The 57,671-nt window shown below is 64.8% G+C and carries 44 protein-coding genes (2 of these 44 only partly in view); 21 read left to right on the top strand and 23 right to left on the bottom strand.

All coding sequences use genetic code 11. The features are described from left to right. The 3 genes in view from WJU21_RS05460 to WJU21_RS05450 are tightly spaced (at most 39 nt apart) and all read left to right on the top strand, a layout consistent with a single transcriptional unit that may run on beyond the window. Window positions 1-2,012, top strand: the 3' portion of a protein-coding gene (locus WJU21_RS05460) for a xanthine dehydrogenase family protein molybdopterin-binding subunit (protein WP_346322356.1). Its footprint begins 361 nt before the window's first position; 2,012 of the gene's 2,373 nt are visible here — the last part of the coding sequence; the start codon falls outside the window, past its left edge; it ends in the stop codon at window positions 2,010-2,012. 2 nt (window positions 2,013-2,014) lie between these two features. Beyond that, window positions 2,015-2,809, top strand: a complete 795-nt coding sequence (locus WJU21_RS05455; RefSeq protein WP_346322355.1) for a xanthine dehydrogenase family protein subunit M — start codon at window positions 2,015-2,017, stop codon at window positions 2,807-2,809. Window positions 2,810-2,848: 39 nt separating this feature from the next. Next, the gene (locus WJU21_RS05450; protein ID WP_346322354.1) at window positions 2,849-5,182 is read left to right on the top strand and encodes a xanthine dehydrogenase family protein molybdopterin-binding subunit; all 2,334 of its coding nucleotides are present in this window, start codon (window positions 2,849-2,851) and stop codon (window positions 5,180-5,182) included. Between the two features lie 3 nt (window positions 5,183-5,185). Here WJU21_RS05450 and WJU21_RS05445 read toward each other — a convergent pair whose 3' ends face one another. The 3 genes from WJU21_RS05445 to WJU21_RS05435 are packed head-to-tail and all read right to left on the bottom strand — an operon-like array spanning window position 5,186 to window position 10,135. Next, window positions 5,186-6,802, bottom strand: a complete 1,617-nt coding sequence (locus WJU21_RS05445) for a molybdopterin-binding/glycosyltransferase family 2 protein (protein WP_346322353.1) — start codon at window positions 6,800-6,802, stop codon at window positions 5,186-5,188. Beyond that, entirely contained in the window at window positions 6,799-7,761 is a 963-nt protein-coding gene (locus WJU21_RS05440) for an XdhC family protein (RefSeq protein ID WP_346322352.1), read from the bottom strand. Before WJU21_RS05440 ends, WJU21_RS05445 begins: the two co-directional genes overlap by 4 nt. Before the next feature lie 10 nt (window positions 7,762-7,771). Further along, window positions 7,772-10,135, bottom strand: a complete 2,364-nt coding sequence (locus WJU21_RS05435; RefSeq protein WP_346322351.1) for a xanthine dehydrogenase family protein molybdopterin-binding subunit — start codon at window positions 10,133-10,135, stop codon at window positions 7,772-7,774. A 216-nt stretch (window positions 10,136-10,351) separates the two neighbouring features. Here WJU21_RS05435 and WJU21_RS05430 point away from each other — a divergent pair, with 216 nt between their 5' ends. Beyond that, window positions 10,352-10,987, top strand: coding sequence for a toll/interleukin-1 receptor domain-containing protein (locus tag WJU21_RS05430; RefSeq protein WP_346322350.1), 636 nt, complete (start codon window positions 10,352-10,354; stop codon window positions 10,985-10,987). Window positions 10,988-10,989: 2 nt separating this feature from the next. Beyond that, on the top strand, window positions 10,990-11,454 hold the full coding sequence (locus tag WJU21_RS05425; RefSeq protein WP_346322349.1) for a DUF4231 domain-containing protein: 465 nt from the start codon (window positions 10,990-10,992) through the stop codon (window positions 11,452-11,454). On the opposite strand, the gene WJU21_RS05420 is transcribed toward WJU21_RS05425, so the two are convergent. Then, window positions 11,451-12,161, bottom strand: coding sequence for a hypothetical protein (locus WJU21_RS05420; RefSeq protein ID WP_346322348.1), 711 nt, complete (start codon window positions 12,159-12,161; stop codon window positions 11,451-11,453). The genes WJU21_RS05425 and WJU21_RS05420 overlap by 4 nt on opposite strands. A 32-nt stretch (window positions 12,162-12,193) precedes the next feature. Beyond that, window positions 12,194-12,691 carry a DUF3237 domain-containing protein gene (locus WJU21_RS05415; RefSeq protein WP_346322347.1) on the bottom strand — a complete coding sequence of 166 codons (498 nt, stop codon included), beginning with the start codon at window positions 12,689-12,691 and terminating at the stop codon, window positions 12,194-12,196. Between the two features lie 70 nt (window positions 12,692-12,761). Between WJU21_RS05415 and WJU21_RS05410 the strand changes: the two genes are divergently transcribed. After that, window positions 12,762-13,277, top strand: coding sequence for a GNAT family N-acetyltransferase (locus tag WJU21_RS05410; RefSeq protein ID WP_346322346.1), 516 nt, complete (start codon window positions 12,762-12,764; stop codon window positions 13,275-13,277). 4 nt (window positions 13,278-13,281) lie between these two features. Here WJU21_RS05410 and WJU21_RS05405 read toward each other — a convergent pair whose 3' ends face one another. The 3 genes from WJU21_RS05405 to WJU21_RS05395 all read right to left on the bottom strand — a co-directional run bounded on the left by WJU21_RS05405 (window position 13,282) and on the right by WJU21_RS05395 (window position 17,540). Next, window positions 13,282-14,043, bottom strand: a complete 762-nt coding sequence (locus WJU21_RS05405) for an SDR family oxidoreductase (protein ID WP_346322345.1) — start codon at window positions 14,041-14,043, stop codon at window positions 13,282-13,284. Between the two features lie 61 nt (window positions 14,044-14,104). Beyond that, window positions 14,105-16,066 (bottom strand): TonB-dependent receptor, encoded by a 1,962-nt coding sequence (locus WJU21_RS05400; protein WP_346322344.1) that lies wholly within the window; start codon window positions 16,064-16,066, stop codon window positions 14,105-14,107. Window positions 16,067-16,289: 223 nt separating this feature from the next. Continuing rightward, entirely contained in the window at window positions 16,290-17,540 is a 1,251-nt protein-coding gene (locus tag WJU21_RS05395; RefSeq protein ID WP_346322343.1) for a cytochrome P450, read from the bottom strand. Window positions 17,541-17,801: 261 nt separating this feature from the next. Here WJU21_RS05395 and WJU21_RS05390 point away from each other — a divergent pair, with 261 nt between their 5' ends. Continuing rightward, a complete protein-coding gene (locus tag WJU21_RS05390; RefSeq protein ID WP_346322342.1) occupies window positions 17,802-18,446 on the top strand; it encodes a TetR/AcrR family transcriptional regulator in 645 nt (214 codons plus the stop codon). Between the two features lie 59 nt (window positions 18,447-18,505). Here the strand turns inward: WJU21_RS05390 and WJU21_RS05385 are convergent, their stop codons facing one another. After that, entirely contained in the window at window positions 18,506-19,855 is a 1,350-nt protein-coding gene (locus WJU21_RS05385) for an MFS transporter (RefSeq protein ID WP_346322341.1), read from the bottom strand. A 71-nt stretch (window positions 19,856-19,926) separates the two neighbouring features. Beyond that, window positions 19,927-20,937 (bottom strand): zinc-dependent alcohol dehydrogenase family protein, encoded by a 1,011-nt coding sequence (locus tag WJU21_RS05380; RefSeq protein WP_346322457.1) that lies wholly within the window; start codon window positions 20,935-20,937, stop codon window positions 19,927-19,929. 86 nt (window positions 20,938-21,023) lie between these two features. Between WJU21_RS05380 and WJU21_RS05375 the strand changes: the two genes are divergently transcribed. Further along, window positions 21,024-21,665, top strand: a complete 642-nt coding sequence (locus tag WJU21_RS05375) for an HAD-IA family hydrolase (RefSeq protein WP_346322340.1) — start codon at window positions 21,024-21,026, stop codon at window positions 21,663-21,665. Here the strand turns inward: WJU21_RS05375 and WJU21_RS05370 are convergent. Further along, the gene (locus WJU21_RS05370) at window positions 21,662-22,780 is read right to left on the bottom strand and encodes a patatin-like phospholipase family protein (RefSeq protein WP_346322339.1); all 1,119 of its coding nucleotides are present in this window, start codon (window positions 22,778-22,780) and stop codon (window positions 21,662-21,664) included. The genes WJU21_RS05375 and WJU21_RS05370 overlap by 4 nt on opposite strands. A gap of 101 nt (window positions 22,781-22,881) precedes the next feature. On the opposite strand from WJU21_RS05370, the gene WJU21_RS05365 reads away from it, so the two are divergent. Further along, a complete protein-coding gene (locus tag WJU21_RS05365) occupies window positions 22,882-23,505 on the top strand; it encodes a methyltransferase domain-containing protein (protein WP_346322338.1) in 624 nt (207 codons plus the stop codon). Window positions 23,506-23,509: 4 nt separating this feature from the next. Here WJU21_RS05365 and WJU21_RS05360 read toward each other — a convergent pair whose 3' ends face one another. Further along, window positions 23,510-24,514, bottom strand: coding sequence for an aldo/keto reductase (locus tag WJU21_RS05360; RefSeq protein WP_346322337.1), 1,005 nt, complete (start codon window positions 24,512-24,514; stop codon window positions 23,510-23,512). 145 nt (window positions 24,515-24,659) lie between these two features. Here WJU21_RS05360 and WJU21_RS05355 point away from each other — a divergent pair, with 145 nt between their 5' ends. Beyond that, a complete protein-coding gene (locus tag WJU21_RS05355; protein ID WP_346322336.1) occupies window positions 24,660-25,064 on the top strand; it encodes a VOC family protein in 405 nt (134 codons plus the stop codon). A 95-nt stretch (window positions 25,065-25,159) separates the two neighbouring features. Then, window positions 25,160-25,390, top strand: a complete 231-nt coding sequence (locus WJU21_RS05350) for a hypothetical protein (protein ID WP_346322335.1) — start codon at window positions 25,160-25,162, stop codon at window positions 25,388-25,390. A gap of 9 nt (window positions 25,391-25,399) precedes the next feature. On the opposite strand, the gene WJU21_RS05345 is transcribed toward WJU21_RS05350, so the two are convergent. Then, window positions 25,400-26,077 carry a glutathione S-transferase family protein gene (locus WJU21_RS05345; protein WP_346322334.1) on the bottom strand — a complete coding sequence of 226 codons (678 nt, stop codon included), beginning with the start codon at window positions 26,075-26,077 and terminating at the stop codon, window positions 25,400-25,402. A 139-nt stretch (window positions 26,078-26,216) separates the two neighbouring features. Between WJU21_RS05345 and WJU21_RS05340 the strand changes: the two genes are divergently transcribed. The 6 genes from WJU21_RS05340 to WJU21_RS05315 all read left to right on the top strand — a co-directional run bounded on the left by WJU21_RS05340 (window position 26,217) and on the right by WJU21_RS05315 (window position 36,298). Next, complete coding sequence (locus WJU21_RS05340) at window positions 26,217-27,401, top strand: class I SAM-dependent rRNA methyltransferase (protein WP_346322333.1); 1,185 nt, start codon at window positions 26,217-26,219, stop codon at window positions 27,399-27,401. Between the two features lie 74 nt (window positions 27,402-27,475). Continuing rightward, window positions 27,476-28,621 carry a thiolase family protein gene (locus WJU21_RS05335; protein ID WP_346322332.1) on the top strand — a complete coding sequence of 382 codons (1,146 nt, stop codon included), beginning with the start codon at window positions 27,476-27,478 and terminating at the stop codon, window positions 28,619-28,621. A 54-nt stretch (window positions 28,622-28,675) separates the two neighbouring features. After that, on the top strand, window positions 28,676-29,821 hold the full coding sequence (locus tag WJU21_RS05330; RefSeq protein WP_346322331.1) for a thiolase family protein: 1,146 nt from the start codon (window positions 28,676-28,678) through the stop codon (window positions 29,819-29,821). A gap of 176 nt (window positions 29,822-29,997) precedes the next feature. Continuing rightward, on the top strand, window positions 29,998-30,324 hold the full coding sequence (locus WJU21_RS05325; protein ID WP_346322330.1) for a 2Fe-2S iron-sulfur cluster-binding protein: 327 nt from the start codon (window positions 29,998-30,000) through the stop codon (window positions 30,322-30,324). 122 nt (window positions 30,325-30,446) lie between these two features. Further along, a complete protein-coding gene (locus WJU21_RS05320) occupies window positions 30,447-30,992 on the top strand; it encodes a hypothetical protein (RefSeq protein WP_346322329.1) in 546 nt (181 codons plus the stop codon). Between the two features lie 152 nt (window positions 30,993-31,144). After that, window positions 31,145-36,298 (top strand): hypothetical protein, encoded by a 5,154-nt coding sequence (locus tag WJU21_RS05315; protein ID WP_346322328.1) that lies wholly within the window; start codon window positions 31,145-31,147, stop codon window positions 36,296-36,298. A 74-nt stretch (window positions 36,299-36,372) separates the two neighbouring features. Here WJU21_RS05315 and WJU21_RS05310 read toward each other — a convergent pair whose 3' ends face one another. Further along, a complete protein-coding gene (locus tag WJU21_RS05310) occupies window positions 36,373-37,266 on the bottom strand; it encodes an LLM class F420-dependent oxidoreductase (protein ID WP_346322327.1) in 894 nt (297 codons plus the stop codon). 112 nt (window positions 37,267-37,378) lie between these two features. Between WJU21_RS05310 and WJU21_RS05305 the strand changes: the two genes are divergently transcribed. Both WJU21_RS05305 and WJU21_RS05300 read left to right on the top strand, forming a co-directional pair. After that, complete coding sequence (locus tag WJU21_RS05305; protein ID WP_346322326.1) at window positions 37,379-38,764, top strand: aromatic ring-hydroxylating dioxygenase subunit alpha; 1,386 nt, start codon at window positions 37,379-37,381, stop codon at window positions 38,762-38,764. Window positions 38,765-38,934: 170 nt separating this feature from the next. Beyond that, window positions 38,935-40,719, top strand: a complete 1,785-nt coding sequence (locus WJU21_RS05300; RefSeq protein WP_346322325.1) for an SLC13 family permease — start codon at window positions 38,935-38,937, stop codon at window positions 40,717-40,719. Window positions 40,720-40,776: 57 nt separating this feature from the next. Here the strand turns inward: WJU21_RS05300 and WJU21_RS05295 are convergent, their stop codons facing one another. Continuing rightward, complete coding sequence (locus WJU21_RS05295; RefSeq protein ID WP_346322324.1) at window positions 40,777-42,315, bottom strand: wax ester/triacylglycerol synthase family O-acyltransferase; 1,539 nt, start codon at window positions 42,313-42,315, stop codon at window positions 40,777-40,779. A 447-nt stretch (window positions 42,316-42,762) separates the two neighbouring features. Here WJU21_RS05295 and WJU21_RS05290 point away from each other — a divergent pair, with 447 nt between their 5' ends. After that, the gene (locus WJU21_RS05290) at window positions 42,763-44,223 is read left to right on the top strand and encodes a hypothetical protein (protein WP_346322323.1); all 1,461 of its coding nucleotides are present in this window, start codon (window positions 42,763-42,765) and stop codon (window positions 44,221-44,223) included. A gap of 313 nt (window positions 44,224-44,536) precedes the next feature. Continuing rightward, a complete protein-coding gene (locus WJU21_RS05285) occupies window positions 44,537-49,666 on the top strand; it encodes a hypothetical protein (RefSeq protein WP_346322322.1) in 5,130 nt (1,709 codons plus the stop codon). Between the two features lie 99 nt (window positions 49,667-49,765). Here the strand turns inward: WJU21_RS05285 and WJU21_RS05280 are convergent, their stop codons facing one another. The 8 genes from WJU21_RS05280 to WJU21_RS05245 all read right to left on the bottom strand — a co-directional run. Then, entirely contained in the window at window positions 49,766-50,518 is a 753-nt protein-coding gene (locus WJU21_RS05280) for a peptidase (protein WP_346322321.1), read from the bottom strand. A gap of 76 nt (window positions 50,519-50,594) precedes the next feature. Next, window positions 50,595-51,632, bottom strand: a complete 1,038-nt coding sequence (locus WJU21_RS05275) for an alpha-E domain-containing protein (protein ID WP_346322320.1) — start codon at window positions 51,630-51,632, stop codon at window positions 50,595-50,597. 2 nt (window positions 51,633-51,634) lie between these two features. Further along, window positions 51,635-53,053, bottom strand: a complete 1,419-nt coding sequence (locus tag WJU21_RS05270) for a circularly permuted type 2 ATP-grasp protein (RefSeq protein ID WP_346322319.1) — start codon at window positions 53,051-53,053, stop codon at window positions 51,635-51,637. A gap of 235 nt (window positions 53,054-53,288) precedes the next feature. Then, the gene (locus WJU21_RS05265) at window positions 53,289-54,128 is read right to left on the bottom strand and encodes an enoyl-CoA hydratase-related protein (RefSeq protein ID WP_346322318.1); all 840 of its coding nucleotides are present in this window, start codon (window positions 54,126-54,128) and stop codon (window positions 53,289-53,291) included. A gap of 15 nt (window positions 54,129-54,143) precedes the next feature. Continuing rightward, complete coding sequence (locus WJU21_RS05260) at window positions 54,144-54,902, bottom strand: VOC family protein (protein ID WP_346322317.1); 759 nt, start codon at window positions 54,900-54,902, stop codon at window positions 54,144-54,146. Between the two features lie 2 nt (window positions 54,903-54,904). Further along, window positions 54,905-55,831, bottom strand: a complete 927-nt coding sequence (locus WJU21_RS05255) for a 2-dehydropantoate 2-reductase (RefSeq protein WP_346322316.1) — start codon at window positions 55,829-55,831, stop codon at window positions 54,905-54,907. A gap of 10 nt (window positions 55,832-55,841) precedes the next feature. After that, complete coding sequence (locus WJU21_RS05250; protein WP_346322315.1) at window positions 55,842-56,957, bottom strand: S-(hydroxymethyl)glutathione dehydrogenase/class III alcohol dehydrogenase; 1,116 nt, start codon at window positions 56,955-56,957, stop codon at window positions 55,842-55,844. A gap of 12 nt (window positions 56,958-56,969) precedes the next feature. Continuing rightward, on the bottom strand, window positions 56,970-57,671 hold the 3' portion of the coding sequence (locus tag WJU21_RS05245; protein WP_346322314.1) for a DUF1499 domain-containing protein. It continues 120 nt past the right edge of the window; only the last 702 of its 822 coding nucleotides appear in the window; the start codon falls outside the window, past its right edge; it ends in the stop codon at window positions 56,970-56,972.

Raw genomic sequence — 57,671 nt, 5'->3', positions numbered from 1 at the left:
AGACGCGCAGCGCAGCGCAGGCGGGCGCGGACCTGCTCGATCCCGATTTCCAGGATCTGCCGGCCAATGTGGACACGGCTTCGGCGCAATCCGCCGCGCCGATCCACGACGGCATCGCCAACAACCTCTGCTACGACTGGGTTCTGGGCGACGAGTCAGCCACCGATGCGGCGTTCGCCTCGGCCGCGCATGTCGTCGAGCTGGACATCATCAACAACCGGTTGATCCCCAACGCCATCGAGACCCGGGCGGCGCTGGGCGATTATGATCCCGGCACCGACGTGCTCACCCTCTTCACCACCAGCCAGAATCCGCACCTGGCGCGCCTTGTGCTGTCGGCCTTTGTGGGCCTGGCGCCCGAGCACAAGTTGCGGGTGGTGTCGCCCGACGTGGGCGGGGGCTTCGGCTCGAAGATCTTCATCTATGCCGAGGAAACCGTCTGCGGCTGGGCCTCGAAGCGGCTGCGCCGGCCGGTGAAATGGACCGCCGACCGATCGGAAGCCTTCCTCAACGACGCGCACGGACGCGACCATGTGTCGAAGGCGCGGCTGGCGCTGGACGCGACCGGGCGGTTCCTGGGCCTGAAGGTGTCGACCATCGCCAATCTGGGCGCCTACATGTCGACATTCTCATCGTCGATCCCGACCTATCTCTACGGCACGCTGCTCGCCGGCCAGTACACCACGCCCGCGATCTTCGTCGAGGTGAAGTCGGTATTCACCAACACCACGCCGGTCGATGCCTATCGCGGCGCAGGCAGGCCCGAGGCCACTTTCCTGCTGGAGCGGATCGTCGAGACAGCGGCACGTCAGCTGGGCATGGATCCGGCCGAGCTGCGCCGCCTCAACATGATCCCGAAAGACGCTTTCCCCTACCAGACGCCGGTTGCGCTGGTCTACGACACCGGCGATTACCAGGCCTGCCTGGACAAGGCGCTGGCGCTGGCGGACTATGCCGGCTTCCCGGCGCGCCGGGCCGAGGCGAAGGCGCGCGGCAGGCTGCGCGGCATCGGCCTGTCCTGCTATATCGAGGCCTGCGGCCTGGCGCCGTCGCGCCTTGCCGGGCAATTGGGCGCGGGTGTCGGGCTCTACGAATCGGCCGAGATCCGGGTCAATCCCACCGGTAATGTTACCATCTTCACCGGCACCCACAGCCACGGCCAGGGCCATGAAACCACCTTCGCGCAGGTGGTGTCGAGCCGGCTGGGCATCGGGCTCGACCAGATCGAGGTGGTGCACGGCGACACGGCGCAGGGCCAGTTCGGCATGGGCACCTATGGGTCGCGCTCGCTGGCCGTGGGCGGCTCGGCGCTGATGAAGGCCAGCGACAAGATCGTGACCAAGGGCCGCAAGATCGCCGCCTACATGCTGGAGTCCGAACCCGAGGATATCGACTTCGACGACGGCGTCTTCCGGGTGCGTGGTACGAACAAGACCAAGACCTTCGGCGAGATCGCGTTCGCCGCCTACGTGCCGCACCATTATCCGCTGGAGGAACTGGAGCCCGGCCTGCAGGAAACTGCGTTCTACGATCCGGAGAATTTCACCTATCCGGCTGGCGCCTATGTCTGTGAGGTCGAGGTCGACCCCGAGACCGGCGCCACGCGGATCGTCAAGTTCACCGCCGTCGACGATTTCGGCCAGGTCATCAATCCCATGATCGTCGAGGGTCAGGTTCATGGCGGTATCGCCCAGGGCATCGGCCAGGCCATGCTGGAAGCCTGCCGCTATGATTCCGAAAGCGGCCAGCTGCTGTCAGGCTCGATGATGGATTACGCCATGCCGCGCGCCGACGACCTGGTGAATTTCGACCTCGACGTGGTGCGCACCGACTGCACCCACAATCCGCTGGGTGCGAAGGGCTGCGGCGAGGCGGGCGCCATCGGTTCGCCGCCCGCCGTGATCAACGCCATCACCGACGCCATCGGCGTGCGGACACTCGACATGCCCGCCACACCGCTTAAAGTATGGACCGCATTGCAGGCCGGGACCGCGGCCACCAAAAGGAGCTGAGGATGTACAATTTCAACTATCACCGTGCCGGAAGCATCGACGCGGCCGCCGCCAAGCTGGCGGAGAGCGGCGACGCCAAGCTGCTGGCCGGCGGCATGACCCTGCTGCCCACCATGAAGCAGCGTCTGGCCCAGCCCAGCGACCTGATCGACCTGAACGAGATCGCGGACCTGAAGGGCATCTCGGTGTCGGGCGGCACGGTCACCATCGGCGCCATGACACGGCATGCCGACGTGGCGGCCTCGGCCGAGGTGAAGCAGGCGATTCCGGCGCTGGCCAAACTGGCGAACCTGATCGGCGACCCGGCCGTGCGCAACCGCGGCACCATCGGCGGCTCCATCGCCAACAACGATCCCTCGGCCGATTATCCGGCGGCGCTCGTGGGCCTTGGCGCCACTGTGGTGACCAACAAGCGCGAGATCGCCGGCGAGGACTTCTTCACCGGCATGTTCGAGACTGCGTTGGACGAGGGCGAAATCGTCACTGCCGTGCGCTTCCCGGTGCCGCAGAAGGCCGCCTATTTCAAGTTCCCGAACCCGGCGTCGCGCTATGCGGTGGTCGGCGTCATGGTGGCGAAGACGGCGGACGGCGTCCGCGTGGCCGTGACCGGCGCCGGACCCTGCGTGTTTCGCCAGTCCGCCATGGAAAGCGCGCTGTCGTCCAACTTCAGCGCCGATGCGCTGTCAGGAATCAGCCAGGACGCCGACGGCCTCAATGAGGACATCCATGCCTCGGCCGAGTACCGCGCCAATCTGGTCGTGGTCGGTGCGAAGCGGGCGGTAGCCGAGATCGCGTAGGCCGTCCGCCGCCTTCCGGACGTTGAAGGGCGAGGCAGCATGCAGAAGTTCGGGATCGGCCAGCCGGTGCGCCGGGTTGAAGATGTGCGCTTCGTCACCGGCGGCGGCGGCTATACCGATGACCTGACCCTGCCGGGACAGGCATACGGCTACGTTCTCAGGTCGCCCTGGGCCCATGCGGCAATCTCGTCGATCAACGTCGCTGACGCCCGCGCCGCAGATGGGGTGCTCGGTGTCTGGACGGCTGCGGACCTGTCGGCGGCCGGTATCGGCGAGCTTCCCTGCGCCATCAGCGGCGTGCTGCGGAACCGGGACGGGTCGACGCTCGACGTCGGGGGCCGCGTGATCCTGGCCCGCGACCGCGCCATGCATGCCGGCGACGGCCTCGCCTTCATCGTGGCAGAAACACTGGCGCAGGCAATGGATGCCGCGGAACTGATCGCCGTCGATGCCGAAGAACTGCCGGCCGCCGCAAACCTGGCCGAGGCAGTGAAAGAAACAGCGCCGCGCCTGCGCGATGCAGCGCCCGGAAATGTCTGCTTTGACTGGGAAGGCGGTGATGCCGCTGCGGTCGACGCCGCGTTTGCCGGGGCGGCGCATATCACGGCCATGGATCTTGTCCACAACCGCCTCGCACCCAGCCCGATCGAGCCGCGCGCCGCGCTGGGCCATTGGGAGTCCGGACGCCATGTGCTGCGCACATCCACCCAGGGCGCCAACCTGTTTCAGCGCGTGCTCGCGCCCGTCCTCGGCGTGGCGGAGGACGCCCTTCGGATCATCACCGCCGATGTGGGCGGCAGCTTTGGCATGAAAGAGTTCATCTATCCGGAACATGTCCTCGTGCTGTTTGCCGCCAGGAAGCTGGGCCGGCCGGTCAAGTGGACCGGCGAACGCTCGGACGCGTTCCAAAGCGATCTGCACGGCCGGGATATGATCAGCCATGCCGAGATCGCCTTCGACACAGGCGGCCGGGCAATCGCCATGCGCGTCCACAACCGGGCCAATATGGGCGCCTATGTGTCGCTGTTCGGGCCCGGTATCCAGACGCTGGGCGGCGCGCGGCTTACCGGCGGCGTCTATGCCATCCCGTCGATCAGCGTCAGGGTGACCGGCTATTATTCAAACTCGGTGCCGGTCGACGCCTACCGGGGGGCGGGCCGGCCGGAGGCCGCCTATGTGATCGAGCGCCTGATGGACAAGGCAGCGCGCGAGCTTGGGCTGACGCCCGACGAGATTCGCCGGCGCAACTTCATCGGGCCCGATCAATTGCCCTACAGCCATCCGCTGGGTTTCGTATTCGACAGCGGTGCGTTCGAGGCGAACATGGACGAGGGGATGCGTCTGGCTGGTTGGGCAAGCTTCCCCGGCCGCCGCGAGGCGGCATTGGCGCGCGGCAGGCTGCGGGGCATCGGCATGGCCTGCTATATCGAGAGTTCGGTAGGTTTCGGCTATGAAGCGGCCGAGATCCGCTTCCCTGAGGACGGCACGGTTGAAATCATTGCCGGCACCATGTCGGCAGGGCAGGGCCATGAAACCGTCTGGGCGCAGATCGTCACCGAACAACTGGGCGTGCCGTTCGAGGCGATACGGCTGATCCAGGGTGATACGGACCGGGTGAAGGTTGGCGGCGGCACCGCCGGCTCACGCTCGACCTATATGGTGGCCGGCGCATTCCGGCTGTCGTCGGATCAGGTCATCGGCAAGGGCAAGGCGCTTGTCGCCGCTCTGCTCGGGGAAGCGCCCGAGGCCATCGAGTTCGGCGAGGGCCTGTTCCGGTCGGGCAGCTCGAACCGGTCCATGTCGATCATGGAAGTGGCGTCCGCCGCGCGCCGCGCCGATGGCCTGGACGCAGATCTGCGGAGAGTGCTGGCCGATGGACTGGATTCTGGCGCCACCTTCAATCACGACGTTTCGACCTTTCCCAACGGCTGCCACGTCTGCGAAGTCGAGGTCGATCCGGATACCGGGAAGGTCGAAACAGCCCGATACCTGGTGGTCGATGATTTCGGCAGAATCCTGAATCCCATGGTGGTCGACGGACAGGTTCATGGCGGCATCGCTCAGGGACTGGGACAGGCGCTGATGGAACATTGCCTGCACGATCCCGATACCGGCCAGCTGATCACCGGCTCGTTCATGGACTACGCCATGCCGCGCGCCGACGATTTTTGTGACATCGAAACCGTCTATAACGAGGTGCCCTGCACCACCAGCCCCTATGGGGTGAAGGGCTGCGGCGAAGCCGGGACGACCGGCGCCTGCCCGGCGATCATGAACGCCGTCCTCGATGCCTTGTCCGTGCGGGGCGTGACCGGTCTCGATATGCCCGCTACGCCGCTCAGGGTATGGGACGCGTTGCGCCGCGCCGGGTAGGGGTCAGTCCGTCTTCCCGAACGCCTCGGGTGTGTCGAAGTCCCGCAGGATTCCCTCATCGTCCATGGGCACCTCGCACAGCTTGTCGGCGTAGGTGTGCAGCAGTTCGCGGGCGCCCTTGTCGCCGGTGATCGCCAGCATTTCCGGGAAATACCGGCGCGACCACAGCACCGGATTGCCCCATTTGCCGTCATGGGTCGGCACGCAGATGGTGCGGCCCTCGTCCTCGTCATAGGCGGCGATCAGCCGGTCGATATGGTGGGCGGTTACGAAGGGCATGTCGCCGAGCGCTACCACGGCGCCATCGGCGTCCGCGGTGACCGCCGCAATGCCCGCTTTCAGGCTGCCGGCCATGCCCGCCGCGAAGTCCGGATTATGGATGAAGCTGACGGCGAGGCCGGAAAGCGCCGCCCGAATTTCGGCTTCATCGCGCCCCGTCACCACGGTTATCGGGCTTGCCCCGCTGGCCAGCACGGCGTCGACGGTCCGGCGGATCATCGGCGCGCCGCCGATCTCACGCAGCAGCTTGTTCCGGCCACCCATGCGGCTCGACATGCCGGCCGCCAGCACAATAGCGGCGATTCGCGGTGCGCGGCCGGCCCTGGTGGGCTCGCCGGTCGCCTGGGCGCGGGGCAGGGGCCGCACGCCGATCTCCTTCAGCAGGCCGCCGGCGCCCATGCGCATGATGTCGCGCGGCGTCACCGTCAGGCCGGCGGCAAGGCGCTGCAATACGAAGTCGAAGCCGTTGACCTTCGGCGAGCGCGCGCAGCCGGGCATGCCGACCACCGGTACAGCGCCCACATGGCCGAGCAGCAGCAAATTGCCGGGGTCGACCGGCATGCCGAAATGATCGACCGCGCCGCCCGCAGCCACGATACCGGCGGGAACCACGTCGCGCCGGTCGGTGGTGGCGCTGGCGCCGGCGACCAGGACGATGTCGCAGCCCGCCTCCAGCTGCCGCCCGATGTGGTCGGCGACGTCGCCCGCATGGTGCGAGCACTGGGCCGACAGGACAAGGCTGGCGCCGACATTTTGCAGCCGCTCGGCGGTCACCTTCACCAGCTTGTCCGACGGCTTGTTCTTGCCGCCCGGAATGATGGTCTCGACCAGTCCCGCCTTCATGCCCGAATAAGGCGCCACGCGCAGCAGGCCGCCATCGGCCAGCATCCCCGTGCTGCGCGCGAGCACCGCGCCCTCGACGGCGAACGGGATGATCTTCACCGTCGCCAGCATCTGGCCCTTGCGCACGGGCTCGTAGGGCGGCAGGGCGGCGATGGTGACGGCTTCGTCCAGCAGGTTGAGCGCGTCGAGCCGCTCGCGGTCGTAAACCAGCACGCCATCGGTCTCGGCGAACAGATTGCACCGGCCGGTGAACGCGGCGCTCTGGCGAATGTGCTCGCCGGTGGCGATCGCCGCGACCTGCGCCGCGGCCTCGTCCTCGCCCACGTCGCCGGGCTCGAGCCTGAACCCCGACACGGAGACGATGCCCGCGGCGTCCAGCGCCGCAATGTCGGCGGCGGTGATCCGGTGGCCCTTGGGCAGCTTGCGACCGCCCGCGAACTGGCCATGGGCGAGGATCGCGCCCTCGGCCTGACCGACAGGCATGTCGGCGTAGATCATTTCATGGCGCCGCGCAGGACGGCGATGATCTGGGCCAGGATCGAGACGGCGATCTCGGCCGGCGACTGGGCGCGGATATCGAGACCGATGGGGCCGTGAATCCGGCCGATCTGGTCGTCGGTGAAACCGGCTTCCTTCAGCCGCGCGACCCGTTTCGCCTGAGTGCGCGTCGAGCCCAGCGCGCCCACATAGAACGCGTCGGACGCCAGCGCCACGTCGAGCGCCGGGTCATCCAGCTTGGGATCGTGGGTCAGGGTGACGATGGCGGTGCGCGGGTCGATTTCCAGGTCGCGCATGGCCTTGTCGGGCCATGCGGTCGACAGCGTCACACCGGGGAATCGCTGCGGGCTGGCAAACGCCTCGCGCGGGTCGATGACCGTGACGTCGAAGCCGGCCCGCGTCGCCATGGGCACCAGCTCCTGGGCGATATGCACGGCGCCGACGATGGCGATGCGGCGCGGCGTGTTGAACACCCGGACGAAATCGTGCTCGCCAATCGGCTGGCTCCTGTCGTCGCGCAGGGCGTTGCGGACGGGCTCGGGCGCCGAGGACGCGTCGAACAGCTGGTGCCTGCCGGTTTCCAGGTCGGTGGTGAGGGCGACGGAAGCCTTGCGCTCGGCGGCGGCAAGAACCGTGTCGATCTCGCCGGGCGCGGGCTCGACGAACACCCGGATGGTGCCGCCGCAGGCCAGGCCCACTTCCCAGGCCTGGTCATCCGAGACGGAGAATTCCAGGTTGCGGATCTTGCCGTCGTTGATCGACTTGCGCGCTTCGCCGATCACCGCGCCCTCGATGCAGCCGCCCGAGACCGAGCCGACGAAGTTGCCCCGATCGTCGGCGGCCAATTGGCTGCCGACCGGAAAAGGCGCCGATCCCCATGTGCTCGACACCGTGGCGATGGCGACGCCCCGCCCTTCCTTGCGCCAGTCCCGCGCGGTCTTGAGGACCTCGATGGACATGGCTTGTTGCCTACTCCGCTGCCTGCCGTGCGCCGGCGTGGACCGCATTCCACACCCGCAGCGGCGTGGCGGGCATGTCCATGGCGTTGACGCCGTAGGGCAGCAGCGCGTCGACGATGGCGTTCATCAGCGACGGACAGGCGCCGATGGTGCCGGCCTCGCCGCAGCCCTTGATGCCATAGGGATTGGTCTTGCACAGAATCTCGTTATACGAGAAGTCGATGTCGCACATGTCGTCGGCGCGGGGCATGCCGTAATCCATGAACGAGCCGGTGATAAGCTGGCCGCTTTCGCTGTCATAGAGCACGTCCTCGGTCAGCGCCTGGCCAATGCCCTGCACCACGCCGCCATGCACCTGGCCGGCCACCAGCATCGGGTTCACCAGCCGTCCGAAATCGTCCACCACCGTATAGCCGACGATGTCGACCTTGCCGGTGTCCGGATCCACCTCGACTTCGCAGATATGGCAGCCGTTGGGGAAGGTCGAGTTGTTGTACTTGTACTTGGCGGCGCTGTTCAGGCCGTCGACGAACATCTCTTTCGTCTCGGCCGGCAGGTCCAGCTCGTTGGCCTGGCGGGCCTTGGCCGCCACTTCCAGGATGCCGACCGACTTGTTGGTGCCGGGGACGCGGAACAGACCCTCGCTGAACTCGATGTTCGGCGCGTCCTCGTCGAGCATCAGCGACGCGATGATCTTGCCTTTCTTGATCACCACGTTGGAAGTTTCCTGGAAGGCGCCCGCTGCCATGTAGAGGGAATGCGAGCCGCCGGTGCCCTGGCCGGATTTCACCCGGTCGGTGTCGCCCTGCACCAGCTTGATGTTCTCGAACGGCACGCCCAGCTGCTCGGCCACGACCTGCGCCCAGGCGGTCTCGTGACCCTGGCCGTTCGACATGGTGCCGGTGACGATCTCGACCGTCTCGTCCTCGAGGAACAGGATCTCGGCCGCTTCGGTGGGCATGCCCAGCGTGGTCTCGATGTAATAGGCCATGCCGATGCCGCGGGCCTTGCCCTTGGCGCGCGAGGCGGCCTTGCGCTGGTCGAGCGTCGACCATTTGGCGTTGCGCTTGGCGTCTTCCATGTTGCGCTCGAACTCGCCGCTGTCGAACACGAAGCCGAAGGGATGCTGGTAGGGCATCTGCTCGGGCGTGACAAAATTCAGGCGGCGGAACTCGTCGGGCGCCAGCCCCAGTTCGCGCGCCGCCTGGTCCATGGCCCGCTCGATGATGTAGGCGGCCTCCGGACGCCCGGCGCCGCGATAGGCGTCGACCGGCACGGAATTCGACATGTAGCCCTTCACGTTCACATAGACGTTCGGGATGTTGTAGACGCCGCCCAGGATGCGGGCATGGGCGATGGTGGGAATGAACGGACCGTTCATGGACATGTAGCCGCCCATATTGGCCTGGTTGACGACACGGAATGCGGTGACGCGGTTGTTTTCGTCGATGGCCAGTTCGGCATGGGTGAACATGTCGCGGCCGCCGGTGTCGCTGGTGAAGGCCTCGATGCGCTCGCCGTTCCATTTCACCGGCCGGCCCAGCGCCTTGGCGGCGAACAGCACCAGCACGTGCTCGGGATAGATGAAGGTCTTCATGCCGAAGCCGCCGCCCACATCGGGTGTGAAAACGCGCAGCTTCGAGGGGTCGATACCGAATACGGCGCCGGCGATGCCGGCCTGCATGCCGTTGGCGCCCTGGGTGCAGGTGCTCAGCGTGTAGTGTTCTTCACCGGGGGTATATTCGCCAATGGCGGCCCGCGGCTCCATGGCGTTGGTGGCGATGCGGTTGTGCACCAGGTCGATCTTGCTGATGTGCTTGGCGCCAGCGAAGGCGGCCTGCGAGGCGGCGTCGTCGCCCATCTCCCAGTCGAACGCCAGGTTGCCCGGCGCGGCGTCCCAGATCACCGGCGCTCCCGGCGCCACGGCGTCCTTCAGGTTGGCGGCCGACGGCAGGTCTTCGACGTCGATCTCGATTAACTCGGCCGCGTCCTTGGCCTGGTTGACGGTCTCGGCGACGATGAAGGCGATACCGTCGCCCACATAGAGCAGCCGGTCCTTGGCCAGCGCGGGACGGCCCGGCGCGAAGATGTTGCTGCCGTCCTTGTTCTTGATGAAACCGCCGGCAAAGCACGGAATATCGTTCACGCCCGCTGCCGCCAGGTCGGCCGAGGTGAATACTCCGATGACGCCCGGCGCGGCTTTCGCTGCCGTGGTGTCGATGGACTTGATTACCGCATGGGCATAGGGCGAACGGAGCACGTAGCCGTGGGCCTGCCCCGGAATGTTGATGTCGTCGGTGTAGGCGCCGCTGCCTGTGACGAAACGGACGTCCTCGGTGCGGCGGACTGGCTGGCCGATGCCGAATTTCTGCATGTCGAATCGCTCCCCTGGAGATTTCAAGTGGCCTGAGCCATTGGGCCCGTAGTCTGCCCCGCGAGGGGGCAGATTGCCAAGCATTCCTTTGGCCGGCGGAATGCCGTTTCGGGCGCGGGAATCAGCGTGCGTGCGGAATGCTTTACGAGTTCAATCATTGTTGCCAATGCGTTACTATCGGCCTGCTTGGGGCACTCAGCGCGGGGGGCGCGGTTCATGGCGGGTGCGGCAGACATATTCATCAGCTACGCCAGCGAGGATCGCGGCGAGGCCGAGAAGCTGGCCAGGCGGCTGGAGAGTTTCGGCTGGACCACCTGGTGGGACCGGCGCATCCCGCCCGGACAGGATTATGCCAAGGTCATCGAGAACGCGTTGGTCGGCGCACGCTGCGTCATCGTGCTGTGGTCGAAGGATTCGGCGGCCTCGCGCTGGGTGGTGAACGAAGCGGGCGCTGCCGCCGACCGGGGTGTCCTGGTACCGGCGCTGATCGCGCAGACCGACATTCCCTTCGAGTTCAGGCGCATCCAGGCCGCTGATCTGATTGGCTGGGATCCGTCGGTCCAGAGCGAATCGTTCAACCAGCTGGTCGATGCCGTGGCCGGTATTCTCAAGACGCCGCGGCCAGCGCCCCAGCCGATGCCGACGCCCACGCCGCGGCCGCCACCGCCGCCGCCCGCGGCCAAAAGCAACAAGCGACTCTGGCTGCTGATGGGCGCAGGATTCAGCCTGCTGTGCGCCTTTGCCGGCTGCGCCGACGTGATGTCCACCGGCGACGAGGATACCCTGATGGGCGCGCTGTTCCTGCTGGGCCTGTCGGTCTGCCTGTTTGTCATGGGATTGAGGGCGAAGTGAACATGGACAGCGGATATGAGCGGCTCGAGGACCAGATCGGGTGGTACGACCGCAAGAGCCTGTGGCATCAGCGGCAGTACAAGTATCTGAAGGTCATCAGCATGGTGGCGGCTGCCCTGGTGCCGCTGACGGCGGCGGTGACCAACTGGCCCTTCATTCCCGGCGCTCTGGGCGTGGTGGTGGTCATCGTCGAGGGCCTGCAGCAGATGAACCAGCATCACCGCTACTGGGTCCAGTACCGCCAGACCTGCGAACAGCTGCGGCGCGAGAAGTTCCTCTATATGGGACGCACCGGCAGCTACAACCTGCCCGACGCCAAGGCCTACCGGCTGCTGGTGGAGAATGTGGAGGCGCTGGTTTCGGACGACAATGCGTCGTGGATGCAGGGCCGGCGCGAATCCGAGCAACGGAGCCGCGACCAGGAACCGGAGCGCGGCATTCCCGCGCCGGCGCCGCAGGGTCCCTAAACGGGCCTGGGCGGCACCGTCCGCAGGCGGTAGACGATGGCGTGGATCGACGCCATCACCGTTATTGCCAGCACCGAGAACAGACCTGCCGCCACATTGGCGGTCATCGGCGCACCGATCACCGCCAGCACCCCGGACACCAGTGTCTGCACCAGCAGCAGCAGGAAGCTCGCGGCGGCAAGCAGGGCGCCGAAGCGGAAGTTTTCTTCCATGCTGGCCGGCGCGTGCTTCTGTCCCTTGGGAATGTCCATGCAGGCCTCCACCAGCCGGCGCGACAGCAGCGCGAACAGGAACGAGATCACCAGCGTGGCCAGCACCTGCCGGAATGCGCCAAGCGGCAGCAGCGCGATGAAGCCGCCCAGGCCGGCCAGGGCGAACAGCAGCGCGACGCGCACCATGCGGATCGGCCAACGGATCGGCTCGCCCAGGATCGCCGCACGCGGACCCACCAGCGTCAGCCGGACCCAGAACACGAAGATGGCGCTGCTCAGCACGATGACGGCGGCGACGCTGAGCATGAACTTGTCGCGCAGCGCGCCGTCGATCTGCTGCATCTGATCGGGCGGAATTTTCGAGATTTCCAGCATGGCGGGGCCAAGGCCGAATATCAGCGGCGGCGCATAGGCCGCGGTGATCGCAAACAGGATCAGCACGTGACGCCAATGCAGCCGGTAAACTTCGCTGAGGATTGCGAGGACGGGGAGCATTTTGTTCGGCGACTGGATCATCGGCCTCGATTTCAGGTTACGGCATACAGGCGGTAGGCAAGGCCGGTCTTCGTATAGCGTCCGGCGCCAACCGTCACCAGATTGTTTAGCCAGCCGAGTTCCACGGAAGCGGTTTCGAACACCGGCGCGACCCGCCAGTAGTACTTCCCGGGATCGACCGCGTGATTGCGCGCCGGATCGAACAGGTCGCGCTTCAGATGCGGCGGCGTCACCAGCCGGCCGAAGTAATACACGTAGATAAGGTCGCCGTTGTCGGCCTGCCAGACTGAACGTACGTCGAGCGCCACGGTGGTGGTATCGTTGCGCGCGGTCATCGGGTAGTCGCTGCCCGAATGAACCTTTCCTTTCAGGCGCGGTCCCTCGAAGGATCCGCCGCCGATATGGAAGACGGATCGGGTGGCGAACGGGCCCTTGGTCGTCAATCCCACCGTGTTCGGCGCCAGGTCGATGGCGACGTCACACAGGTGTTCAAGTCCAGCCGAGAGACCCTCGAACAGCGCGCTATCCACTTGCATCCTCCCCAGATCGGACTTCTTGTTGCGAGCAGGATAGGCCGGTCAGGTGCAGAAGGGGAGCCCGGTGAGGTCGATACATATCCGCAAGGCCGACCAGGACGACATTCCGGTGCTGCAGGCCATCCAGCGCGATGCGGGCGAACTGTTCCGCACGGTCGGCATGGACGATGTGGCCGATAGTCCGCCCAAGGACGCGGCCGAGCTGGCCGGCGCCATCGATGCCGATCTGATATGGGTGGTTTGCGCCGGAGACGGCATGCCCACCGGCTTCGCACAGGTGCTCGACCATGAAGGTGTCGCCCATCTCGAGGAGATCTCGCTGGGCACCGCCCATGGCCGCCGTGGCCTTGGGACGGCGTTATTGCGTGCGGTGATCGGCGACCTCGCAGCGCAGGGCTACCGGCGCATGACCCTGTCCACCTTCGCGCACCTGCCGTGGAACCGGCCGTTCTACGAAAAGCTCGGTTTCGCCGTGATAGCCGAGGCCGAGTGGACGCCAGCCCTGCGCCAGGTGCGCCGTAACGAGGCGGCCATGGGCCTCGACATCGCCTCGAGGGTGATCATGGCCGCCGCGCTTTAGGGCGTCAGAGCGATGTGCCGCCATCCAGCATCAGCTCGGTGCCGTTGGCGTAGCGCGATTCGTCGGAACACAGGAACAGCACCCCGGCGGCGATGTCCTCGGCGGCGCCCAGCACGCCGAACGGGCTGACCTGACCCGGCTGAAACTGGGTGTGGGCGCCCTGGCCCATGGCGCCGTCGAGCACCGTGTTGGTCATGGGTGTCAGGATCGGGCCGGGGAAGATGCCGTTCACGCGGACGCCGTTGCCCTCTTCCTTGCAATATTTGGCCTGCGAACGCATCAGCGAGCGCACCGCTGCCTTCGACCCGCAATAGCCCACGAGGCCGGGCGAGGCGGAATAGGAGGCGATGGAGCAGAACTGGATGAGCTGGCCGCCGCCATTGCCGGCGAGCAGCGGGATGCTGTACTTGCCGGCGAGGAAACTGCCATCCACGTTGATGCGGAATACCCGGTTCCAGTCCTCCAGCGGCATGTCGACCGGATTGCCGGTGACGACCACGCCGGCGCAATTGACCACGATGTCGAGCCGGCCGAAGTGACTGCGGGCCGCTTCCAGGTTGGCGGCCCAGTCGGCTTCCTTGGTCACGTCGTGCTTCAGGAAGATGGCCTTGTCGCCGAATGGCGCGGCGGCCTCCTTGCCTGCTGCCTCGTTGATGTCGGCCAGCGCGACCCGTGCGCCTTCACGTACCAGCCACGCGGCGGATTCCTTGCCGATGCCCGAAGAGCCGCCGGTGATGTAGATTACCTTCCCGTCGCAACGCCCCATCATGTCCTCCCCAAATTTGGAACAGAGTTTAAATTAGCGCGGGAAACGGCCAAGGGGAAGCCTAGAAACTGACGCCGACTCCGCCGAACAATGTGCGCGGCAGGCCGGGCTTCAATTCCTGACCGTTGAAGGCGCTGAACCGGCTGTTGGTCGCGTAGCGCGCATTGGTCACGTTATGAAGGCGCACGAACAGCTCGACGTTCCTGACCACGAACATATTGGCGGCAAGGTGCAGCAGGTCGTGGCCTTCATAGACTTGGGTGTTGTTGTCATCCATGAAGTACTTCCCGGCGTGCTCCCAGGAGATCTCGAAGCGGCCGCCATTGAGGAAGGACGGGCGCCAGACGACGCGGGCATTGCCCACGTCCCGCGGCGACCGGTTGATCTTGTTGCCCGACAGGTCGGCGCTGGCTACCGGGAACCACTCGATGAAGTGGTTGTCGGTGCGCGCATAGGACACCGACGCGCTGAGCGTATCGGTGATCTCGGCGGTCATGCCGATTTCCACGCCCTTGTGGCGCGTGTCGCCGGCGTTCTGGATGTCGCGCACACCGGTGGTGTTGTTGGTGAACACCAGGATGTCGTCCTTGATTTTCATGGTGTAGAGCGACAGATCGAAGCTGAAACGCTCCCATCCGCCGCGAACGCCCACTTCGATGCTCTCGGCCTTCACCGGCTTCAACTCGGTCGAGCGCGAGGACGTGCCCGGCCGGAACAGCTGTGTCGTGGTCGGTACGCGGAAGGCCTGGCGATAGGAAACGAAGGCGTTCAGCCTGTCGGTGACGTCATAGGTGAGGCCGGCCTTGGGCGTGAAATTGTTGTAGTGGAAGCTCTGGCTCGGCGGCCGGTTGTGCGAGTCCCGGGGATCGATGATTGTCGGCAGGTTGTTGGTGTAGTCGTAGTGAGTGTAGTCGTAGCGCACGCCTGCCGTGGCGCGCAGCCGGTCGGTGATCTGCCATTCGCCGTGGATGTAGGGCGACAGGGTCAGCGCCTTGACCTTGAAATCGTAGATGGTGTCCAGGTCGGTGTAGCTGACATAGAACCGGCCATTGCGTACCGGCAGGATCTGGGTGTCGGTCCGGCTGCCCGAGGTGTAGTCCACGTCACTGCCGACGATGAGCCGCAGCCTGTCGGAAAAGTCGTGGCGGAGCTTGAGCTGGGCACCGACCGAGGTGGCGCTTTCATCGAAATAGGCCGGATCGAACGCCAGCTGGAAGAACGGCATCAGCTTGGTCCGGCCCCAGCGCATATAGGGATTGAGACTCAGCAGGCTGTCACCCAGGTCATAGTCGATCCGGCTCGAGAACCGCACGCCTTCCACCAGCCGGAAGTCGATGGGCGAGAGGTTGATCCTGGGCGTGTTCTTGAATTCCGCACGGCTCAGATTCGAGCCCGGAGAATCCTGGTTCACCCGCGTCAGGATCAGCGTGTTGCGCACCGTCAGCTTGCCGCCGTTGTCGATGTTCCAGGTGAAGGTGCCCATCTGGTTGTCGGAGTCGGTGTGGTCGCGCCAGCCGCTGTCCTGCACCAGGTTGATATCGGCGCGCAGGCCGTGGGCGCCGGTGGTGCCGCCCAGCGAGATCAGCGCCTGCTTGTAGCCGCGCGTGCTGCCCTGGAGCTTGATGCTGCCCGAGAAGTCCTCGGGCGGCGGCAGGGTGAAGACACTGATGATGCCGGCGACGGCGTCCGAGCCGTAGAGCGCCGTGCCCGGGCCCTTGGTGATTTCAAGCCGCGAGATCTGCGACATGTTCATGTCGAACAATGCGTTGGTCTCGAAGAAGCCCGGCGCCTGCTTGGGGATGCCGTTCTCCAGGTAGAGATAGAGCGGGTTGAAATTGATCGGCTGGCGGATCGACGTGACATGGTGGTTGCCGCTCAGCCAAGCCTGGTAGACGCCGGGAATGCGTCCCATGATGTCGGCGGGATGCACCACATGGGCCTCGGCCAGCGCCGCGGCGTCGATCACGCCGGTGCTCTCGGGCACCTTGGTGCGATCCGTCGCCTCGCGGGTGGCGGTGACCACCACCTGTTCGCCGGAGCGGCGGACGAGAGGAACCGATTCGGGAGATGCAGCCAGGGCACCGTGACACAGCGTCGCCGCCGCGAAGGCCGTTACGCTCGATCCATAAATCCGCCTAATGTTTCGCTCCCCATCCGGTTCGGCGCAGAGTTAAGGGGAGGTGCGGATGGGTGTCAAGGCGCGCACCCGTTGCCTGTCAGCCACGGAAACCGGCCGCTAGACCGGTTCATCCCTTTGCGTCGAACTGTATGTGCAGCTCCTTCAGGCCCCGCAGGGTGAATCCGGGCAGGTGGCTGTAATCGTTCTTGCCCGGTGCCGGCCGGATGTTGTCCAGCCGGTCCAGCAGGATCTCGAAGGTGCAGAGTTGCTCCAGCCGCGACAGGGCCGCGCCGGGACAATGATGCTCGGCCTGGCCGAACGCCAGGTGCGCGGCGGCGTTCTTGCGGTCGAGATGGGGGCATGCGGCGTCCGGAAACTGTTCCTCGTCCCGGTTGCCGGCGGCGAAGCGCAGGTTCAGCACCGAGCCCTTGGGAATTTTCACGCCCCTGATCTCTGTGTCCTCGGTGGCGCAGCGCATCAGGCCCATGGTCGGGCTTTCCATGCGCAACACTTCCTCGACGAAGTTGCGCACTTTCGACCGGTCGGCCTTCAGCTGCGCATAGATGTCGGGGAAACGGAACAGCAGCCAGATGCCCGAGGTGAGCGCGAAGGTGGTGGTTTCGTTGCCGCCGATCAGCAGGTTGTCGGTGATGCCGATGATCTCGTTGTCGGTGAGCGGGCGCTTGTCGTTCCCTTCGCCGACGGTGCCGTTGACCAGTGCGGTCAGGACGTCGTCGCGCGGGTTGCGGCGGCGATCCTGGGCCTGTTGGTGGATGTAATGCTGGAACTCCACACCCATCTCGGCGACGTATTTCTCCTGTTCGAGGTTCAGGCCGCGTGCAAAGGGCCGCACCCAGACCTCGGACCAGTGCTTCAACCGCGGCAGGTCCTCCATGGGAAAGCCCAGCATCTTGGTGATGACGTTCATCGGCAGCGGCATGGCGAAGTCGCGCACGAACTCGCATTCGCCCTTGCCGATCCAGCCGTCGATCAGCCCGTTGATGAACTGGCGGATGAAGGGTTCCATCACCTTCACGCCGCTGGGGCTGAAATAATGGTCGAAATTGCGCCGGTACTGCTTGTGGACCGGCGGATCGGTGACCATGGGCTGGAAACGGGGCCAGCCCTGGTTTTCGTAGATCTCCACCGCCTCGGGAAATTTGATCAGCGGGTCCGAACTCAGGCGTGTCGCATAGGTCGAGAACAGGTTGGGCTCGCGCGAGATCGCCTGGATGTCGGCAAATTTGGTCACCACGAAGAAGCCGCCTTCCTCGCACCAATAGACCGGTTCCTCCCGATGGAGGATCTCGTAGGCCGAATACCAGTCCTCCTGCACGGCCGGATCGAACAGGCTCAGATTCTTCAATGCGGTGCTCATTGGATCGCTCTCCCCTTGTGGCGGCCATGACGCGAGTCGCTCGCAAGCCGCATCGCCCGGGCCGCGGCGGCCTTGTCTTCCTCTCGGTCGCGGATACCGTATCCTGTATCAGCCGCCGCGTTGCGCCGGTCATTGCAATTGTGGCAGATTGCCGGTTGCCCGGCACGCTCGTTGCACGATAAATTAGACCTCAATCTAGTTAATATAAAGTCGAGGCTGACTTTCCAAGGCCGGCGGCGTCAGGGAGTGGATTCAAGGTATATGGCGACTTCAGTTGCTCTTGCCGGCACGCGCCGCAGACGGGTGCGCAGCCTGGCCACAAGACAGGAAATCATCGAGGCGACGATCTCGTGCTTCGTCGATATCGGCTATTTTCGAACGACCACCACCGAGATCGCCAAGAAGGCCGGCGTGACCCGCGGCGCCGTACAGCACTATTTTCCCACCACGCAGCATGTGCTCGAGGCGTCCATCGATTATCTGCGCGAGCAGTGGCTGGAACGGTTTTTCGAAGGCGCCACCCGGACGCCGGTCGGCAAGGACTATATCGACCAGGCCGTGGACAATACGTGGGAGAACGTCAACAGCCGCATCTCGATCGCCTGGCGGGAACTGATCGCTGCCTCGCGCACCGATGCCGAGTTGCGCGCGATCATCGAGCCGGCCGCCGCCGAATATGAAAAGGCCCGTCTGGAGGCCGGCCGCCGCGCCTATCCGGATTACGCCCTGGCCCTGCGCGATGTCTTCGAGCGCTGGCGCGACACGTTGGAGTTCCTGGCCGAAGGCATGAACAACTCGGCCATCGTTCACGACCGCGAACGGCGGATCAAGGTGCAGCTCGACGCACTGAAGAAAGAGTTGCACGCGGTCTGGGAACAGCACGGCGACAAGGTCCGCATCCGCTAGACCGGCGGCGGGGAATCTCCAGGGGGCGGCGCTGGCGACGGCGCCGCCCCTTGCATGTCCTAGAGCAGCTTGTCCTGCCAGGCCTCGGCATCCTTCAGCGCCTTGCGGAAGTAGCGCAGGCCGAAGCCGATGCATATTGCCGCGATCGAATAGTTGATCGCGGCCAGCACGGAAATAGACACGCCCAGCGTGTCCTCGCGCCCGTAGATCAGCAGGTCCAGCGCCGGTGGCAGCTGGGGTGCGACCAGGTATGAGAGGAAGTTCACCGCGATCATGTAGAACGCGATCATCTGGCCGCGCAGTTCGTTCGGCGCGATCTGCTGCAGCGCCGACGAAATCAGGCCGGGTGGCATGGCCATCAGGAACGTCACCGGGATCAGCAGGGCGATCGCCGCGTAGGCACTGGGCAGCAAGGTCAGCACGACCGCGCTGGGGCCGAGCAGGCAGGTGCCGATGAACACCAGCCGCAGCGTGCCGTCCTTGCGGCCCTTGCTGATCCAGTAACCGGCGAATCCGCCTGCGAACACGCTGCCGCTGATGCCTGCGACGATCGAGATGATGCCGTAGGGAACGCCGACCTGGGTGCGCGTCAGGCCATGCTCGCGAACGAAATATTCGTAGATCCACAGCATCAGCGACCAACCCTGGGTCGACAGCGCGAGATAGCCGGTGAAGATCAGGACGAAAAAGGCGCGCCGGCTCTTCACGAAGCTCCAGACCACGCTGAACGGCACGCCTTTGCCGTCGGCCTCGGTCTTGCCGTGGCGGCGCGGCTCGCGGATGGTGAAAAACAGCAGTGCAACGACGAGACCGGGAAGGCCGACGAGCCAGAACACCGCCTGCCAGGAATAGATCTCTCCCAGCACGGGCACGCTCATCTGCGGCCGGGCTTCCAGATAATCGATCAGCGGGCCGCCGACCAGGCCGGCAAGGCCCTGGCCGAGGAACGGCGCGGCGCCCACGACGCCGATGGCCAGCGGCAGGCGTGCTGCCTTGAAATAATCGGCCATCGTCGAATACGCCGCCGGCGCCAGCGCGGCCTCGCCGACACCGACGCCCATGCGCGCGGCGAACAGCGTCACATAGGAATGGGCGGTGCCGCAGACCACGGTCATCAGGCTCCACGCGGCGATGCCGCCCGCCATCAGGTTTCGCCGGTTATAGCGGTCGGCCATCCAGCCCGCCGGGTAGGAAAGCAGGTTGTAGAGCACGGCGAATGCCGCGCCCATCAGCAGACCCATCTGGGAATCGCTGATGTCCAGGTCGCGCTTGATCGGACCGATCATGACGTTGAGAATCTGTCGGTCGATGATCGAGAAGGTGGACGCGAGGGTGAGGATGAACACCACCCAGACCAGATAGCCATTGCCGTGTTTGGGCGTGCTTGCGCCCGGTGCCTCACTGCTCACTGACGCTGGCTCCCCTGGTTCCCGTTGGCCGGTTTTGCGCAAGCCTAGCGGGCCGGCGGGCGCGGTCAACACTATTCGGCAGGTGTGCCGGAACCGTCCACATCCAGTACGGCCGCGCCTTCAAACCGGCCTGCGCGCAAGTCGTCGAGGGCGTCGTTGGCCTGCTCGAGCGGATAGAGATGCGTCGTGGTCCGGACCGGCACCTGGGGCGCCAAAGCGAGAAACGCCTCCGCATCGCGGCGCGTCAGGTTGGCCACCGAAACCAGCCGCCGCTCGTCCCACAGCAGACGATAGGGGAACGAAGGTATGTCGCTCATATGGATGCCGGCGCAGACCACGGTGCCGCCCGGCGCAACCGCGTCGAGCGCCGCCGGCACCAGCGCGCCGATGGGCGCGAACAGGATGGCGGCGTCCAGCGCGACAGGAGCACGCATGTCCGATCCGCCGGCCCAGGCACAGCCCATGGCCCGGGCAAAATCCTGGCCGGCGGTGTCGCCGGGCCGGGTGAAGCCGTAGAGTTCGCGGCCCTGCCAGACGGCGACCTGGGCGATGATATGCGCGGCCGCGCCAAAGCCGTAGAGGCCGAGCCGGCGGGCGTCACCGGCCATGGTCAGCGCCCGGTGGCCGATCAGCCCGGCGCACATCAGCGGCGCGGCTTCGGCATCCGTATAGAAGTCGGGGATGGCGAAGCAGAATCGCGCGTCGGCGACCATGTAATCGGCGAACCCGCCATCCAGCGTGTACCCGGTGAACTGGGCGCCGGGGCAGAGGTTCTCGCGCCCCGACAGGCAATAGTCGCAGGCGCCGCAGGTCATCCCCAGCCATGGCACGCCGACGCGCGCGCCCACGGCGAAGCGGTCCACGTCCGGACCCAGCGCCGCCACGGTGCCGATGACCTCGTGGCCGGGCACCACATGTGTCCTGGGCCTGGTCAGGTCGCCGTCGACCACATGCAGGTCGGTGCGGCACACCGCGCATTTGCGCACACGGACCAGAACCTGGCCGGGCCCGGGCACGGGGCGATCGCGCCGGCAAAGACTGACGCATCCGTCGCCGGGCTGGCCAAGCACCATCGCTCTCATGGTCGTGCTCATGGACAAAGCTTTCGGGTGGACCTTGTCTCGCTTCCCCATTATACGCCCGACAGCGTCAAAATGGAGACGATGACATGGTCAAGGCGGTAATCTGGGATTTCGGCGGCGTGCTGACGACGAGCCCGTTCGAGGCGTTCAACCGGTACGAGGCCGATCGGGGCCTGCCGCTCGACCTGATCCGCACCATCAATTCGACCAATCCGGACACCAACGCCTGGGCGCTGTTCGAGCGCAACGAGGTGAGTCTCGACGAGTTCGACCGGCTGTTCGATCTGGAAGCGCACCAGCGCGGCTACCACCTGCCGGGCAAGGACGTGGTGGCGCTCCTGTCGGGCGACCTGCGGCCCAGGATGGTTGAGGCGCTGCGCCGGATCAACGAGCGGCTGGTCACCGGCTGCATCACCAACAACGTTCGCCACGGCTCCGGCGCCGGCATGGCCCGCACCGAAGAGCGCGCCGCCGAGGTGCTGCAGGTGATGGGCCTGTTCAAGGTGGTAATCGAAAGCTCGAAGGTGGGCGTGCGCAAGCCCAGCCCCGAAATCTACCGGATGGCCTGCGAGGCGCTGGAGATCGAGCCGGCGGATGCCGTCTATCTCGACGATCTGGGCATCAACCTGAAGCCCGCCCGGGCGCTCGGCATGCAGACCATCAAGGTCATCGACCCCGACGTCGCCCTCGCGGAACTGCAGGACATCGTCGGCTTTCCGCTGTCCTAGGGCAGCCGCTCCAGCGATTCCAGGCGCGGCGGCTCGTGCGCCCAGCGCTGCAGCCGGCCCATCTCGCGTCCGGTCTGGAACAGCGCGCCCATCTCCATGGGCACGAACTTGATCGGATTGGTGTCGGGCGCATCGTCGGGCAGATAGGCCAGATGGAAGCTGGCCTTGGCTTGCCGGGTGCGGACATAGGCCCGGTAGACGCTGTCGCTGGTATTCGACTTCATCATCTCGATGACGGCGCGCGGCACCAGGCTGGTGATGTTGGCGTCCGTCGGCCCGTCGCGGCGGGCATAGTCGATCTTGCCGTTGACGATGGTCCACACGTCCTGTCCGCCATCGCGAGCCAGCATGAACGAATGGAACAGCAGCGACGAGCGGATGGTGCCGTCCACATGCAGCGACGGCGTCTCGGTCCGGCTCTTGATGTAGACCGGCTTGAAGATGCCCGGAATGGCCGCTGACGCCAGCAGGATCTTCCGATACAACGCCGCCTTGCCGGGCGATTTGCTCGCGGCGATCTTGCCCATGTCCCACATCACCGGCACGCCGGTGTCCAGGTTGGTGGTGGCGACGAACAGGCGCCGTCCCCTGGCGTGTTCGCGCGCGACGCGCTCGATCACGCTGTCGTTGATGGTTCGCTCCAGCGCCTTCTCCAGCGGCTTCTGGTCGAACGCCGACCCCTTCAGCAAGCCGCTCACGCCCCGGTCCCGATAGATCTGTTCGTTGTCGACGGTGGTGAACAATTCGCGGAGCTGGCCGTCGAATTCGGTCCCCAGAAAGGCGAAGGTGGCCATCAGCGCGCCGGTCGACACGCCGGTGACGATATCGAATTCCGGCCGCGCGCCGGATTCGGTCCAGCCGACCAGCACGCCGGCGCCGAACGCTCCGTGCGAGCCGCCGCCCGACAGCAGCAGGATCTGCTGGTGACGGCCGGGCACGGCCTCGGGCGCTTCGTGGCGCGGCACCGGCAACGGCTCGCCATCGGGCGTGTTGGTCGCCACCTTGGCCGACAGCGCCAGCGTCAGGTCGTCGGCGGTATCCTCGGGGCGCGACGCGCAGGCGACGACGCACAGCGCCACGGCGAGGATCGCAAGTCGTCTGACGGTGCTTTTCACGGGTGTTCTTTCCGGCCACGGTGGGAGAGTGCGGACCATGCTACCTCGACTAACGCCGCCGCGCTGGATGTAGGTCCATCGGGTGGCTAATCTTCCTGCGCATGGATAACCCGCTGCAGCCGCATCACTTCGCCCGCGTCGACGAAACGCCGGACACCTGGTTCTACCAGCCACCGCGGATCGTCACCCACATCGACGAGCCAGCGTGCGCTGCGCTTGCCCTGTTCTACAAGGAGCGGTTGCCGGCGGGCGGGCGCATCCTCGACCTGATGTCGTCCTGCGTGTCGCATCTGCCCAAGGATGTGGTGTTCGACCGGGTGATCGGCCACGGCATGAACGTCACCGAGCTGAAAGCCAATCCGCAGCTCATCGGCGGTTTCGTCCAGGACCTCAACAAGAACCCGGCGCTGCCCTTCGCCGACGCGACGTTCGACGGCTGCACCGTCGCCGTGTCGGTGCAGTACATGACCCGGCCGGTGGAGATTTTCTCCGAGGTGGCGCGCATCCTCAGGCCGGGCGCGCCGTTCATCCTGTCGTTCTCGAACCGTATGTTCCCGACCAAGGCCGTGGCGATCTGGCGGGCGCTGGACGACCATCAGCATGGCGGACTGGTGAACCTGTATTTCCGTCTGTCGGGCGGATTCGGGCCGGCCGAGTTCATCGACATCTCGCCGTTCCCCGGCCGGTCGGACCCGCTCTACGCCGTGGTCGCCGAGCGGGCCTGATCCGTCAGTCCGGGCGCGGCGCGCCGGGCGCCAGGTCGTTGGGGCCGGGGATGTGGGTTACCGGCTGCGTCACATAGGGCGCTTCCAGGATCGCGATTTCCTCGTCCGACAGGCGCGTGTCCACCGCCTTCAGCGGATCTTCCAGTTGGCCCAGCTTGGTGGCGCCGATGATCGGCGCGGTGACGCCGGGCTTGGACAGCAGCCAGGCGATCGCCACCTGGGCCGGGCTTTCGCCGCGCGCCGCCGCAACCTGCCTGACCGCATCGAGCACCGCGTGGTCGGCGGGGCGGTTATAGCGCGTGCCGCCGCCCATATTGGACTTGGCGCGGGTGGTGCCGGCCTCGCGGCTGCCGGCCAGGATGCCGCCGGCCAGCGGGCTCCACGGAATCAGGCCGACACCTTCCTCGGCGCAGAGCGGGTTCATTTCGCGCTCTTCCTCGCGGTAGAGCAGGCTGTACTGGTTTTGCATGGTGACGAAGCGCGACCGGCCCAGGCTGTCGGCCATGTTCAGGTATTTGCCGAACTGGTAGCCGAGCATGGAACTGGCGCCCACATAGAGCGCCTTGCCCGCCTTCACCACTTCGTCCAGCGCCTCGATGGTCTCTTCCATGGGCGTGTGATAGTCGAACCGGTGGATCTGGTAGAGATCCACATAATCCATCCCCAGCCGCTTCAGGCTGTCGTCGATGGAGTGTCGGATGTGCTTGCGCGACAGGCCGCCCCGGTTCGGACCCTTGCCCATGGGAATATAGACCTTGGTCGCGACGACGATCTCCTCGCGCTTGCGGACATATTCCTTCAGCGCCTTGCCCAGGATGGTCTCGCTCTCGCCGCGCGAATAGACGTCGGCGGTGTCGAAAAAGTTGATGCCGCCCTCGATCGCCCGCTTGACGATGGCGAAACTGGCGTCTTCCGGGATCATCCAGTCGGCCATGCTGCCGAAACTCATGGCGCCCAGGCACAGCCGCGACACCTGCGTGCCGGTCGATCCCAACCGTGTGAATTCCATATCAAAACCTTTCCCCGTTTGCCGGCGCGTTCACCGTACGCTGCCATACTCATCCAAAACCGGTGGCTTGGCGACCGGTGAAACACTGGCCACCGGATGGCCGCGCCACTACATTTGCCCGGGCGGACAACCGGGATGCACGGCGATGATCGATCACTTCTCACTTCCTGTCAGCGACCTGCAGAGGTCCAAGCCGTTCTATGTGGCGGTGCTGGGCGCGCTGGGCTACCTGTCGCTGCGGGCGGATGTTTTCGACGGCTACGCGGCGTTCGGCTTCGGCGACGATCCGGACGGCGAGCCGCCATTCTGGATCGGCGGCCCGACCGCCGAGGGCGTGCCGGGGCCCCAGATATCGTTCGGCCAACACATCGCCTTCACGGCGCGCAGCCGCGACCTGGTTGACGCGTTTCATGCCGCGGGCCTCGCCGCCGGCGGCGCCGACAACGGCCCGCCGGGGCTGCGGCCGCAATACCACCAGGACTATTACGCCGCGTTCCTGCTGGATCCGGACGGCCATCACATCGAGGCGGTGTGCCACCGGCCGGCCTAGGCGGTCATCGCTTGGGAACGCCCCCTTTCGGGGCACGTAGAATCGTCACGCAGACGCGTCAGACTGCGCGGCCAGCATCAGCAAGGAGAGACGTCATGTGGACCGAGCGGGAAATGGACGACTTCTACGACGAGTTCGAGGCGCTGCTGCTGGCTCACACCATCCTTGTGCGCAGCCTGGTCAAGCAAGGCGTGCTGGATCAGGACCAGTGGAGCGGTGATATCCGAATCGCCACCGACGACGAAAAGCTGCGCCCGGAAGTGCGGGCGACGCTCGGCCGCATCCTCGCCAGCGTCAAGAGCACGCGGCTGGCACCGGCCAACTGACCCGCGCCGTTACAGCCCCCAGTTCCGGAAACGTTCCGGCATGTTCCTATAGTACGGGTAATATTCGAAGAACGGCTGGGCTTCCCGGAGAACCCGGTCGTAGGACGGCCACGCCAGCAGCCGCTCGAAATAGGCGCTCAGGTTCGGATAGGCGGCGAACGGTTCCAGTATGGACGCGTAAAAGAGGCCCGGCGCCGCGGCGCAATCGGCGATTGTGAAGTCGTCGCCGACGGCCCAGGTCTTGCCGGACAGTTGCCGCTCGATCATCGGGTAGGCGGCGTTCAGCCCGTCACGGGCATCGGCCACGCCCCGCGGGTCGCGCTCGCCTTCGGTGCGCATGGCGTCGGCGCCGATCTTCTGCATGGGTAGTTCGATATAGAGATCGAACAGACGGTCCCACAGCCGCGCCTCCAGGCACCGGCCGGCGTTGGCGGGCAGCAGCTTTCGGGTCCCGGGATGGTACTGATCGAGATATTCGATCTGGATGGAAGTCTCAACGATGGCGCGGCCATCGTCCTGGAGTGCGGGGATCTTCCCCATGGGCGAGATTTCCAGATAGGCCGTCCGCTCGGCTGGATCGCCCAGATTGACCATGACCGGCTCGAACGCCGTGCCGCTTTCATAAAGCGCGATCAGCACCTTGTGGCAGAACGACGACAGCGGGTGATAATGAAGGACAAGTGCCATATGAGCCTCCGATTTAGAAAGCAGGACTATCCGATGGCGAATAGGCGCAGATCAACTACATCAACGGTATCGACAATGGTTGGCGGGCAGCCCAAATGCGTTTAGGCACTAGCATTGCCGCAACCAACCGGAAAATTCCATGACCGCACCCGCCATCCGCCTCAATCCCCGCATGCATATACGGGCGCTGTCCGGGCATCCGTGGATCTATTCCAACGAGATCGGCATGGATGCGGATATCCGGTCGCTGCCCGCCGGCTCCATTGTCCGGTTCCAGTCGGCCGAGGGCAGGGCGCTCGGCACCGGCTATTTCAATCCCCACACGCTGATCGCCGGGCGCGTCCTCGCCCGCGATCCGGACCAGAAGATCGACGCCGCGTTCTTCCGCGACCGGTTCAGCGCGGCGCTGGCCTTGCGCGCCAGGCTGTTCGACCGGCCGTTCTACCGGCTGATCCATGCCGAAGCCGATGGTCTGCCCGGCCTGATCGTCGACCGGTTCGGTGGCGTGGTTGTGGTGCAGGCGAACACGGCGGGGATGGACGCGCTGATCGATCCGGTGGTCGCCGCGCTGCAGGAGACGGTAAAGCCGGACTGCATCGTGCTGCGGCTCGACACGCCGGCGCGCCAGACCGAGGGGCTCAGCCAGGAGGTGCGCGTGGTTCACGGCAAGATCGACGGGCCGTCGGCGCTGGAAGAGAACGGGGCGACGTTCTTCGCCGATCTGGCCGGCGGCCAGAAGACCGGCTGGTTCTACGATCACCGCGACAACCGCGCCTTCGTGTCGAAATTTGCAAAGGGCGGCAAGGTGCTCGACCTCTACGCCTTCGCGGGCGCGTTCGGCGTGCAGTGCGCGGTGGCGGGCGCCAGGGAAGTGGTCGCCATCGACCGCTCGGAACCGGCGCTGGCGCTGGCGCGGCAGGCGGCCGAGGCGAATGGAGTCACGCCGATCATGGACATTCGCCGCGCCGAGGCGTTCGACGCCATGGAAAGCATGGCGCAGGGCGGCCGGAAATTCGATGTGGTCGTTGCCGATCCGCCCGCTTTCGTGAAGTCGAAGAAAGACCTGAAGCCGGGCCTGAAGGGCTACCGCAAGATGGTCAAGCTGGCGGTGCCGCTGGTGCGCCCTGGCGGCGTGCTGCTGGTCGCGTCCTGCAGCCACAATGTCAGCCCGGAAGCGTTCGCCGAGGAAGTGGCGCGCGGCCTGGTCGATGGGCGCCGCTCGGGCCGCATCCTGCGCTCGGCGGGCGCGGGACCGGACCATCCGGTGCATCCGCTGCTGCCCGAAAGCGCCTATCTGAAAGCCATGGTGCTGCAACTCGACTGAGCCGTCCGGATGGTGCATAAGGGTTTTCCGCACGCGCGCTTAATTTGCGCGATTGATCATCAGGGAGACGGCACATGACCGAGGTCTGCATCATCGGTATCGGCATTCACAAATTCGGTCGCACCGAGGGCAAATCCGGCCGCCAGCAGGGCGCGCACGCGGTGCGCGACGCGCTGAAGGACGCCGGCCTGGAGTGGCCCGACATGCAGTTCGCCTTCGGCGGCTCGGCGGCCTCGGGCAATGCCGATTCGCTGATCAACGAGCTGGGCCTGACCGGCGTGCAGTTCGTCAATGTCTCGAATGGCTGCGCCACCGGCGGCAGCGCGCTGATCTCGGCCTACACCGCGATCAAGTCGGGCCAGTACGATGTCGGCGTGGCCGTGGGCTTCGACAAGCATCCGCGCGGCGCGTTCAATTCCGACCCGGCCAGCCGCGGCCTGGAGCACTGGTACGGCGACACCGGCCTCAGCCTCACCACCCAGTTCTTCGCCATGAAGATCAACCGCTACATGGCCGATCACGGTATCTCGCACGAGACGCTGGGCATGGTGGCGCAGAAGGCGTTCCGCAACGGCGCGCTCAATCCGAACGCCTGGCGCCGCGACCCGGTCGATCTCGACACGGTGCTCAATTCGGACATGCTGTCCTACCCGCTGACCAAATACATGTTCTGCTCGCCGGCCGAAGGCGGCGTGGCGCTGATCCTGGCCAGCGAGGAGGCCGCGCGCCGCTACACCAATCGGCCGGTCCAGCTGCGCGCCTGCACCCTGCGCACCCGCCATTACGGCGCGTTCGAGGTGTTCAGCCCCTATCTGGCGCTGGACCGCGCGCCCAGCCCGACCGTGTTCGCCTCGAAAGCCGCGTTCGAGATGGCTGGCGTCGGTCCCGAGGACATGGATGTCATCCAGATCCAGGACACCGAATCCGGCGCCGAGATCATGCACATGGCCGAAAACGGCTTCTGCAAGGACGGCGACCAGGAAAGGTTGATCCGCGACGGCCACACCGAGATCGGCGGCAAGATGCCGATCAACACGGACGGCGGCTGCATCGCCAATGGCGAGCCGATCGGCGCGTCGGGCCTGCGGCAGGTCTACGAGGTGGTGCTGCAGCTGCGCGGCGACGGCGGCGCCCGCCAGGTGCCGAACAGCCCCAAGACCGGTTACACCCATGTCTATGGCGGCCCGGGTGTTTCGGCCTGTACCGTGCTTCAGGTCTAGGCCAGAATTATATCGTAGTATAATATAGCTCTCGCATCATCAGGGAGAGCGTCCATGACCGAGGTTTGCATCATCGGCGTCGGCCTGCACCCGTTCGGGCGCACCGACGGAGTCAGCGGCCGCTCGCAGGGCGCCTTCGCCGTGCGCCAGGCGCTGAAGGATTGTGGCCTCGACTGGGAAGACATGCAGTTCGCCTTCGGCGGTTCGGCCGCGGCGGGCAATGCCGATTCGCTGGTCAACGAGCTGGGCCTGACCGGCATCCAGTTCGTCAACGTATCCAACGGCTGCGCCACCGGCGGCTCGGCGCTGCTGTCGGCCTACGCGGCGATCAAGGCCGGGCAGTACGATCTGGGCGTTGCCGTCGGCTTCGACAAGCATCCGCGCGGCGCATTCAATTCCGACCCGCGTAATTCGGGCCTTGAGACCTGGTACGGCGAGACCGGTCTGATGATGACCACCCAGTTCTTCGGCATGAAGATCAACCGCTACCTGGCCGAGCATGGCATCTCGCAGGAGGCGCTTGGGCTCGTGGCCGGCAAGGCGTTCCGCAACGGGTCGCTGAATCCCAATGCGTGGCGCCGCGATCCGGTGGACATGGACACGATCATGAACTCGGACATGCTGTCCTATCCGCTGACCAAATACATGTTCTGCTCGCCGGCCGAAGGCGGCGCGGCGCTGATCCTGGCCAGCGAGAAGGTCGCCCGCCGCTTCACGAACCGGCCGGTGTTCCTGCGGGCGGCGGCGCTGCGGACCCGGTATTACGGCTCGTTCGAGGTGTTCAGCCCCTATCTGGGCCTGGAGCGTGCCGCGAGCCCGTCCACCGTCGCCAGCCGGGCCACTTTCGAGATGGCGGGCATGGGACCGGGGGACATCGACGTGGTGCAGGTACAGGACACCGAGGCCGGCGCCGAGATCATGTATCTGGCCGAATGCGGCTTTTGCCAGGACGGCGAGCAGGAGAAGCTGCTGCGCGACGGCGACACCGAGATCGGCGGCCGCATGCCGGTAAACACCGACGGCGGCTGCATCGCCAATGGCGAGCCGATCGGTGCGTCGGGGCTGAGGCAGGTTTGCGAAGTCATCTCGCAGCTTCGCGGCGATGCGGGCGACCGGCAGGTGCCGGGCAATCCGAAGACCGGTTTTACCCACGTTCACGGCGCGCCCGGCCTGTCGGCCTGTACCGTGCTGCAGGTCTGATCCATGACGTTCGTCGAGGACGACGCCTGCGACGACAGCTTGCTGGCCGGCTGGATCGGCCTTTCGCTTGATTGGGTGGGCACGCTGCCGCCCAAGGCCTGATCGGTCAAAAACCCGGTGCGGCGCCGTGCGCCGCGTCCTATGGTTCGGACATCCGAAGCAGACCGGGACGACCAATGCCGCTTATCCGCTATATCGAACATGACGGCACCGAACACGAACAGGAGGTGGCCTTGGGCACATCGCTGATGGAAGGCGCGTCGCGGAACGGCATCCCCGGCATCCTGGGCGATTGCGGCGGCTCCTGCGCCTGCGGCACCTGTCACATCTATGTGGACGAGAGCTGGGTCGATCGGCTGGCCCCGATGGACGAAGGGCAGGAGATGATGCTGGAATATGCCGTCGACCGCCGTCCCACCAGCCGGCTGGCCTGCCAGATCACGGTCACGGCAGACATGGACGGCTTCGTGGCCCGCACGCCGGTCAGGCAGCACACGGAATAGCCACGCCCGACCCGAGGGCAACCTGCAGTTGAGTGTGTCGCGCCGCCGACATTGCAGCTAGGATTACCACAAGCACCTCATGCCGAGGCCCGGTTCAGGTGCGGCCGCGAGAAGGGGGCGTCTTGGGGCACAATCTTGTACGGGCAGGGGTTTGCGCGTCGCTCCTGGCGCTGACCTGTCTGACTGGCGCCCGCGCCGGGGATTTCGCCGCCGATCCGGGTGTCCCCGAAGCCAGTCTCGTCGCCGCCACCCGATCATCGACCTTGCCGCCCTCGCAGACGGTGGAAGCGTTCAACGCCGCGCCGGTCGCGCTGGATAACGCCGCCATGATCGGCGATGCCTCGATTGCCGCCGCACTCGCGGAAAACGACCTGTTCGGTCTGGCCGATGATGGGCCGCCAATGCCGCCGCCGACGATTTTCTCGGACCTTGCCGCCGCCGAGGCAGTCGGACGGGCCGTATCGGGGCAGACTTCGGGGCCGCTGGTCGTCGACAATGACGGGGCGGGGAGCGGCGTATGGCAGCTCATGCGACCGGCCGACACGCTTCAGGATGCTGCACGTTCCGGCGTTGCGTCAGTGCCCCAGGTACCGGAAAACGCGCCGGATACCGGTACGGTGGACGTCGCCCGAACTGGCGGCATTACCGGCGCCCGCATCGCGCGATAAACCGGACCGGCCGACAAAGCCATCTTGAGAGGCATCAATGCTGGCACCGCCAGCTTTTTGCCCGTAAAGTTTCGTTCGGCCATTGTTTGGCCTGCCCGCCAGGTTGTGAGGGACTGACCGGGTAAAACAGAATTGAGGGGGCTACCTTGAAGATGAATCGCATTCTTGCGACCGTCAGCGTTATGGCGCTGGCGACCGCTACGGGAATCACGGGCGCGCGTGCTGACAACGTTTTGTTCGACCTGACGGGGATCACGCCAAGTCTGTCGGCGGCTGCAGCCAGTGCGAGCGTGGTGCCGGTGGCGCAGGCCAACACCAACACCGACATAATTTCCACCAATACGATCACCTTGCTGGGTACCCCTGTGCTTGCCGGCGCACTCGATGTCGACTTCGGCACGATCACCGACACGGTGGATGATAACGAAATCTATGCCGATGCGATCGGCAACACGTCGACGACAGGCATCGACCTGAACACCGCGACGGGCTCCGGAACGACCAGCGCCGCAACGGCCGCGACGTTGCAGTACAATACCAACACCGGCACCTCGACCATCGATGCCACGGTCGCGGGCGCGCAGATTCGCGCCGACCTGCAGGATCTGGGTGTGGGCAGCAGCAGTACCGTCGATGCAAATACGCTGCGCGCCGACGCTGTCGGCAATGCCGCCGCGACCGAGATTTCGGGCAATATCAACCCGTTGCTGTCCAGCAGCGAGCTCGGCCAGTCGCAGGTGAATCCAGGCGGTATGGAATCGGGTGCTACCGTGCTGGCGTCCACCATGCAAATCAACCAGGACATCGATTCGCCGACCGCATTGCTGACGGACTCCCGTATCGGGTTGCTGGCGACCGTCGATGATCCTGCCGATGCCATCGTCAATACGCTGTTGTCGGTTTCGGACAATCTGGCACAGGCGCAGTTCACCGGGAATGAATCGTCGAACATTGTTGCTATCGACAATGGCAGCTCCATCACGCTGCAGGGTTCGGCGGGCGTGGCGAACTTCCAGCTCAACCTGGACAACGACGCCGATCCGTTCCTGGCCATCGTCGGCGATGATCCCGATTCCGTCGCGCTTGAAGTGGTGCTCATCGAAGTGGGCGATTACGCGAATGATCTGGGCATTGCCGACATCATTGGCAGCAGTGTGACGTTTACCGGAAACGATATGCTGGCATCGGTCACAGCAAGCAGCGCGGTCAATGCAGTGTCCCTTGCCGATGGCTTGAATCTGGACGGCTCCGCGGTGGACACGGATCAGCTGAACATCGCAGCCAGCGGTTTGGGCGGTGCGGTTGGCGCCGATCTTTACGTGCAGAACCTGCAGGCAACCAGCGTGGGATCGGGCGCTTTCGTCGGCAGCGGCGATCTCGATCCGATGCTGTCGGTTTCGATCGAGGATGCCAGCGGCGCCACGATCACGGCGGATGCCAACAGTATTGGCAGCGCTGCCACAGGCAACCGGGTTGCCAATACTATCGCGGTCGGCGACACCGCGCAGTTCAGCGGTCTGGTCGGGATCAACACCATTCAGCTGGATGATGCCCAGCAGTTTGCCTTCACGTTCACGGGCATGATCGTCGATGTGGCGACCTTCAACAGCGATGGCGTGGTGACTGGCACCGGCATTACCGCAGATGGCAACAGCACGTTCTCGACATCCATCGGCAACGCGCAGTCCAGCAGCTTCGACCTGACCGGCACCGACGTCTCCGGTCTGGGCGGGGGCTCCTCCGACGGTATCATTGTTGACCGGACCGCAGGGCTCGACACCATCGCTGCCGACTTCAGCCTGATGAATATCCAGCTCATGGACGGCGAGAATGCAGCCGGCACGGCCGGCGCGGTCGCGGGCACGGTCTCCACGCTCCTGGTGCAGGTGACGGACCAGGGCGGCGACGTGGACAGCGAATTTACGGATAGCAGCCTGAGCGTTTCGAACAACGGGTTCGATGCGCTGGCAATCGGCAACCTGTCCAGCGAGGCCAGAATCGGCATTGACGCGACCACGTTCAGCGGCACCATCGGCGTAATCAATGACCAGACGGTTCAGAACGAAGCGCTCCTGAACGCCTTCGTCGACGACATTGCGGGCGGGGTCGTTGAGGTGTTCATGACACCCGAGACCATCGCGGATGCCTCCCTGCATGTGGACGGCAATACGCTGACCACCCGCATCTGGGGCAACTTGGCCGACGCCACCACCAATGCCATCAGCATCAAGGGCGTAACGGTAGGCGACGGCGACGCAGGATCGGCGAACTTGCCGTTTGGCAGCGTGGTGCGTGATGGTGATTTCGTCAGCACCACCGAGGCCGCCGCCGGCATTACGCTGGTGAACGACCAGTCCGTCGAGGATCTGAACGACCAGCAGGTGTTCTCATCCAGCGATCCCGATGATTTCGTGTATGTCGAGTTCGGCGGCAATAGCGCGGATTCCTCGATCGCGGATTTCACGGCCACGGCCAACGGCAACTCGGGGCTGTCCAGCGCCATCCTGAACCAGGCCACCTCTGCGGTGACGATCACGGCCACCTCCCTCAACGGATCCACGGTGCTGATCAATACCCAGACAGTGGCCGACGAGGATGACGACGGTGCTTCTGCTGGGGTTCTTGCCGAAACGATCGACAACGACGTTCAGCTAGAGGCCTATGTCGGCGAACCGGGCATAACGCGAACGTCGCTGCAGATCGACGACAACCGGTTCAATGCGACTAGCCGGGCCAATCTGGCCAGCAACGCCATATCGGTCACGGCCCAGACCATGACGGTCGCGGGCGCCGTTTCCGGTGCCGACCAGACCAGTGTCGACCTGGGCGATGACAGCTTCGCCAGAGGCGAAATCCTGCTGCTGAACGACCAGTTCATCGATTCTCTCACCAATCTGGAATCCGATATCTCGGATACGGATACTTACATCAATGCCGAAACCCTGGATGGCGGCTCGCTTACCGACAGCGCATGGGAAGTGAACGGCAATGCCTGGTTTGCCCTGTCGGCCGGCAATGACGCCACGAACCGGATTACGCTGGACGTTGGGTCGTTCGACCTTAGCGCGGCCAATGCCGATGGCGGTGCGCTGAACGGCCCGGTGGCGACTCTGGCGTCAAACCAGAGCGGCATAGATGCGAGTGAAGAAATCAACGCATATGTCCGTGATGAATCCGACGCCTATATCGATCTCACAGGGGTCGGGGGAGATATCTCGGGTTCCGAACTATCGGTCAGCGGCAACGATTACCGGGCGCTGGGGCGCACCAACAACGTGGTCAATTCGCTTGTCGCGTCCGGGACGGTTTTCGACAATGGCGGCGTCTCGTCGACACCGACGGTGACAGCCGATGGCGACAGCATTCAACTGGACGAGACCAGCTTCGTTGTCGCCTCCCGCCAGATCAACGACTTCAATGTGGATGCGGTGATTGCTGACATCGATATCAGCATCTACGCCTACGACAACAACTCGATCTCGGATTCCGCCCTGAAGGTGGACAACAACACGCTGGTCGCCGAGGCGCGCGGCAATGATTCCGATAACAGGGCCGCTCTGGACTTCACCACCAACGGCGCCCAGACCTTCGTCGTCAATGTCCAGTTCTCCACCGAGAATGATCCCCTGATGAATGCCTATGTCGACGACATCTATGTCTCGGTCGACGCCAATAACGATATTGGTGAGGAAATGTCGGACACCAGCGTCAGTGTCTCGGGCAATGCCCTCGCTGGCCTGGCCAGCGCCAACCGTGCGTCCAACACGTTGACCGCCACCGGCACCAATGTGGTAAGCGGGTCTGGCGCCGCGCCATCCATTTCAGTCGATCAGAGCGGCGGGCCTGAGGTGAATGTCACGGCCGATTTCGGCATCGTTAATCTGCAAGGCGCCTGGGAAGTGGCCGCCGACGAGGACAACGGTGTTCTTGTTGAGTTCGGAGGCGACACTGGCGTCTACATCTATGCGGATGTGGATACGCTGCTGACCGGGGCTGTTAGCGTCGACAACAACCTGATGCTGGCGCAGGGTATTGATGACAGCGCGGTCAATATCCTGACCATCGATGCGTCGGCCAATGTGGGCCTCGCCGGTGACACGCCCGGCGCCACCATCGTGTCGCAGCAGCTCATCTCGGATGGCAATTACGTCGAGGTGTTTCTGGAAAATTCGCAGATCGGCGTGCTTTACGACGACACCTATCTCGGCGTTCAGGACCTGTCCGATGCCGGCAGTGCGGCCGTGTCCGTCCAGGGCAACCGGCTCATTGGCCAGGCGATAGGCGGGACCGTCACCAACACGCTACGCGTGACCGCCGGTGCCGGCATCCTGGGGGGCGGCGGTACTCCGACCGCGTCCATGGGCGATGTCTTCAACGATGCGGTGACGTTGAACGCGGATTTCACCGTGCTCAACGTCCAGCTATCCGGGTCTGACGGCGGCATTGATTCCGATATCGACAGCGAAGTCGACAACAACGACATCCTGATCACGATCGGCTCCGACATGCTGAACGATACCGTCATCCTGGACGGCAACGCCGTATCGGCCCAGGCAACCGGGTTTGCCGCGACCAACCAGCTGATCCTGAATGCGGGTGCGGCCAGCGACACCACCGCCCAGCTCGCCAATTACCAGGGCAATGCCTACGATACCTACAGCACGTCGGTGGAAGGCGATGCCTCCGATATCGTCATTACCGCGACGATCATCGATGGCGGCATGGAAACCAGTAGCCTGTCGGTTTCCAACAATCTGGTCGAGGGTAGCGGCATCGGCAATACAGCGATCAACGTACTTTCGACGACGGCCGGCGCCACCCTGCAGGAGAGCAGCGGCGCCGGGGTGACCATCGATCCTTCCGACACGGTTGCCATCGTGGTCGGCGGCGCCGATTACTCGGTTCTCAATCGTCAGTTCGTCGGCGAGGAAGATGGCTACATCAACGGCGGCGTCGATGGTGTCACGATCGGCGTCGACGACCTGTCGGGCGCGACCGGCGTCAATGACAGCGCTGTCAACGTGGACGGCAACTCGGTGCTGGCATCGGCTAACGGCAACGTCGCCATCAATTCGCTGATGCTGAGCACGGGCACGTTCCAGCATCCGTCCGCGGCGATCGCCACCCTGCAGACGACGCTCGATACGGAGATATCCGCCGACGTCGCCGATGTCAGCATCGGCATCGGGCTGGGCGGCGGCACCATCAGCGGCGCCAGCAACAACAGCACGCTTACTGTGCGCGGCAATACCGTAGGCGCGACCGCCATCGGTAACCGCTCGAGCAGCATCCTGGGCGCGAATTAGCCCCGGCATTCTGCAGGCATGAGGAGAAGAGGCCGGAGCAGCGCTCCGGCCTCTTTTTCATTCGGCTTGGCAGGTCACCGAGCCAGCCCGCGTATGAATTGCTCGAGAAAGGCGACATGCGACGGCACGTCGCCGGCGTTCGTGGCCATGGAATGCACCGACAGATGGGTCACGCCCTCGCGGCGCCACACCTCCGCATCCGCAAAGGCGTCGTCGAGCGTGCGTGCCGGGTTGCCGAAGTCTGGCCGGTCGTCGCCATGGGCGAACATGATCGCTTCGACGCCGAAGCCATCCAGCTCGCGGCCCGCCTCGGCCATGATGGTGCGAAAGCGTTCCATCAAGGGCGCGGCTTCGCGGGCAGGCGCATAGGGCAGCCATCCGTCGCCAGTGCGCGCGGCGCGGCGCATGGCAGGCGCCGTCGTGCCGCCGATCCAGATCGGCATGCCCTTGCGTGGCGGTAGCGGGCAGATGCCCGAATCCGTCACCGTGTGGAAGCGGCCCTTGAAGCTGATGGCATTGGCCTTCCACAGGGCGCGCATCAGGTCGATCTGCTCGTCCATCACCGCGCCGCGATTGGCGAAGTCGGCGCCCAGCGCTTCGTATTCAGCCTCGTTCCAGCCGCTGCCCACACCCAGCCGGATGCGACCACCCGCCAACACGTCGGCGATGGCGGCCTGCTTGGCGACCAGCGCGGCCTGCCGCTGCGGCAGGATCAGCACGGCTGACAGGAATTCCAGCCGCCGGCTGATGGCCGACATGTGGCCGAACAGCACCAGCGGATCGTAGAATGGCGAGAGGTGGGTGAAGGGCATGGAAAAGCCGGGGCGGCTGGCAGGATTGGAGCCCAGCACATGGTCGTAAACCACGATGTGATCGTAGCCCATCTCGTCGACAGCCTGTACGAAGTCGCGGATCGCATAGGGATCGTCGTTGACGTCGGTGAACGGGAAAACAGCGCCGAGTTTCATGCATCCTCCCCAGGATTTTCCGCAGGATAGCCGGAATCTGCCGTGCCGTCTGGCAAAGCGGCGCCAATACTGCCATTCTGCAAATTAAGCGCATGTGAATGGGGAGGCCGTCATGAACGTCCAGAATCCACAAAACCTGAAGCCCGGCGAGGCTCGCTGCCCCGGTCCAAGCACCCGCGACCTGATCCTGCGGGACGGATGGGCGGTGCCGGAAGAACTGGTCGCCGAATCTTATGAATTCCTGGGCGACGAGGACATTCCCTACGAGCGCTATACCTCACAGGCATTCTTCGATCTCGAAATGCAGAAGCTGTGGCCGAAAGCCTGGCAATGGGCATGCCGCGAGGAGGTCATTCCCCAGGTCGGCGATTATCATGTCTACGACATCGGCCCGTATTCGATCCTGGTGACCCGCGTCGCCCCCGACGAGATCAAGGCCTTCGTCAATTCGTGCCTGCACCGCGGCACCCAGCTGCGGCCGTCGGATTCGACCGGCAGTGTCCAGCATTTCCGCTGCCCGTTCCATGGCTGGACCTGGAACCTGGACGGCTCGCTGAAGGAAATCCCCTGCCGCTGGGATTTCCCCAAGGTCACCGACGAAGCGTTCAGGCTGCCCGAGGTGAAGGTGGGCCGTTGGGGCGGATTCGTGTGGATCAACATGGACGAGAATGCCGGCCCGCTGGAAGACTGGCTCGAGGTGCTCCCAAGGCACTTCGCCAACTGGCCGCTGGAGAACCGTTACACGGCGGTGCATGTGCAGAAGGTGCTGCCGGCCAACTGGAAAGCGACGCAGGAAGCCTTCGCCGAGGCTTATCACGTGCTCGAGACCCATTCCCAGGCGCTCTATACGGCGAGCGACGCCAACGCCCAGTACGATGTGTTCGGCGAACGCACCAGCCGCTTCATCCATACAGTGGGCATTCCCAGCCCGCACCTGGAAGGACCGGTCAGCGAGGAGGAAATCCTCAAGCGCATGCGCGGCGGGCAGGGGGATATGGAAATTCCGGAAGGCGGCACCGCCCGTTCGGTTGTCGCCGACCATCTGCGCGAGGCGCTGAGCGAGGCCTATGGCATCGATCTGGCCCAGGTCAGCCCGTCCGAGCTGATGGATTCCATCCAGTACCATCTGTTTCCCAACACCTACCTGCATTCGGGTGTGGTGCTGCCGCTGATCTACCGGTTCCGGCCCAATGGCATGGATGTGGGCAGCACCATCTTCGACATCCTGGTGCTGCGTCCGATTCCGGAACATGGCGAGGCGCCCGAGGCGGCCGAGACGCATTTCCTGAAGCCGGACGAGAGCTACACCACCACGCCCGGCCTCGATCCGGGACTCGCCGCCGTCTACGATCAGGACACCGGCAATCTGGAGATGCAGCAGCGCGGCTTCCAGGGCGCCAGCTACGGTCTGGGCAAGCGCGGCGAGACCCTGGGGAACTACCAGGAGATCCGCATCCGCCGTATCCAGAAGACGCTGGACACGTTCCTGAACGCCTGACGGCCAGTGTCTCTTCCGCGGGCTCCGCGGTAGCAGAACGGCGGCGCCAAGCCGGCATTGACGCGGGCCTCGCCAGCGTCGATACCTGGTGGCCGGAAAGACATCCTTTCCTTTCGGGTCAGATGCAAGCCATCCCGCGGACGGCGAGCCAAGGAGCGCGTACGGCACTCATGGAGACATTGGCGCCATTCCTGGCATTGGCCGTGCTGGCCGCGATGCTTGTTCTGTTCGTGACCGAACGCTATCCGCCCGAGGTGGTGGGTATCGGCGGCGCGGCCGTTTGCCTGGCGCTGGGTCTGCTCGACACCAACGGCCTGCTGTCCGTGCTGTCCAACAGCGCGCCCTTGACCATCGGCGCCATGTTCATTCTCAGCGGGGCGCTCGTCGTCACCGGCGTGCTCGACAAGGTAAACAGAATCATCCGCGCGCTGGCGGGCAGGGTGCCGTCGCTGGTGCTGCCGCTGCTGCTGGTCCTGACCATCGCCGCGTCGGCCTTCGTCAACAACACGCCCGTGGTGATGGTCATGATTCCGGCGGTGCTGGCGCTCGCCCAGCGGCAGGGCAAGTCGCCGTCGAAGATGATGATCCCGCTGTCCTACGCGGCCATCCTGGGCGGCACATGCACGCTGATCGGCACCTCCACCAACCTGCTGGTCGATGGCGTGGCGCAGGCGCAGGGCCTGCCGGCGTTCACCATGTTCGAGTTTTCGCTGGTTGGCATCGTCGTTGCCATTGTCGGCGGCCTGTTCATGGCGATTGCCGGACGCTGGCTGTTGCCCGACCGGACAACCGTGGCGTCGGTGCTCGGCAACCAGCGCAAGCAGCGCTATATCGCCGACGGCGTGGTGCCCGAAGGCTCGGCGCTGATCGGCAAGTTGCTCGGCGAGATCGACATGTTCCGCAACCGGGGCCTGCGGATCATCGACATCGTCCGCGACGACCGCTCGACCCGCGACCGCATGCACGAACTGGTCATCAGGCAGGGCGACCGCGTGGTGTTCGAATCGAACGCCGTCGAAGTGCTGAGCCTGCGCGGCGAGCGGCATCTGGACCTTGGGCCGGCCGGCGATCTGACCGCCGCCGGCGGTCGTCCCGCCATCGTCGTCGAGGCGCTGGTCGCGCCCACCAGCCCGATGATCGGCATGTCCACCACCGATCTGCGACTGCGCCGCCGATACGGCAGCTACGTGCTCGCAGTGCACCGGCATGGCGAGAACCTGAAGGGCATGACCGGCACCATTCCGTTCGAGGCCGGCGACACGCTGCTGCTGGAAGGCGCGCCCGAGGATCTTGCCCGCCTTGCCGAGGATATGGACCTGCTCAACCTGTCGGAGCCGGCCGAGACGCCGCTGCGGCGCAGCCACAGCCCGATCGCTCTGCTGACCGTGGTCGCCGTGATCGTGCTGGCCACTTTCGACATCATGCCCATCGCCGGGCTTGCCGTGATCGGCGTGGCGGTCGTGCTGCTGACCAAGTGCCTGAGCGCCAAGGAGGCGTTCGGCGCCATGGATGGCCGGCTGCTGGTGCTGATCATGGCCATGCTGGCGGTCGGCAAGGCGCTGGAAGATTCCGGGGCCATCGTGATGGTGGTCACCGCCGCGACTCCGCTGCTCCAGGATGTGCCGCCCTGGGCCGTGCTGGCCATGACCTATGCATTGACCTCGCTGTTGACCGAACTGGTCACCAACAATGCTGTGGCGGTGGTGATGACGCCCGTCGCCATCGGCCTTGCCCATCAGCTGGGATTCGATCCGCGTCCCTTCGTGATCGCGGTGATGTTCGCTGCCAGCGCCAGCTTCGCGACACCCATCGGCTATCAGACGAACACGCTGGTCTATGGTCCCGGCGGTTATCGCTTCGGGGATTTCCTGAGGTTCGGCGTGCCGATGAATATCCTCATCGGCATCACGACCGTCATCACGGTGCCGCTGATCTGGCCGCTGGCGCCGGCTTGACCCCGGGCGGCGGCCTGTCAGTCGCCGCGGCCGTCCTCGTCCAGTGCGATATATTGATTACTTGCCGGGCGATTTGACGGCTTTTCCCTTGCGAGCCGGCCGCTTGTCCGCCGCCGGCGGTTTTGCCGCCAGCGGCTCGCGTCCCGGCGCACCGGCGGCCGCGCCCAAAGCCGCCGTCTTCAGTTCCCGGAACGCTTCTTCGAGGCACTCCTGGTAGAAGGCGGGATCGGGCATCACCTCCCGGTCCGACATGGCGGTGATCGACAGCTTGCCGTTGTAGCTGAGGATGCCGTGGAACAGGGTCATGCCGTCCTGGACGATGCCCAGGCTGTACTGGTTCACCATTTCGGCGCCGCAGAAATAGAGCGGCATCTGTGGCCCCGGCACATTGGTCAGCACCGTGTTGACGATCGGCGCCACGCGCGTGGCAAGCCCCAGGGTGGATGCCAGGCGCGAGGCGAGGCCCGCCGTGACCGACGGCACGAACTGGGTGAAGTCGGTCATCAGCTTGGCGCCGATGGCGCTGGTCAGCTCTTTCGAATTGGCCGCCGAATCATGCACCGACTGGAGCCGCGCCAGCGGATCCTTCAGGTCCGTGGCCAGCGACACCAGCATGCCGGTTACCTCGTTGCCCGGCGCCGAAGCCATCGCCGAGGACGTGGGATCCTTCGAGGCGCGCACCGCAATGGGCGACAGGGTGATCAGCGGTTTGTCCGGCAGCTCGTTCTTGTCGAGCAGGTAGCGGCGCAGCGCGCCGCCGCCAATCGTCAGGATCACGTCGTTGATGGTCGCGCCGGCGACCGTATTCTTGATCTCGCGCAGGTCCTTGATCGGAAACGACGTGGCCGCGAGCACCCGGTGGCCCGAGACATTGCCGTTGAAGCGGGTGCGCGGCACCTGGCCGATCGCCTCGGGCACCTTGAACCGGGAACTGGACAGCCCGTCGAGCAGGCGCTGGGCCGCCGGCGACACTTCGCCCATCAGCTGCATGAACTTCATGGGCTGGCCGAGATTGTTCAGATAGGAGCGGGTCAGCAGCTCGAATTCGGTCGGCGCTTTTTCGGGCGTCCAGGCCACGGGATCGGGATCGGGCGCATCCGGCGTCGTCTCGTGGATCGCCGTCGCCATCGCGGTGCCGGAGACGCCGTCGATCAGTGCATGGTGGGTCTTGGTCACCACCGCGAAGCTGCCGGGCGGCAGGCCTTCGACATTGTCCAGACCTTCGATGACGTAGAGGACCCACAGCGGCCGCGCCATGTCGAGCGGCCGGTCGTAGAGCCGCGAGGTCTGGATCAGCAGCTGGCGCCAGTCGCCGGGCTTGGGCAGCGCCATGTGGCGCACGTGATACTCGATGTCGAATTTCGGATCGTCGATCCAGTAGGGGTGATCCAGGTTTCCCGGCACATGCATCAGTTTCTGGCGGTAACGCGGCACGAGATGCAGGCGCGCGGCCAGATGGCTCAGGATGCCCTTGAACGTCACCAGGCCGCCCGGCGCGGTGGACTGGTCGTAGATGTACATGCCGCCGACATGGTTGGCGGTCCGCTCGTTCTCCGAATACAGGAACGAGGCGTCGGTCGCGCTGAGCTGGTCCATGATTGTCTCCCTCCCGGGCGAAGCGGCCCGGTCCTCAAGTCTCCCCGGTCTCCAGCGTCCACCCAATCCGCCGTCCGCGCAAAGCCTAAATCTCCGGATTGCGCCGATGGCGCGGCCTGAGATCAGCCATGGCCGCTTGGAAGCCCGGCTGGTTCCATTTACACTTCTTAACGTGCGTCCAATTCGGTTCCCCCATATCAGAATATTGGGGCTATAGATGGCTGGCAGCGAAATCCACGACGTGTCCGACGACAGCGTTATTCAAGAACACCGCGCCTTGTTGCCAGAAGACACCGGTGCCCAACCGGCTAAAATTCGCTTCAAATTTGATGTTTCGACTGGCGCTCGTCCGGGTGCCGGAATCGCTTGTCGCTCCCGATTGGGAGACTGGACTGGTGGAAGCCGGCGTTTGGGTCGCGGCGTCTATCCGCCGGATGGGAGCCCCGCATGAAGCTCGGAGAATTTCTCGTCGCCCGCCGCATCGTCACCGAGGACCAGGTGATGCAGGCGCTGGCCCTCCAGCGCGAACAGGGCGGACAGATCGGCGAAAAGCTGATCGCCATGGGGGCGATCACCGCCGACCAGCTGTTCGAGGCACTCAACTACTTTCCGCAACCACCGCGCACGCTGGAAGACACCGGGCTTGGCAGCACCTTCATCCTCAATCACACCATCAGGGTTTTTCATTCGCTGGGCCTCGAGACCGTCGGCGACCTGACGGAACGGCTCAAGCTGCCGGCGGTATTGTGCGGTCAGCTTCTCGACATCATGCGCGAGCGCGGCCTGGTGCAGGTGCTGGGCTCGGGCGGCGACGATCCCGACATTCGCAGCACCCTGACGACGCGGGGACGCGAACTGGCGCTCGAGGCGATCGAGAACTGCTCTTATGTCGGGCCGATTCCGGTGACGCTCGATGACTGGATCACCCAGGTTCGAAAGCAGTCAATTCTGGCTGAGTCCATTAACCGGGACGTACTCGCCGCCAATCTGACCCACATGATCCTGCCCGATGGATTCATCGACGAAATCGGCCCGGCGGTGAATTCGGGCCGATCGATCCTGATCTACGGCCCGCCCGGCAACGGCAAGACAACCATGGCCGAGGCCATCGGCACGGCCTTTGCCAGCGTGGTGTTCATTCCTCACGCCATCGAGATCGACGGCCAGATCATCAAGATGTACGACGCGACCATGCACAAGGCGACGGGCGAGGAACCCGCGCCAAGCGCGGTGCGCAGCCTGATCAAGCGCCGTACCGAAACCCTCGATTCGCGGTGGGTCGCCTGCAAGCGGCCGGTGATCGTGGTCGGCGGCGAGTTGTCTCTCGAGATGCTCGACATGCAATACAACGCGAACGCCAAGTTCTACGAAGCGCCGCTGCACATGAAGGCCACCAATGGCGTCATGCTCATCGATGATTTCGGCCGTCAGCGGGTCGAGCCCAAGGATCTGCTCAACCGATGGATCGTGCCGCTTGAGAAGCGGATCGATTATCTGTCCCTGCAGACAGGCAAGACATTCCAGGTTCCGTTTGACGAACTGCTGGTGTTTTCCACCAATCTGGTGCCCGAGAACCTGATGGACGATGCGTTCCTGCGCCGGATTCCCTACAAGATCGAGATCGATCACCCGTCCAGGGAGATGTACGACGCCATTTTCGCGCTGGTGTGCCGCGCCTACAAGCTGGACTTGCCGGACGACCTGATACCCTACATTTTCGATGTCTATTACAGCCGCAACGGCAAGCCGCTGGCGGCGCACCATCCCAAGTTCATCTGCGAACGGGTGCAGGACATCTGCCGCTACATGGGAGTGACGCCCGAGTTGAAAAGGGAGTTCGTGCTCTACGCGTTGCGGAACCTGTCCTCGAACGCGGATGATGCGCGCCGACTCGCCGCCGTCGCCTGATCTGCGCGCCTTCACGGGCGAGGCGACGCGGACGCCGGAGCGGCCTACCGTAACGGTAGCGAACCAACCGGCCGGGGCGGGCGGTGCGGGTCCGCCACTGTCCCGAGTCACATATGTGACATGTTTTTCCGAGGCTTTAGTGGCACTTACGTCTGGACGGGGCTCGCCCGTTGGAGTACGTTTTTGCCATCGTAATGCCCAGATTGGCCGGAACCACTAGAGGTGACGCCGATATGGGCAGCGCCAGAAGGCGCGTAGAAGGGGGCTAGCCGAAGGGCTTCGGCGAGCATTACGCATAGAGGGGGACTACCTGATGCTTAAGTTGCGTGTACTCACCGGCGTGAGCGCTGTGGCGCTTGCCACCGCTTTCGGCATGTCGGGCGCGAAGGCAAACAACCTGATCGTCGACCTGACCGCGCCACCCGGCAGCATCTCGGTCGCGGCCGGCTCGTCGGCCTCCGCCATCGCCAATGACCAGTTCAACGAGAGCGGCGGCATACCGGCGAGCGTCGTGAACACGCTGGTTGGATTCCCCGCGGCGATCGCCACGTCTCATGACGTCGGCGGCGGCATCGTCGACATCACGGTGAGCGACACGAACGTGTTCGCCGTCGCCAAGGGCAACGAAGGCACGGTGGATATCGATTTCTTCACGGCCGACAACGGCGGTGTTCTGGGCGACGATGGTGCCGCCACCGCGGGCCTGCTGCAGTGGAACGACAACAACGACATCACCGCGACGATCACGACCACCGACATCCAGGTCGACGTGATCGACCTTGGCGCGGGCAGTTCTGCGGATACCAACGACAACAGCGTCACCGCCAGCGGCACGGGCAATCTTTCCGGCGTCTCGGTCGCCGGTACCATCAACTTCCTCCAGCTGAGCAGCGAGGCCGGCCAGGCGGACGTCACGCCGCTCGGTCTCAGCACCGGCGCGACGGCGCTGTCGAGCAGCGTCCAGGTCAACAGCGGCGCGCCCGCCATGGATGCGACCGTCACCGATACCCGGATCGGATTGCTGGCGCGGGTCGACGGCGTCGACACCACCGCCATCGTCGGCGTGCCGCTGGAAATCATCGGCAACGTGATCGGCGCGACCTTCACCGGCAACGACTCGGCGAACGAGGTTTCGCTCGAGGCGGGTGGCGCGGTCAGCCTGGTTGGTAGCGCGGGCGCGGCCAACCTGCAGATCAACGCCGGCGACTTCAACATCGACGCGCTGGTCGACAACGCCACCATCGAAGCCGGCGACTCGGAGAACTATGTCGATGACGAGTTCATCGCCGATCTGGACGGCAGTTCGCTGGCCCTCGACAACAACAGCATCGTCTCGTCGGCGACCAGCAACGCCTCGACCAACAGCGTGGCGCTCGACGACACCATCAGCCAGGACGGCCCGGCCGTTGCCGGCGACCAGGAGAACACCGTCGACTTCGGCGCGCTCGATTCGGCCAGCGTCAGCGGCGACCTGTTCGTGTCGAACGCCCAGTTCAGCTCGGTCGGCGTCAATTCCACGGTGGATGACGGCGACGTGCGCGCCCAGACCGAGGATGTGGACGCTTCGCAGATCAGCGTCGATGGCAACGTGATCGCCGCCGACGCCGCCGGGTCGCGGGTTACCAACACGATCGAAGTCGGCAATGCCACGTCGCTCGATTCGCTGGTGGCCATCAGCAGCATCCAGTACACCACCGGGCTGCAGAGCGCGGAAGTCGATAGTGCGGACATCGAACTCGACATCGCGTCGGACGCGCCGAACGATGACGGCGACGTCACCGACTCCAGCGTCACCGCCGACGGCAACGAAATCTCGGCCGCGGCGATCGGCAACGCCCATGCCAGCACCCTCGACATTACCGGCGTGACCATCACCGGTGTCGGCGGCCAGACCGGCGATGCCATCGAAGCGGACCGTGACAACACCACCGGCTTCGTGTCGGCCGATTTCAGCATTCTCAATGCCCAGGTGCTCGACGGCGGGGGCGCCTCGGCCGAACTCGATGGCGTGGAAATCGATGTCGAGGTCGCGGACATCACCTTCACCACCTCCAGCCTGAGCGTTTCGGGCAACGAGTTCAGCAGTCTCGCCACCGGCAACCTGTCGTCCGAGGCCAGCATCCTGATCGACGCGGTCACCATCGACGCCACGGTAGGCGTGGCGAATTCCCAGACCGTCGAGGACGGCGCCACCCTCTCGTCGGATATCGATGCGGATGACACTTTCATCGAGGTCGGCGTTGGGCAAGGCAATGGCGTGGATGACGTGACGGTCGACCAGGCGTCGATCAACGTCGACGACAACCTCTTCTCCAGCCGGGTCTGGGGCAACCTCGCCGATTCGACGACCAATTCCATCATCATCACCGGCGTCACCGTCGGTGATGCGGGCGAAACCCTGCCCGAGGTTTTCATCGATCGTCTTTCCGATCCAGTGTCCTACACCGCGATCAATGCCGGCATCGCGCTCTTGAACGACCAGTCGGTCGAAGATCTGAACGGCAACACGGTGACCGCCCAAGCGGACGGGGATCTGATCGACATCGATGTCGGCGACGACGCCGGCGGCAATTCGCTGGTCCAGAATTCCGAGATCACCGCCAACGAAAACACCACCATCATCGCCGCGACCCTGAACCAGGCGACGTCTAAGGTCTCGGTCGACGCCGTGACGCTCGACGCGTCGTCGTCGCTGGTCAACGTCCAGACGCTGGCCGACGAGGACGGCGTGGACGGCTCGGCCCAGATGCTGGTCGACCAGGACGATCTGGATATCGACATCGACGTCATCGCGGCCGACAACCCGCTGCTCAACCTCACGGTTCAGGCGAACGACAACAGCAACAGCTCGTCGGCCCGTATCAACCTGGCCACCAACACGCTCGACGTGTCGTCCCAGACCCAGGTGCTCAGCGGCACGATCGACAGCACCGTGACCACCATCAGCGCCGAAGTCGGCCCGAACTCCACGGTCGTCGGCGAGAACACGCTGGTGAATGATCAGGCGTTCTTCGCCCTCGGCATCGACGGAGTTGACGTCAATATCGACGGCAGCGATATCACAATCGACCTGTCGGTAGACGGTAACGCCATCGAGAGCACACTCGCCGAAATCGACGGCAACAGCCTGTCGGGCCTTGCCGCCGGCAACGACGCGACCAATACCCTGATCGTGGACGTCGCGACCTTTGACCTCGACAACGCCGACCTCGATGGTCCCGATTCAGCCAATGGCCCGATCGCCACGCTGGTGTCGAACCAGTGGGGCCAGGGCGGCGATACGACGGGCGGCTTCTCCGTCGACATCGCCGACGTCAACTTCACCCTCGATGCCAATGATAACGCGACCAGCAGCATCGACAGCAGCGACCTGAGTGTCGATGGCAATACGGTCCGTGCGCTGGCGCGCATCAACAACGTGGTGAACACGCTCGATGCCAGCGGCACCAGCCTGGAGAATTCGGAGGCGGAAAACCCGATCCTGGCGATCACCGAGGATGGCGTCATCGTGCAGCAGGACACGTCAATGTCTCTGGCCTCGCGCCAGGTCAGTTCGGTCGGCGTGTCGACCACCATCAACAATACGCAGCTGGAAGTGCTGGCCGGCGGCGCGTCCCTGCCGCCCTTCTACATCGGCAATGGCGATCTGGTCGGCGACATCAACGACTCCAGCATTAGCGCGGATTCCAATCTGGTGGTGGCCGAGAGCCGGGGCAGCGACGGGTTCAACACGCTCTCACTCGATTATATTGTGAACGAGGCCCAGGCGTTCCTGTCGAACCTGCAGTACTCTGACGAGGATGTGGTCTATGACTCTTCCGTCGACGCTACCGAGATCGTCGTGCTTGCGAACGTGGACGGCTCGATCAACGACAGCTCGTTCTCGGCGAATGGAAACGCCGTGGCCGCTCTGTCGTCAGGCAACCGCGCCACCAACGATCTGAACAGCGACGGCACAAATGTGGTGTTCCGCAACAGCAACAACGTGTTGAACTACGACCCGACCAATACGCTCAACGCGCCGAACGGTGACGACGCAGACGTCGACGTGCGGAGTTCACTGGCGGTCGTCAACGTGCAGGGCGATCCTGGCGATGTCTTCTCCGAGGTGGATGTGGACTCCAGCGTCACCAATACGCTGATCGGCGTGATTTCCAATGGCATCTTCGACAGCGGTTCGATTGCCGCCGACAACAACCTCGTCCTGGCGTCGTCAATCCAGCACAGCGCGTCCAACTCGCTCAACATCACGGCCTCGGCGAACATCACCGCTGCGGGTATCGCCGACAACACCCCAGGCGCGTCGGTACTGTCGCTGCAGACCATCGGCGACGGCAGCGACACCACCGCCCTGGTCGACGGAACGGGCATCGTGGCAGTGGCCGATGACCCGCGCGGCGCCGGCAGCTTCACCGCCAGTGCCAACAGTAACGAAATCCGCGGACAGGCGATCGGCGGTTCCGTCGTCAATTCGCTGACTGCAGTCGCGGGGGCATCGATCAACGCGGGCGCGGGCGGCTCGTCGCCCATCACCGGTGGTACCGACCCGACGATCCAGCTCGACGCCGCGTTCAACGTACTGAACATGCAGTTCGGCGATGGCGCGACGATGATCGCCACTGTGAACAACTCCTACATCAGCGCGGCGGCGGCGGAGGACTACAACAACGACGCCGTAACGGTGGAGGACAACCTGGTCCAGGCCGAGGCACGTGGTTTCACGTCCATCAACGTGCTTTCGCTGGATGCCGGTTCGTCTAGCAACGCCATGGCGGCCCTCGCCAATGTCCAGGAACTCGCCAGCAGCACGGTGTCGGCGAGCATCGACAATGTGGGCATCTTCACGGGTAACCTCGACGAGGGTGCGACGGATAGTTCGCTGACGGTCGATAACAACATCGTCGAAGCCGTCTCCGGGGCTAACCGGTCGAGCAACCTGCTGATCACTTCCGCCGGGGCGACCCTGCAGGAGAGTTCAGGTGCGGGCGTGACGATCGATCCGGGCGCGGCGTCGCGTGTCGCGGTTACCGGTGCGGACTATGCTTTGGTCAACGATCAGCGGACTGACAACGTGACCGTGTCCTCGACGATCAGAGACGTGGACATCGGCATCGATGGACTGAACGAGACCACCGGTGTCGACTTCAGCGCGCTCAATGTCCAGGGCAACGAGGTTCGGGCCATCGCCACCGGCAACGAGGCGGTCAACCAACTGGTGCTGAATACCGGCACGTTCCAGCACCCAAGCTCGGTAATCGGCAATAGCCAGTCCAACGACGGCACAACCGTGACCGCCTCCGTCACGAACACGGTGATCGGGATCGGCGAAAATCTGACCCTGAATGCCAACAGCAATAACAGCTCGTTCACGGTCCGGGGCAACAGCATCGGTGCCACCGCGATTGGCAACTCGTCGATCAACGTGCTGCGCGCCGGCGACTGATCGCTTTTTGCGAGTAAAGAGTCGGGGCCGGAACCCTAGGGTTCCGGCCCTTTTTCTTTGGTTCGCCGCGCCGCTCCGGGATGAACCGGAAAGGCCGCCCTATACCTGAAGCGCGGTCTGGCGCCAATCCGGTTCGGGCAGGTCCACATAGGCATTGTGGAGCGCGTCGGACCACATGTGCCGGATGGTGTTGAAATAGGGGTCGTCCTCCCGGATTGTCCGGTTGATGGTCAACGCCATCTTGTCCCGCTCGTAGACGACCAGGTTGAGCGGCAAGCCGACGGAGGTGTTCGACCGCAGGGTGGAATCCATGGAAATCAGCCCGATCTTCATGCCGCCGGTCAGCGGGGTGTCGTATTGCAGCACCCGGTCCAGGATCGGCTTGCCGTATTTGGTCTCGCCGACCTGGAAAAACGGCGTCTCCACAGTCGCCTCAATGAAATTGCCGGCCGAATAGATCTGGAACAGGCGCAATCCACGGCCCGCAATCTGCCCGCCGAGGATGAAGGAGACGTTGAAGGTGCGCGATTCGGCCTCCAGCGCCTCGCCATAGAGGGCATGGACCTGGCGCACCGCCGCGCCGACCAGCTGAGCGGCCCGGAACATGGACGGCACCGTCAGCAGGGTCTCGCTGGTGCCGTCCGAATCCGCAATGCCCTCCTTCAGCAGGTTCACGACGGTCTGGCTGACCGAAAGGTTGCCGGCGGTCATCAGCACGATGACCCGCTCGCCCGGCGTCTCCCAGACATGCATCTTCCTGAAGGTCGAAATGTGATCCATGCCGGCGTTGGTGCGGGAATCCGACACCATCACCATGCCCGATGAGAGCAGCATGCCGACGCAATAGGTCAATAGGGGTACTCCTGCGCACGAAACGTGACGACAGACTATGCCGCGCCGCCGCAGCGCGCAACGTAGCGGCGCGAGCCTATCCGGACCGGGTCTGGGTCATGCTGCCCATGGCCTGGGTCTGCGTGCCGGGCGTCTGCTCCTGCACCGTGGACTCGACGGTTACCGGCTCGCGGGTCAGCAGGAAATCCTTGGCGATCTGCATGCCCAGTTTGGCGTTTCGTTCGACGTAATCGGTCAGATATTCGTGCAGGCCCACATCGAAGATGTGCTCGATCTTGCCGAATCGCAGCTTGGCGTGGGCTTCGCCGGCCATGCGGTGACACTCCTGCCGCTTGCCGTAGGCCGCGCCGAGCGCGTCCAGGTGGGTGACGATCTCGGCCTGGCAGTGATGCAGCGACCGGGGCATGGCCTCCATCAGGATCATCAGCTCGGCCACCCGCGAGGGGACGACCTCGGAGCCGAACACCCGGCGATAGTTCCGTAGCGCCGACACCGAGCGGAGCAGGGCGGTCCACTGGAAGTAGTCGAGCGCACCGCCGACCTGCTCGCCCTGGGGCAGCAGGACGTGGAATTTCACGTCGAGGATACGGGCGGTATTGTCGGCCCGCTCCAGAAACGTGCCCAGGCGGGCGAAGTGGAAGGAATCGTCCTGCAGCATGGTGCCCACGGTGACACCGCGAAACAGGCTCGACCGTTCCTTGACCCAGTCGTAGAACTGCCGGGCGCCGCGGCTGAGCAGACGGTTCTGGGTCATGTCGCGAATTTCGAACCAGGTTGTGTTGATCGCTTCCCAGACTTCGGTCGGCACGGCGTGACGGATGGCGCGGCAGTTCTCGCGCGCGGCGCGCAGGCAGGAATAGATCGACGACGCGTTGTCGCGGTCGAGAGTCATGTAATAGACCGCATTGGTTTCGTTCGGCGTGCCGTAATGCTCGGCGAAATGCTCCTCGCCGCCCGATATGGTGATCGCGGACTGCCATTCGGTCCGGTGCTCTCCGGTCAGCGACGGCAGCAGCGACATGCGGTGGGCGACATCCAGGATGCGCGCATTGTTCTCGGATCGCTCGATGTAGCGGCCCATCCAGTACAAATTGTCGGCGGTGCGGCTCAGCATGGTCAATTCTCCAGCACCCACGTGTCCTTGGTCCCGCCGCCCTGGCTGGAATTCACCACCAGCGAGCCCTCGGGCAAGGCCACGCGGGTCAGCCCGCCGGGCACCATGCGGACCTGGTCGCCGGACAGCACGAAGGGGCGCAGGTCGACGTGGCGCGGCGCCACACCGCTGTCGACGAAGGTGGGGCAGGTGCTCAACGCCAGGGTCGGCTGGGCGATATAGGCCTGGGGCGTCGCCGTGATCCGCTTGGCGAATTCCTCGCGTTCCTCCTTCGTGGCGGTCGGACCGATCAGCATCCCGTAGCCGCCCGAACCGTGGACTTCCTTGACCACCAGCTCGTCCAGATGGGCGAGCACATATTTGCGGTCTTCATCGTTGCGGCAGGAATAGGTTGGTACGTTGTTGAGAATCGGCTCCTCGCCCAGATAGAACCGGATGATGTCGGGCATGTAGGTGTAGATCGACTTGTCGTCCGAAATGCCGGATCCCACCGCGTTGGCGATGTTGACGTTGCCGGCACGGTAGGCGCTCATCAGGCCGGGTACGCCCAGTGCGGAATCGGGCCGGAACGCCAGCGGGTCGAGGAAGTCGTCGTCGAGGCGCCGGTACAGCACGTCGACCCGCTTGGGGCCGGCCGGTGTGCGCATGAACACCTTCTTGTCCTCGACGAACAGGTCCTGCCCTTCGACAAGCTCCACGCCCATGCCTTCCGCCAGGAAGGCGTGCTCGAAATAGGCGCTGTTGTAGATGCCGGGCGTGAGCACCGCGATGGTGGGGTCGGATGTCAGGCCCGGCGCCACGCTGGCCAGCGTGCGCAGTAATTCGGTAGCGTAGGTGTCCACCGGCGCGATCCGCTGGTTGGCGAACAGTTCCGGAAACAGCCGCATCATCACTTCGCGGTTTTCAAGCATGTAGGCCACGCCCGACGGGGTGCGGGCGTTGTCCTCGAGCACATAGAATTCGTTTTCGCCGGTGCGCACCATGTCGATGCCGACGATATGGGCATAGATGTCGCGCGGCACGTCGATGCCGCGCATCTCGGGACGGAACTGGTTGTTCTTCAGTACCTGCTCGGCGGGCACCACGCCGGCGCGCAGGATTTCCTGATCGTGATAGATGTCGCGAATGAACGCGTTGATGCCCTTTACGCGCTGCACCGCGCCCAGCGACAACCGCGCCCATTCCTCGGCGCCGAATATCCGCGGGATGATGTCGAAGGGAATGAGGCGTTCGGGATCGCCGCCTTCGGTATAGACCGAGAAGGTAATGCCCAGCCGGCGGAATATGGTGTCGGCCTCTCGCCGCTTCAGATCGAGCCGGTCGACGGCGGCCTCGCGCAGCCATTTGTCGATATTCTGGTAGACGGATCGTACCGACCCGTCGGGCAGGGTCATTTCATCGAAAGCGGGCGGCTTGGTCATGCGATTCCGTTGGTCATCTCTGGTCGGCGCTGCGGTGCAGGCCTCTATCGCTCGAAGCAAACTCCGTGCCACGGCACAAGCTGAGCAAATCGGGCATTCAGGGGCATTTTGCAGGGTCCATTGTGGCGCATGATTGGACACAAAGATCAAGCATTAGGCGGCGGTGCCAGGGCTTGCCGCCCGGACCGTGGCCGTGAGCGGCGGATCCGGGCGGCATGCTGTCAAAATTGCGGCGTCATCCTGCCTTGATGCGGCTGAATTGCGGCGGGCGCCGCTCCATATAGGCGTTGACGCCTTCCTTGAAGTCGTCGCGCGCGGTGCTCTCGGCGATCCACTGGGTGGTCTCGGCGACAGCCTCGCCCAGCGGCATGGCCAGATGGCGGTAGACCTGCCGCTTCATCATCATCAGCGAGTAGGGTGCTGCGTTCGCGGACAGCTCGTTGATGTACGCATGCGCCTGTGCCGCCACGTCGGCCGCCGGGAATACCTTGTCCACAAGACCCATTTCCATGGCTTCGGCGGCCTTGATCTTGCGCGACGTCCACAGCAGGTCCAGCGTCTTCGACACGCCGATCAGCCGCGGCAGAATCCAGCTCACGCCGTATTCCGCCACCAGGCCCCGCTGGGAGAACGAGGCCGTCACCACCGCTTCCTCGCCCATGAAGCGCAGGTCGCACAGCATGGCGAGAACGAAGCCCAGGCCGGCGCAGGGGCCGTTGACGGCGGCAATGATCGGCTTGCGGACCGCCATCAGGTAGGAATGACCCTTGAGAAACTCCTCGCCCATCGCCGGATCGCCTGGCTGGGCCGCGAGGCCATAGTCCTCGTCGACCCGGTTGCCGGTGCCGCCCGAGGCGCCCAGTGCCGACAGCGCCTGCATGTCCATGCCCGCGCAGAAGCCGCGTCCTTCACCGGTGATGACGATGCCGATCACCGCTTCGTCCTGCTCGGCGGCGGCGACGGCATGCTTCATCTCGGTCAGCATGCGGCGGGTCAGCGCATTCAGCCGGTCGGGACGGTTGAAGCGAATCTCGGCGACCGGGCCGGTCACCGAATACAGAATTTCCTGATACATCCGTCGTGTCCTTTTCTATGCGATCAGATTGAAGCGGGTGCCGCCGATCAGCAGCATGTCCTTGCCGGCGAGCCGGCCACGCCGTTCGCCCTCGCGCAGCACGTGCGCCTTGTCCGCGACGGCGATGTCGATGCCGCCCAGGCCTTCACCGCGGCCATCCTGGTCGCCGGCGAAGCGAAGCGTCCCCAGATCCAGGGGAATCGACTGGCCGTCGGTGGGCCGCCCGAGGATCGCCGACCAGCGCGCCGCCAGCGCGCCGGGGTCGGGCGTCTGAATCTCGGCAGCAAGCAGGCCCGTTGCCACTTCGGTGCGCCGGGCCGTGCGCCAGTTTTCTCCGGCCGGGTGCCACGAGCCGTCCGGCTGCGCGAAGCCGGGCGCCCAGTCGATTTCCAGAAACGAGCCGCCGGTATCGCGCGGGTGCAATTGCAGGCCATCATAGTCGCTATGCAGGATCTGGTGCACCGTACGGATCCCGAGTCCCGCTACGCGGGCGTCGCGGCCGCGCGGATCCTCCGTCTGCAGGATCACCATGTAGCCGCCATCGCCGCCGCGCCGGTCGAGATAGCGCCCGGCGGTGGTGCCGGGACGGGTCGGGGCGACCACCTCGAGGAACTGGTTGCCGACCGGCACCACGATGTTCTCGAGGCCCCATTTGGCCACGGCCGGATCGCGATAGGCGACCTCCAGGCCGAAAATGGCCGACAGGTCCGCCTCGACAGATGCCAGGTCGCGCGCCACCAGCGCCAGTTGCCGCAGCTTGTAGCCGTTGGTCATCGTCACGCCTTGGGCGCGCCCGCAGCGTAGGGCTTGAGCGCGGCGGCGATGAACTTGTGGGTGGGCGTCGGCACACCCAGTTCCTCACCCCATCGGGCAACACTGGCGCTCAGCCAGGGCAGTTCCATCTTCTTGCCGCGTTCCAGATCGATCAGCATGGATGCCTTGGTGTCGTAGGGCGCCATCCGGACCGATTTCTGCACCCGCGAGGCGGCCTTCTCGTGCAATTCAACGCCCTTGGCGCGGCCCACGCTGACCGCTTCCTCGACGGCCGCGTCGACCATGGCCGACAGCTCGGGGTCGGCCAGGATCGGTCCGATCGGCAGCCGCAACAGCGACGTCATGCCGCTCATGACCGTCAGCGGGATGAATTTCTCCCACATGGTGGTCAGCACCTTGTCGCTGAATTCCACGTCGATGTCCGATTCCCGGCACAGCTGCTCGAACGCCCTGCCGCGCGCACTCATGCTGCCGTCCACCTCGCCGAACACGATGCGCTGGAACTGGCCCATGTGGCGGATCACGCCGGGCGCCTCCAGATGCGAGATGATGTAGGTGGAACCGGGCAGCACCTTGCCGTGTCCCAGCACCTCGCCGATCAGGTCGGCGCCGCTGACCCCGTTCTGGATGGTGACGATATAGGTGTCCGGCCCCATCACAGGCTTGAGCTGCGCGGCAGCCTCGGAGGTGTCGTAGAGCTTGGTGGTGAACAGGACCACATCGACCGGTCCGATGGTGGCCGGATCGTCGGTCGCCCGGGCGGGGTCGACCCGCATCTCGGCGGTGTCGGTCTTTACCAGCAGCCCGTTCTTCCTGATGGCGTCCAGATGGGCGCCGCGGGCGATGAAGGTAACGTCGTGGCCGGCCAGCGCCATCTTGGCGCCGAAATAGCCGCCGACGCCGCCCGAACCCATAATGGCGATCTTCATGTCAGTCTCCTCAGCTGTAGGTCAGCACGCCGCGGATCGATTCGCCGCGATGCATCAGGTCGAAACCCTCGTTGATCTGCTCGAAGGGCAGGGTATGGGTGATCAGGTCGTCGATGTTGATCTTGCCGTCCATGTACCAGTCGACGATCCTGGGCACATCGGTGCGGCCCTTGGCGCCGCCGAAGGCGCTGCCGCGCCAGACTCGGCCGGTCACCAGCTGGAACGGCCGGGTGCTGATCTCCTGCCCGGCGCCGGCGACGCCGATGATGATGCTCTCGCCCCAGCCCTTGTGACAGCATTCCAGGGCCTGGCGCATGACGTTGACGTTGCCGATGCACTCGAAGCTGTAATCGGCGCCGCCCTTGGTCAGGCTGACCAGGTAGGGCACCAGGTCGCCCTCGACCTCGCTGGGGTTGACGAAGTGGGTCATGCCGAACCGCTCGCCGATGGCCTTGCGCGCCGGATTCAGATCGACGCCGATGATCCTGTTGGCGCCCACCATGCGGCAACCCTGGATGACGTTGAGGCCGATGCCGCCCAGCCCGAACACCACCACGTTCGATCCCGGCTCGACCTTCGCCGTGTTGATCACCGCGCCGATGCCGGTGGTGACGCCGCATCCGATGTAGCAGATCTTGTCGAACGGCGCGTCCTCGCGGACCTTGGCCAGGGCGATCTCGGGCAGCACCGTATGATTGGCGAAGGTGGACGTGCCCATGTAGTGGTGGATGATCCTGTCCCTGCCCAGTGAAAAACGACTGGTGCCGTCGGGCATCACGCCGCGGCCCTGTGTCTCGCGGATCGACTGGCAAAGATTGGTCTTGCCCGACGTGCAGTACTCGCACTGCCGACACTCGGGCGTGTATAGCGGAATGACATGGTCGCCCTTCCTCAGCGATGTCACGCCCGGACCTACATCGACCACCACGCCGGCGCCCTCATGGCCGAGAATGGCGGGAAACAGCCCCTCGGGGTCGGCGCCGGACAGGGTGAACGCGTCGGTGTGGCAGATGCCTGTCGCCTTCATCTCCACCAGCACCTCGCCGGCGCGCGGCCCGTCCAGGTCCACGGTCTCGATGCTCAGCGGTTTGCCGGCTTGCCATGCCACGGCGGCCTTCGTCTTCATCGGTACCTCGTTCTAGGGGGTTCTGGTGGTGGAATATTGCGGCAGATGCCGATCGAGCGCCTCGGTGAACGCCTGGATGCGCCGGGCATTGCGGCCCATATCGACGGCCCCGGTGCGCGATGCCGACCTGATGTCGAGGACGGTATAGCCGGCGGCATTGAGGCGTATCCTGATGACGATATCGTCGACGAAGCCAAAAATCGTCGACCAGTCGCCGGCCTCGATGCGCCCTTTGGTGGGATCGGCGGCGAACACGGTCCATTGCAGATCCTTCGCGGCCGCCTCGGCGGCCACGAACACCTGGCGCAGCGACTTGTCGAACACCAGGGTGCGGATCTCCGGATAGGCTGTGGATACCTTACCTTGCATCTGCGCGTCGTAGGCACGGTAGGTGAGGTAATCGCGGCCGGCATAATGGGCGACGCGCGCCACGTCGAATTCAGGCGGGTCCTTCGGCGATGTGGTGACGTCGTGGATGCGGGGCGCGTCCCAGCCGGGCAGCACCATCCAGTGCAGAATGGCGGCCAGGGAGGCGCCGCCGATCAGGACGGCCACGGCCGAGTTCAGGCCGCCCCTGACCCGGGCCGACGGCATCAGGGCCCGGACGATGCCTACCAGTCCGGCGGCAAGGGCGCAAAAAGCCAGTGTCGCGCCGACGATGAACAGGGCGATCGAGAGCAACTCGCCGAGCAGGCCGATCCGGTAGGCAAAAGG

This window comes from Emcibacter sp. SYSU 3D8, assembly GCF_039655875.1.
Classification (GTDB): domain Bacteria; phylum Pseudomonadota; class Alphaproteobacteria; order SMXS01; family SMXS01; genus RI-34.
Note: the sequence above shows the minus strand (reverse complement) of the source record. Positions and strands in the feature narration are given on the sequence as shown.

Excerpts from the sequence above, each read along its gene's own strand:
- WJU21_RS05325 (WP_346322330.1), top strand. The coding sequence starts at position 29,998 with ATGCCGCTTATCCGCTATATCGAACATGACGGCACCGAACACGAACAG.
- WJU21_RS05315 (WP_346322328.1), top strand. The coding sequence starts at position 31,145 with ATGAATCGCATTCTTGCGACCGTCAGCGTTATGGCGCTGGCGACCGCT.
- WJU21_RS05335 (WP_346322332.1), top strand. The coding sequence starts at position 27,476 with ATGACCGAGGTCTGCATCATCGGTATCGGCATTCACAAATTCGGTCGC.
- WJU21_RS05340 (WP_346322333.1), top strand. The coding sequence starts at position 26,217 with ATGACCGCACCCGCCATCCGCCTCAATCCCCGCATGCATATACGGGCG.
- WJU21_RS05445 (WP_346322353.1), bottom strand. The coding sequence starts at position 6,802 with ATGATCTACGCCGACATGCCTGTCGGTCAGGCCGAGGGCGCGATCCTC.
- WJU21_RS05350 (WP_346322335.1), top strand. The coding sequence starts at position 25,160 with ATGTGGACCGAGCGGGAAATGGACGACTTCTACGACGAGTTCGAGGCG.
- WJU21_RS05425 (WP_346322349.1), top strand. The coding sequence starts at position 10,990 with ATGGACAGCGGATATGAGCGGCTCGAGGACCAGATCGGGTGGTACGAC.
- WJU21_RS05420 (WP_346322348.1), bottom strand. The coding sequence starts at position 12,161 with ATGCTCCCCGTCCTCGCAATCCTCAGCGAAGTTTACCGGCTGCATTGG.
- WJU21_RS05435 (WP_346322351.1), bottom strand. The coding sequence starts at position 10,135 with ATGCAGAAATTCGGCATCGGCCAGCCAGTCCGCCGCACCGAGGACGTC.
- WJU21_RS05390 (WP_346322342.1), top strand. The coding sequence starts at position 17,802 with ATGGCGACTTCAGTTGCTCTTGCCGGCACGCGCCGCAGACGGGTGCGC.
- WJU21_RS05290 (WP_346322323.1), top strand. The coding sequence starts at position 42,763 with ATGAAGCTCGGAGAATTTCTCGTCGCCCGCCGCATCGTCACCGAGGAC.
- WJU21_RS05270 (WP_346322319.1), bottom strand. The coding sequence starts at position 53,053 with ATGACCAAGCCGCCCGCTTTCGATGAAATGACCCTGCCCGACGGGTCG.
- WJU21_RS05395 (WP_346322343.1), bottom strand. The coding sequence starts at position 17,540 with ATGAGCACCGCATTGAAGAATCTGAGCCTGTTCGATCCGGCCGTGCAG.
- WJU21_RS05310 (WP_346322327.1), bottom strand. The coding sequence starts at position 37,266 with ATGAAACTCGGCGCTGTTTTCCCGTTCACCGACGTCAACGACGATCCC.
- WJU21_RS05265 (WP_346322318.1), bottom strand. The coding sequence starts at position 54,128 with ATGTATCAGGAAATTCTGTATTCGGTGACCGGCCCGGTCGCCGAGATT.
- WJU21_RS05300 (WP_346322325.1), top strand. The coding sequence starts at position 38,935 with ATGGAGACATTGGCGCCATTCCTGGCATTGGCCGTGCTGGCCGCGATG.
- WJU21_RS05360 (WP_346322337.1), bottom strand. The coding sequence starts at position 24,514 with ATGGAATTCACACGGTTGGGATCGACCGGCACGCAGGTGTCGCGGCTG.
- WJU21_RS05250 (WP_346322315.1), bottom strand. The coding sequence starts at position 56,957 with ATGAAGACGAAGGCCGCCGTGGCATGGCAAGCCGGCAAACCGCTGAGC.
- WJU21_RS05255 (WP_346322316.1), bottom strand. The coding sequence starts at position 55,831 with ATGAAGATCGCCATTATGGGTTCGGGCGGCGTCGGCGGCTATTTCGGC.
- WJU21_RS05375 (WP_346322340.1), top strand. The coding sequence starts at position 21,024 with ATGGTCAAGGCGGTAATCTGGGATTTCGGCGGCGTGCTGACGACGAGC.
- WJU21_RS05405 (WP_346322345.1), bottom strand. The coding sequence starts at position 14,043 with ATGGGGCGTTGCGACGGGAAGGTAATCTACATCACCGGCGGCTCTTCG.
- WJU21_RS05455 (WP_346322355.1), top strand. The coding sequence starts at position 2,015 with ATGTACAATTTCAACTATCACCGTGCCGGAAGCATCGACGCGGCCGCC.
- WJU21_RS05380 (WP_346322457.1), bottom strand. The coding sequence starts at position 20,937 with ATGAGAGCGATGGTGCTTGGCCAGCCCGGCGACGGATGCGTCAGTCTT.
- WJU21_RS05295 (WP_346322324.1), bottom strand. The coding sequence starts at position 42,315 with ATGGACCAGCTCAGCGCGACCGACGCCTCGTTCCTGTATTCGGAGAAC.
- WJU21_RS05275 (WP_346322320.1), bottom strand. The coding sequence starts at position 51,632 with ATGCTGAGCCGCACCGCCGACAATTTGTACTGGATGGGCCGCTACATC.
- WJU21_RS05430 (WP_346322350.1), top strand. The coding sequence starts at position 10,352 with ATGGCGGGTGCGGCAGACATATTCATCAGCTACGCCAGCGAGGATCGC.
- WJU21_RS05365 (WP_346322338.1), top strand. The coding sequence starts at position 22,882 with ATGGATAACCCGCTGCAGCCGCATCACTTCGCCCGCGTCGACGAAACG.
- WJU21_RS05330 (WP_346322331.1), top strand. The coding sequence starts at position 28,676 with ATGACCGAGGTTTGCATCATCGGCGTCGGCCTGCACCCGTTCGGGCGC.
- WJU21_RS05355 (WP_346322336.1), top strand. The coding sequence starts at position 24,660 with ATGATCGATCACTTCTCACTTCCTGTCAGCGACCTGCAGAGGTCCAAG.
- WJU21_RS05345 (WP_346322334.1), bottom strand. The coding sequence starts at position 26,077 with ATGGCACTTGTCCTTCATTATCACCCGCTGTCGTCGTTCTGCCACAAG.
- WJU21_RS05305 (WP_346322326.1), top strand. The coding sequence starts at position 37,379 with ATGAACGTCCAGAATCCACAAAACCTGAAGCCCGGCGAGGCTCGCTGC.
- WJU21_RS05285 (WP_346322322.1), top strand. The coding sequence starts at position 44,537 with ATGCTTAAGTTGCGTGTACTCACCGGCGTGAGCGCTGTGGCGCTTGCC.
- WJU21_RS05440 (WP_346322352.1), bottom strand. The coding sequence starts at position 7,761 with ATGTCCATCGAGGTCCTCAAGACCGCGCGGGACTGGCGCAAGGAAGGG.
- WJU21_RS05260 (WP_346322317.1), bottom strand. The coding sequence starts at position 54,902 with ATGACCAACGGCTACAAGCTGCGGCAACTGGCGCTGGTGGCGCGCGAC.
- WJU21_RS05450 (WP_346322354.1), top strand. The coding sequence starts at position 2,849 with ATGCAGAAGTTCGGGATCGGCCAGCCGGTGCGCCGGGTTGAAGATGTG.